The organism is Pseudoxanthomonas kaohsiungensis (genome assembly GCF_010211765.1).
GTDB classification, from domain to species: domain Bacteria; phylum Pseudomonadota; class Gammaproteobacteria; order Xanthomonadales; family Xanthomonadaceae; genus Pseudoxanthomonas; species Pseudoxanthomonas kaohsiungensis.
In genome coordinates, this window is the sequence record NZ_PDWO01000002.1 from 281308 (window position 1) to 338978 (window position 57671).

At 69.5% G+C, this 57671-nt stretch carries 39 protein-coding genes, 2 tRNA genes, 3 rRNA genes and 1 pseudogene (2 of these 45 only partly in view); 20 read left to right on the forward strand and 25 right to left on the reverse strand.

The genetic code is table 11. The features are described 5' to 3' along the window. Positions 1-1714, reverse strand: the 5' portion of a protein-coding gene (locus tag CSC66_RS03690; protein WP_162376031.1) for an autotransporter assembly complex protein TamA. 83 nt of this gene lie to the left of the window's left edge; 1714 of the gene's 1797 nt are visible here — the first part of the coding sequence; the start codon lies at positions 1712-1714; the stop codon falls past the left edge of the window. A gap of 54 nt (positions 1715-1768) precedes the next feature. On the opposite strand from CSC66_RS03690, the gene CSC66_RS03695 reads away from it, so the two are divergent. The 4 genes from CSC66_RS03695 to CSC66_RS03710 all read left to right on the forward strand — a co-directional run bounded on the left by CSC66_RS03695 (position 1769) and on the right by CSC66_RS03710 (position 16754). Further along, positions 1769-2599, forward strand: a complete 831-nt coding sequence (locus tag CSC66_RS03695) for a response regulator transcription factor (RefSeq protein ID WP_274381850.1) — start codon at positions 1769-1771, stop codon at positions 2597-2599. A 201-nt stretch (positions 2600-2800) separates the two neighbouring features. Then, entirely contained in the window at positions 2801-12352 is a 9552-nt protein-coding gene (locus tag CSC66_RS03700) for an SdrD B-like domain-containing protein (protein ID WP_162376033.1), read from the forward strand. Beyond that, the gene (locus CSC66_RS03705) at positions 12349-15741 is read left to right on the forward strand and encodes a hypothetical protein (protein ID WP_162376034.1); all 3393 of its coding nucleotides are present in this window, start codon (positions 12349-12351) and stop codon (positions 15739-15741) included. The genes CSC66_RS03700 and CSC66_RS03705 overlap by 4 nt, the downstream gene beginning before the upstream one ends. Beyond that, a complete protein-coding gene (locus CSC66_RS03710) occupies positions 15738-16754 on the forward strand; it encodes an OmpA family protein (protein ID WP_162376035.1) in 1017 nt (338 codons plus the stop codon). Before CSC66_RS03705 ends, CSC66_RS03710 begins: the two co-directional genes overlap by 4 nt. A gap of 134 nt (positions 16755-16888) precedes the next feature. On the opposite strand, the gene glyS is transcribed toward CSC66_RS03710, so the two are convergent. From glyS to glyQ, 3 genes are read right to left on the reverse strand one after another with little or no spacing between them, the layout of a single operon-like run. Next, positions 16889-19054, reverse strand: coding sequence for a glycine--tRNA ligase subunit beta (glyS, locus tag CSC66_RS03715; protein WP_162376036.1), 2166 nt, complete (start codon positions 19052-19054; stop codon positions 16889-16891). Beyond that, a complete protein-coding gene (locus CSC66_RS03720; protein ID WP_238394258.1) occupies positions 19051-19731 on the reverse strand; it encodes a glutathione S-transferase family protein in 681 nt (226 codons plus the stop codon). The genes glyS and CSC66_RS03720 overlap by 4 nt, the downstream gene beginning before the upstream one ends. Next, positions 19731-20633 (reverse strand): glycine--tRNA ligase subunit alpha, encoded by a 903-nt coding sequence (gene glyQ / locus CSC66_RS03725; RefSeq protein ID WP_162376037.1) that lies wholly within the window; start codon positions 20631-20633, stop codon positions 19731-19733. The genes CSC66_RS03720 and glyQ overlap by 1 nt, the downstream gene beginning before the upstream one ends. Before the next feature lie 102 nt (positions 20634-20735). Between glyQ and CSC66_RS03730 the strand changes: the two genes are divergently transcribed. Continuing rightward, complete coding sequence (locus tag CSC66_RS03730) at positions 20736-21482, forward strand: glutamine amidotransferase (protein WP_162376038.1); 747 nt, start codon at positions 20736-20738, stop codon at positions 21480-21482. A gap of 89 nt (positions 21483-21571) precedes the next feature. After that, positions 21572-22465 carry a BPSS1780 family membrane protein gene (locus CSC66_RS03735; protein WP_162376039.1) on the forward strand — a complete coding sequence of 298 codons (894 nt, stop codon included), beginning with the start codon at positions 21572-21574 and terminating at the stop codon, positions 22463-22465. Between the two features lie 22 nt (positions 22466-22487). On the opposite strand, the gene tatC is transcribed toward CSC66_RS03735, so the two are convergent. The 4 genes and pseudogenes from tatC to CSC66_RS03755 all read right to left on the reverse strand — a co-directional run bounded on the left by tatC (position 22488) and on the right by CSC66_RS03755 (position 24857). Then, positions 22488-23246: a twin-arginine translocase subunit TatC gene (gene tatC / locus CSC66_RS03740; RefSeq protein ID WP_162376040.1), complete on the reverse strand. Its 759-nt coding sequence runs from the start codon at positions 23244-23246 to the stop codon at positions 22488-22490. Beyond that, a pseudogene (gene tatB / locus CSC66_RS03745) lies at positions 23245-23652 on the reverse strand (Sec-independent protein translocase protein TatB); the annotation flags it as partial. The gene tatC and the pseudogene tatB, both read right to left, overlap by 2 nt. Before the next feature lie 21 nt (positions 23653-23673). Then, a complete protein-coding gene (gene tatA, locus CSC66_RS03750; RefSeq protein ID WP_162376042.1) occupies positions 23674-23895 on the reverse strand; it encodes a Sec-independent protein translocase subunit TatA in 222 nt (73 codons plus the stop codon). 71 nt (positions 23896-23966) lie between these two features. Continuing rightward, complete coding sequence (locus tag CSC66_RS03755) at positions 23967-24857, reverse strand: lipid-binding SYLF domain-containing protein (protein ID WP_162376043.1); 891 nt, start codon at positions 24855-24857, stop codon at positions 23967-23969. Positions 24858-25017: 160 nt separating this feature from the next. On the opposite strand from CSC66_RS03755, the gene hemH reads away from it, so the two are divergent. The 8 genes from hemH to rrf all read left to right on the forward strand — a co-directional run bounded on the left by hemH (position 25018) and on the right by rrf (position 33646). Then, positions 25018-25980, forward strand: coding sequence for a ferrochelatase (gene hemH, locus CSC66_RS03760; protein ID WP_162376044.1), 963 nt, complete (start codon positions 25018-25020; stop codon positions 25978-25980). After that, a complete protein-coding gene (locus CSC66_RS03765; protein ID WP_162376045.1) occupies positions 25977-26828 on the forward strand; it encodes an alpha/beta fold hydrolase in 852 nt (283 codons plus the stop codon). The genes hemH and CSC66_RS03765 overlap by 4 nt, the downstream gene beginning before the upstream one ends. Before the next feature lie 86 nt (positions 26829-26914). Then, on the forward strand, positions 26915-27883 hold the full coding sequence (locus CSC66_RS03770; protein ID WP_162376046.1) for an NAD(P)-dependent oxidoreductase: 969 nt from the start codon (positions 26915-26917) through the stop codon (positions 27881-27883). 591 nt (positions 27884-28474) lie between these two features. Further along, positions 28475-30019: ribosomal RNA gene (locus CSC66_RS03775) — 16S ribosomal RNA — on the forward strand. 92 nt (positions 30020-30111) lie between these two features. Then, positions 30112-30187, forward strand: a tRNA-Ala gene (locus CSC66_RS03780). A 17-nt stretch (positions 30188-30204) separates the two neighbouring features. Next, a tRNA-Ile gene (locus CSC66_RS03785) sits at positions 30205-30281 on the forward strand. Between the two features lie 228 nt (positions 30282-30509). Continuing rightward, positions 30510-33387: ribosomal RNA gene (locus CSC66_RS03790) — 23S ribosomal RNA — on the forward strand. A gap of 145 nt (positions 33388-33532) precedes the next feature. Beyond that, positions 33533-33646: ribosomal RNA gene (gene rrf / locus CSC66_RS03795) — 5S ribosomal RNA — on the forward strand. Together the 16S, 23S and 5S rRNA genes with 2 tRNA genes alongside form the textbook arrangement of a ribosomal RNA operon. 712 nt (positions 33647-34358) lie before the next feature. On the opposite strand, the gene CSC66_RS03800 is transcribed toward rrf, so the two are convergent. Further along, entirely contained in the window at positions 34359-36074 is a 1716-nt protein-coding gene (locus CSC66_RS03800; RefSeq protein ID WP_162376047.1) for a M28 family metallopeptidase, read from the reverse strand. Between the two features lie 52 nt (positions 36075-36126). After that, entirely contained in the window at positions 36127-36807 is a 681-nt protein-coding gene (locus CSC66_RS03805) for a DUF4097 family beta strand repeat-containing protein (RefSeq protein WP_202935587.1), read from the reverse strand. Between the two features lie 87 nt (positions 36808-36894). On the opposite strand from CSC66_RS03805, the gene CSC66_RS03810 reads away from it, so the two are divergent. Both CSC66_RS03810 and CSC66_RS03815 read left to right on the forward strand, forming a co-directional pair. Then, on the forward strand, positions 36895-38205 hold the full coding sequence (locus CSC66_RS03810) for a murein hydrolase activator EnvC family protein (protein ID WP_162376048.1): 1311 nt from the start codon (positions 36895-36897) through the stop codon (positions 38203-38205). 97 nt (positions 38206-38302) lie between these two features. Next, the gene (locus tag CSC66_RS03815) at positions 38303-39718 is read left to right on the forward strand and encodes a S41 family peptidase (protein ID WP_162376049.1); all 1416 of its coding nucleotides are present in this window, start codon (positions 38303-38305) and stop codon (positions 39716-39718) included. Between the two features lie 60 nt (positions 39719-39778). On the opposite strand, the gene CSC66_RS03820 is transcribed toward CSC66_RS03815, so the two are convergent. Beyond that, positions 39779-40102: a DUF1820 family protein gene (locus CSC66_RS03820; RefSeq protein WP_162376050.1), complete on the reverse strand. Its 324-nt coding sequence runs from the start codon at positions 40100-40102 to the stop codon at positions 39779-39781. 72 nt (positions 40103-40174) lie between these two features. Beyond that, a complete protein-coding gene (locus tag CSC66_RS03825) occupies positions 40175-40867 on the reverse strand; it encodes a rhomboid family intramembrane serine protease (RefSeq protein WP_162376051.1) in 693 nt (230 codons plus the stop codon). Between the two features lie 236 nt (positions 40868-41103). Here CSC66_RS03825 and CSC66_RS03830 point away from each other — a divergent pair, with 236 nt between their 5' ends. Further along, on the forward strand, positions 41104-42489 hold the full coding sequence (locus CSC66_RS03830) for an OmpP1/FadL family transporter (RefSeq protein ID WP_162376052.1): 1386 nt from the start codon (positions 41104-41106) through the stop codon (positions 42487-42489). 94 nt (positions 42490-42583) lie between these two features. Here the strand turns inward: CSC66_RS03830 and CSC66_RS03835 are convergent, their stop codons facing one another. The 6 genes from CSC66_RS03835 to ttcA form a co-directional block, all read right to left on the reverse strand. After that, entirely contained in the window at positions 42584-43624 is a 1041-nt protein-coding gene (locus tag CSC66_RS03835) for an SMP-30/gluconolactonase/LRE family protein (protein ID WP_162376053.1), read from the reverse strand. 65 nt (positions 43625-43689) lie between these two features. After that, positions 43690-44478, reverse strand: a complete 789-nt coding sequence (locus tag CSC66_RS03840; protein WP_162376054.1) for a YgjP family zinc-dependent metalloprotease — start codon at positions 44476-44478, stop codon at positions 43690-43692. A 58-nt stretch (positions 44479-44536) separates the two neighbouring features. Beyond that, entirely contained in the window at positions 44537-44887 is a 351-nt protein-coding gene (locus CSC66_RS03845; RefSeq protein WP_162376055.1) for a hypothetical protein, read from the reverse strand. 189 nt (positions 44888-45076) lie between these two features. After that, entirely contained in the window at positions 45077-45436 is a 360-nt protein-coding gene (locus tag CSC66_RS03850; protein WP_162376056.1) for a hypothetical protein, read from the reverse strand. Positions 45437-45527: 91 nt separating this feature from the next. Further along, positions 45528-46433, reverse strand: coding sequence for a recombination-associated protein RdgC (locus tag CSC66_RS03855; RefSeq protein WP_162376057.1), 906 nt, complete (start codon positions 46431-46433; stop codon positions 45528-45530). Positions 46434-46517: 84 nt separating this feature from the next. Next, the gene (ttcA, locus tag CSC66_RS03860; protein ID WP_162376058.1) at positions 46518-47456 is read right to left on the reverse strand and encodes a tRNA 2-thiocytidine(32) synthetase TtcA; all 939 of its coding nucleotides are present in this window, start codon (positions 47454-47456) and stop codon (positions 46518-46520) included. Positions 47457-47544: 88 nt separating this feature from the next. On the opposite strand from ttcA, the gene CSC66_RS03865 reads away from it, so the two are divergent. Continuing rightward, a complete protein-coding gene (locus tag CSC66_RS03865; protein ID WP_162376059.1) occupies positions 47545-47748 on the forward strand; it encodes a YdcH family protein in 204 nt (67 codons plus the stop codon). Between the two features lie 100 nt (positions 47749-47848). Here CSC66_RS03865 and plsB read toward each other — a convergent pair whose 3' ends face one another. From plsB to CSC66_RS03900, 7 genes are all read right to left on the reverse strand, one after another. Continuing rightward, entirely contained in the window at positions 47849-50530 is a 2682-nt protein-coding gene (gene plsB, locus CSC66_RS03870) for a glycerol-3-phosphate 1-O-acyltransferase PlsB (RefSeq protein ID WP_162376060.1), read from the reverse strand. Positions 50531-50537: 7 nt separating this feature from the next. Beyond that, entirely contained in the window at positions 50538-51506 is a 969-nt protein-coding gene (locus tag CSC66_RS03875) for a hypothetical protein (RefSeq protein WP_162376061.1), read from the reverse strand. Positions 51507-51725: 219 nt separating this feature from the next. Further along, positions 51726-52454 carry an orotidine-5'-phosphate decarboxylase gene (gene pyrF / locus CSC66_RS03880; RefSeq protein WP_162376062.1) on the reverse strand — a complete coding sequence of 243 codons (729 nt, stop codon included), beginning with the start codon at positions 52452-52454 and terminating at the stop codon, positions 51726-51728. Next, complete coding sequence (locus CSC66_RS03885; protein WP_162376063.1) at positions 52451-53344, reverse strand: 5'-nucleotidase, lipoprotein e(P4) family; 894 nt, start codon at positions 53342-53344, stop codon at positions 52451-52453. The genes pyrF and CSC66_RS03885 overlap by 4 nt, the downstream gene beginning before the upstream one ends. An 84-nt stretch (positions 53345-53428) precedes the next feature. Continuing rightward, positions 53429-53965, reverse strand: coding sequence for a DinB family protein (locus CSC66_RS03890; RefSeq protein ID WP_162376064.1), 537 nt, complete (start codon positions 53963-53965; stop codon positions 53429-53431). Continuing rightward, the gene (locus CSC66_RS03895; protein ID WP_162376065.1) at positions 53944-54492 is read right to left on the reverse strand and encodes a GNAT family N-acetyltransferase; all 549 of its coding nucleotides are present in this window, start codon (positions 54490-54492) and stop codon (positions 53944-53946) included. The genes CSC66_RS03890 and CSC66_RS03895 overlap by 22 nt, the downstream gene beginning before the upstream one ends. Next, positions 54489-56462, reverse strand: a complete 1974-nt coding sequence (locus CSC66_RS03900) for a UvrD-helicase domain-containing protein (protein ID WP_202935588.1) — start codon at positions 56460-56462, stop codon at positions 54489-54491. The genes CSC66_RS03895 and CSC66_RS03900 overlap by 4 nt, the downstream gene beginning before the upstream one ends. A gap of 148 nt (positions 56463-56610) precedes the next feature. Between CSC66_RS03900 and CSC66_RS03905 the strand changes: the two genes are divergently transcribed. Together CSC66_RS03905 and CSC66_RS03910 are read left to right on the forward strand one after the other, a co-directional pair. Then, positions 56611-57429 (forward strand): sel1 repeat family protein, encoded by an 819-nt coding sequence (locus CSC66_RS03905; RefSeq protein ID WP_162376066.1) that lies wholly within the window; start codon positions 56611-56613, stop codon positions 57427-57429. 10 nt (positions 57430-57439) lie between these two features. Next, positions 57440-57671, forward strand: partial view of a sel1 repeat family protein gene (locus tag CSC66_RS03910; protein ID WP_162376067.1) — the 5' end (the start) only. Its footprint extends 581 nt past the window's final position; only the first 232 of its 813 coding nucleotides appear in the window; its start codon is at positions 57440-57442; its stop codon lies beyond the right edge, outside the window.

The following is a 57671-nucleotide window of genomic DNA, read 5'->3' on the forward strand; positions in this document are numbered from 1 at the left end:
CGCCGATCGGCGAGCGCCAGCGCGCGCCCACGCCGATGCCCACGTGCAGGTCGAACTCGCTGGGGTTGTCGAACGCGTCGCCGGCATCGACGAAACCGGCCATGCCCCACGGACCGGCGTTGAAGTAGTGCTCGTACTCGGCCGATCCGGTGACCACGTAGCGCCCGCCGAGGGCGAAGTTGTCCGGCGGCGGCGTGCGCGGGCCGACTTCGCGCCACGCGTAGCCGCGGATGCTGCGGTCGCCGCCGGCGAAGAAGCGCAGGCTTGGCGGCATGGCCAGCAGGTCGCTGGTCCAGGTGGCGCCACCCTCGGCGCGCAGGATCAGCCGGTCGGCCTCGCCCACGCCCTGGAACCAGGTGGCATTGGCCCAGCCCTGGGCGAAATTGGTATCCGAACCCAGCGCCTCGGCACCCGTGCGCAGGGCCAGGTTCAGGCTCAGGCCGTGGCGCGGGAACAGGCGGTTGTCGACGCCGATGTAGGTGCCGGTCAGCTCGGGGTAGAGCAGCGTGGCGTAGCTGTACAGGCGCTGGCCGGTGGCCGCGTCCATGTCGTAGCTCCAGCGTTCGCGCAACGCGATGATCGAGGCCACCGCGGTCCAGCGGTCGGTGAGTTCGCCGCTGCGGCTGGCGAGCAGCCTGACGTTGCGGAAGTCGATGTAGTCGGTCTGCTCGTCGTAGGCGCTGGCCGCACCGGTGTACCAGCCGTCGAGCCAGGCGAACGCGGGGATGCGGTACTGCACCAGCAGGTTCTTGCGGTTCTGGGCGTAGTCCACGTCGGTGACCAGCTTGTGCCCGCGGTCGTTGACGTAGCGGCGCTCCATGCCGAAGCGCACGCCCATGCCGCTTTCGCTGCCGTAGCTCACGCCGGCGGTGTAGACCGTGCGCTTGGCCAGGACCAGGTTGACGTCGATCGGCACGCGCAGGTCGTCGCTGGCCTGGTCGGGCAGCGGCTGGATGTCGATCGCGCTGAAATAGTCGAGCTTGACCAGCGACTGGCGCAGCCGGTCCAGCTTGCCCTGGTGGAAATAGCTGCCCTCCTCCCAGGTCACCAGCTTGTCGAGCAGGCCTGGGCGGAAGAAGTCCTGGTGGAACGTGGTCGGCCCCATGTCGTAGCGGAAACCGCTGTCCCACACCAGGTCGATGTCGGCGGCGAAGTCGGCGCGGGTGATCCGCACCTCGCGGTCCATGAAGTCGGCGTCGAAGTAGCCGCGCTCGGCCAGGCGCCGGCTGATCCCGTCGCGGCTGGCCTCGTAGGTGCCGTGGTTGAACTGCTCGCCCACGCGCGGCCGGAAGGCGGCGATGTCGCGTTCCAGGTACTGGTCCTCGCCGCCGGGGCCGAGGATGCCCACGTTCGACTCGCGCACCCGCACCGGCTCGCCCTTGTCGACGCGGACGATGACCACGATCCGGTCGTTGGCGTCGCGCGGGGACTCCACGGTGATCGTCGGCGAGTAGTAGCCGAACGGCTCGAGCGCCTGCCGCGCCTCGCGTTCGGCATTGAGCAGCAGGAATTCCAGCCGCGACTCGCCCTGCACCTCGCCGATCTCGTTGTTGACGCCCAGTGCCAGGCGCACGTTGTGCTCGAGCGCCGGGTCGTCGTGCAGCCCCTCGATCTGGACGCGGTCGATGGTGCCGCGGGCCCAGGCCGGGCTTGCGGTGCACAGGGCGAGGAGGAGGGCGAGGACCGGAAGGCCAGTGGGGGTGTGGGGCCGCATGAGGCGAGGATACCGGCAACACGTGGCCAGCACCGAAAGTGTGTCGCAACGCACATGCTAGGATGCGGCCAAGAGCGGAAGTACCGCCTGCACGGGGTACGGAATCCGACGAGTCCAGGGGTGGCAGTGGCGGCGGATTCACTGACGACGGTTGCGGATGACGAGGCAGGGCTGCTTGGCGGGCTGCGGATCGCAGTGGTCGAGGACGACAGGCCCTTGCGCACGCTCCTGGTCACCCTGCTCGCCAGCCGCGGCGCCCAGACCGTCGCCCTCGGCAGCGCCGAGGCGCTGTACCGGCACCTGCTGGCGCATCCCTGCGACATCGTGATCCTGGACGTGGGGCTGCCCGGCGAGGACGGCTATTCCACGGTCGGCCACCTGCGCCGCTCCACTTCGGTCGGGATCGTGATGCTCACCGGGCGCGGCGCGCCCGGGGAAATGGCCAGGGGCCTGCGCCTGGGTGCCGACCTGTACCTGGTCAAGCCGGTGGACCGTGACGTCCTGGTCGCCGGCCTGGTCTCGTTGCGCCGGCGCCTGGCCGCGACCTCGGCACCGGAGCGCGAAGCGCCGCCCCCGCCATCGCCCGGAACGGCCTGGAGCCTGCAGGCCGATGGCTGGCGCCTGTGCGCCCCGGATGGCACGGGGCTGGACCTGAGCCGGTCCGAGCGTGCATTCCTGCAACCGCTGTTCGCCAATGCCGGCCAGCCGGTGGATCGCGAAACGCTGATCGGCAGCCTGACCGATGCACCCTGGGATTTCGATCCGCATCGCCTGGAGGTGCTGGTCCACCGGCTGCGCAACCGGGTCCGCGCCGCCACCGGCCTGGCCCTGCCGCTGCGGGCCCCGCGCGGACTGGGCTACCTGCTGCAGCCCGACCTGGCCTGAGCCCCGGCTCTCGTGAGGAAACGAGAGGAAAGGTAAGCGGGCGGTACTGTTACGGTTGTCACAGTTCTGGACAATGCGCCGCCGCCGGACCGGCCTCCAGGCCGCCGGCGTTACCGGTGGGTGCTGCCAGCGCCCGGAAGCCGGATTCCAGAACGATGCCTGCGCCTGTTGACCGGGTAGCCGGGTCACAGGGGAAGCAGCGTGGAAAACCAGAACGACACGACGCCGGCCATGGCGAATGGCCGGCTTTTGGCAGGCTTCGGCCCACGCGACGGGGCCACGCGCGCGCGGCGGGGATGGCGGCGTGCCGCGACCGCCGGTGCATTCTGGCTGGGCTTGGCCTGCGCGCCGCTGGCCAGCGCCGCCGACCTGCTGATCAGCAACCTGTCCGACGGCATCTACGACCCCTCCCCGGTGGGTGGCCAGGTCACCTACCACGTGGTCGTGGAAAACGGCGACATCGACACGGCCACCGGCGTGGTCGCGATCTTCGACCTGCCCGCCGGGGCCAGCGCCGCGGGCCTGCCCGCGTTCTGCGCGGCCGCGGCCACCAGTCCGGTGCGCGTGCTGTGCGACATCGGCACCCTGGACGCGACCCCGCGCAGCTTCGACCTGGTGGTCGGCACCACCGGGATGACCCCGGGCGACGTCTTCATCCATGGCGCGATCGGCTTCGCGCCGGGCCTGCCGGGCGCCGGCGAGCCGGTCAGCGGCCTGACCACGGCCCATCCGTTCTTCGCCGGCGACATCGCGCCCAGCAACAACCTGCTCAGCGAGCGGACCACCCTGCAGAACTCCGGCGACCTGCGCCTGGCCAAGTCGGCCTCGCCGGACCCGGTGATCGGCGGCGCCGAGGTGACCTACACCCTGACCGTCACCAACGACGGCCCCAACGACTCCAGCGGCTTCAGCGTCGCCAATACGCTGCCGGCGGGCGTGGCCCTGATCCCGGGCAGCTTCAACGGCGCGGGCTGGACCTTCGATGCGGCGGCCATGACCGCCACCCACCCCGGGGTGCTCGCCAACGGCGCCAGCGCCTCGTTCACCTTCCGTGGCCGGGTCGGCGTGGGCAGCGGCAACATCGTCAATGCCGCGGTGGTCAATGCCGGCGCGGTTCCCGACCCGAACCCGGGCAACAACGCGGCCGAGGCGATCACCGCGGTGACGCCCGGCGCCGACCTGGTGGTCAGCAAGCGCGCCGATCCTTCGCCGGCGGTGGCCGGCGACCCGGTCACCTTCCACGTGCAGGTCCGCAACCTGGGCCCCAGCCCGGCCGAGAACCCGCGCTGGACCGACGTGCTGCCGACCGGCTTCCTGGTGACCGGCGGCACTGCGCCTGCGGGCTGGACCTGCACCACCTCGGCCGGCGACACCACCCGCGCGTGCGCCCTGCCGGGCAGCCTGGCGGTGGGTGCCAGCGCCGACTTCACCATCGTCGCCACGGTGCCTTCCAACGGCCCCAACAGCAGCGGCAACGTCACCAACACGGTCACCGTCACCGCCGACACGCCCGATCCGAACGGCCCGCTGCACGGCACCGACAACAACACCTTCGACAACACGTTCACCGTGCTGCCCGATGGCGCCGACCTGAGCCTGTCCAAGCAGAAGCTGCCGGCGCTGGTGGCGGTGTGGCCGGGCGTGGGCCCGGACGACGACAGCCGGATGACGTCCACGATCCGGGTCCGCAACAACGGACCGCGCGCAGCCACCGGCGGCGTGCAGGTGGTCGACACCCTGGCCCTGGGCGAGGAGTTCGTCAGCGGCGGTAGCGCCGACTGGTCCTGCTCGGTGGCGCCGGCGACCTGGAGCGCGGCGATCGCGCAGGTGGTGACCTGCGACCTGGCGCCTGCGCGCTATCCACTGGCGGTCGGCGCCAGCGCGCCGGTGCTGCAGCTGGTCACCCGCGCGCGGACTTCCGGCAGCCTGGTCAACCAGGCCTGCACCGGCGGCTCGGGCGGCTCGATCGAGCCGGTCACCGGCACCGTCGACGAGGACCGCAACAGCGACAACGACTGCGCCGGTGGCGGCACCCGCACCACCGACGACCGCGTCGACCTGCAGATCGAGAAGTGGACCAACACGCCCTCGCCGGCGGACAACGTGCTGGCCGTGGGTGATGACAGCCTCAACTACACGCTGCGGATCACCAACCTGCCGATCACCGACGCGGTGCCGGCGACCGGCATCGTGGTCAACGACACCCTGCCCGGCTACGTGCCGCCGGTCGGCGCTTCGGCCGGCACCGGCATCGCGATCCTCGCCCCGGCCGGCTGGAACTGCGGCGACAGCGCAGGCGCCAACGTGATCTGCCGTTCCGGCACGACGCCGCTGGCGCCGGGCGATTCGGTGGACATCGTGGTCACGGTCTCGCGCCCGCTGTTCGACAGCGTCGGCCAGAGCCTGCCCGCCAACAGCTGCGGCACCGGCCATCCGACCAGCAACGTGGTCTGCAACGTCGCCGGCGTCGGCGTGGACGCGGCGGTCGCCGGCTCGATCGGCGAGATCAACGGCGCCAACAACAGCGCGCGCGACTGGGTCGCCGTCGAGCGCGAGGCCAATGTCCGCACCACCGCCAAGGAGATCGTCACCGGCGACATCGGCCGCGCCGGCGTGGACAGCAACTACGTGATGTCCTACCTCAACGAAGGCCCGTCGGCGGTGCCCGGCGTGGTGTTCCAGGACGTCTTCACGATCCCGGCCGGCGATGCCGGTTTCGTCCTGCGCTTGGCCACGCGCACGCCCGGCGCGGTCGCCTGTTCGGCCACGCCCGCGCCCGGCGTGGTCGCCACCGGCACCGCCGGCGGCATGTCCTACGCCAACCCGACCGCGGGTGCGCTGACCGTGGCCATCACCTGCCCGGCGGTCGCCCTGGCCCATCGCCAGGCCGAGAACCTGCTGGTGACGATCCGGCCCAACGTCAACGCCGGCAACACCGCCAGCGGCCGCCGCTTCGACAACACCGCCAGCTTCTCGATCGCCGGCGGCGCCACGGGCAGCGACGGCAACGGGCCGTTCAACTTCAACACCGACACCACCGACGACCAGCAGCTGGCTTCGCTGACCTTCGAATCCGGCGTGTCGGACCTGATCGTCAACAAGGTCGACACCGGCTTCACCGGCGGCGTGGATCCGCTCGGCTTCGACGCCACCAATCCGTCCGCCAACCTGATCACCTACCGGGTGTCGGTGCGCAACGACGGTCCTTCGGTGGCCACCGGCGTGCACGTGGTCGACAGCTACCGCGCCCCGGTCGGGCGCCAGGTCGAATTCGTCGGCATCGCCACCGGTCCGTCGGGCGGTCCGTCGACCGCCTTCGACCCGGCCGCCTGCAGCATCGTCAGCGGCACCAACCCGTTCACCGGCGCAGGCTCGGCCCTGACCGACCCGGCCGGCCTGTCGGTGCGCTGCGACGTGCCCGGTGCCGGCTTCACCGGCAGCAACGTGCCCGGCACCCTGGGCGTGGGCTCCACCGCCTACGTGTTCATCCAGTACCGCTACCTGACCCCGCCCGGCGCCAGCGGCGACATCGCGCGCAACTTCGTGGTCGCCGAGGGACAGGAGAACGACCCGACCCCCGGCAACAACAGCGCCGAGCAGCCCACCACCATCCGCACCCGCGCCGACATGGCCGTGGACAAGTCGGTGTTCGCCGAACTGCCTGCCAGCGACCCGGAGGCGGCGCTGCCGGCGGTACCGGCCACCGCGGTGACCCTGCTGCAGCCGTTCTACTACGTGCTCGATGGGACCAACCTCGGCCCTGGCGCGAGCCTGTCGCGCGACCGCAGCGGCAGCAGCCCGCTCAACGGCACCGGCACGGTGATCACCGACACCCTGCCCGCCGGCCTGGAGATCACCGGCGCGATCACCTGGCAGAAGACCGGGCCGGACCCCGGTGGCGACGAGGAACCGGTCGGCAGCGGCACCTGCCCGGCACCGGCCGGCACCCTGGTCACCTGCAACCTCGGCGACGTCACCGTTACCGGCAAGGTGCGGATCATCATTCCCGCGCGCTGGACGACCTGGCCCAGCGGCGGCAGCGCCACCAACACCGCGCGCGTGTCCACCGAACAGGTGGATCCGGTCACGCCCAACAACACCGACTCGGTGGTGATCGCGGTCACCCGTTCGTCGCTGGCCGGCGTGGTCTACGAAGACCGCGACCGCAGCCCCGGCAACGGCGGCCGCCGCCAGCCGGCGCAGGAGCCGGGGATCGCCGGGGTGACCGTCACCCTGGCCGGCACCGATGCCTATGGCAACGCGGTCAACCGCACCGCCACCACCGACGCCAACGGGGCCTACAGCTTCGCCAACCTGGCCCCGGCCGGGGCCGGCGGTTACACCCTGACCCAGGGCCAGCCGGCCGGCTACATCGACAGCCCGTACGCGCCACCGGTGGCGCCGGATCCGGAGGCGCCCTCGCTGGGCGGCACCTACGCCACGGGCACGACCTATACGGGCATTGCCGTGGGCGGCAACGCCACGGGCGTGCGCTACGACTTCCCGGAAGTGCGGCAGCCGTCGCTGTCGGGCTACGTCTACATCGACGCCAACTACAACAACATCCGCGACGCCGGCGATGGCGCCATCCCGGGCGCGACGGTCGAGCTGCTCGACGCGGCCACCGGCACCCTGGTCGCCACCGCCACCACCGATGCCGGCGGCGCCTACGCCTTCAGCGGCCTCGATCCGCTGGTGGTCTACACCCTGCGCCAGCCGTTGCCGGCCGGCAGCTACACCAACCGGCCCAGCGCGGTGAACCCGGGCCTGGTCGGCGGCACCGCCTGCAGCAGCGGCTGCGTGCCCGGTACCGGGCTGGCCGGCGATGCGGCCACCACCGACCGCATCAGCAGCGTCGACCTGGGTGCCGGCCTGGACGGCACCGCCTTCAACTTCGGCGAGAACATGGTCGCGGCGATCAGCGGCAGCGTGTACGTCGACCGCAACGGCAATGGCCAGTTCGACGCCGGCGATGCCGGCACCCAGTATTCGGCGCCCAACGGCGGCCTGGCCGGGGTGACCGTGACCCTGCTCGGGGCCGGCCCGGACGGCATCTTCGGCAACGGCGACGACCCGGCCCCGGTCGTGGTCCAGACCGATGGCAACGGCGTCTACCGCTTCCCCGACGTGGTGGTCGGCCAGAACTACCGGGTCGAGCAGACCCAGCCGGCCGGTTTCGGCAACGGCCTGGAGAATCCGTCCAACGCCATCGCGATCAACGCGCTGCCGGCCAGCGGCTCCAGCGACAACGATTTCGGCGAGGTGCTCGGTGCGCTGGCCGGTGCGGTATTCGAGGACTTCTCGGCCACCGCGGCCAACAACAACAACGGCAGCTTCGACCCCGGCGAGAATCCGATCGCCAACGTCACCCTGACCCTCACCGGCAGCGACCTGCTCGGCAACCCGGTCAGCCGCACGGTGCAGACCGGCACGGACGGCAGCTATGCCTTCGCCGACCTGATGCCGCCGGCGACCGGCACCACCTACGCCATCACCCAGACCCAGCCGGCCGGCTACCTGGATGGCCGCCATACCCCCGGCAACGCCTCCACGCCCGGCAGCGCCAGCGCGCCGAACGTGATCGACGGCATCGCCATCACCGCGGGCGAGGGCGCCACCGGCTACCTGTTCGGCGAGCTGGCCAACGCCACGATCAGCGGCACGGTCTACCTGGACCGCGACGACGACGGCAGCCAGGGCCCCGGTGATCCCGGCTTGCCCGGCGTCACCGTGACCATCGAGGGCGCGGGCCCGGACGGCATCTTCGGCACCGCCGACGATCCGGCGCCGGTGGTCCTGGTCACCGATGCCAGCGGCAACTACAGCTACGGCGGCGCGGTCACCGGTCGCGACTACCGCACCGTCCAGACCCAGCCCACCGGGCTGGCGGACGGCCGCGAGAACCCGTCCAACAGCATCGCCCTGTCCAACCTGCCGATGGCCGGTTCCAGCGGCAACAACTTCGGCGAGCGGGCTGCCTCGATCGCCGGCAACGTCTGGCTGGACGCCGACAACAACGGCGTGCGTGACGCGGGCGAAGCCGGCATCGCCGGTGTCGTGGTCGTGCTGCCGGCCGGCACGGTCGACGCGCTCGGCAGCCCGGTCCAGGCGGCGCTCAGCGACGCCAACGGCGACTACCGCTTCATCGACCTGCTGGCCGGCACCTATGCGGTGACCCAGCAGGCGGCGCAGCCGGTGGTCGGCGGCGTGACCACGCTCAACGGCACCACCGTGGCCGGCAACATCGGCGGCGTGCCCACCGGCAGTGCCAGCGCGGTGGCCACCGTGCCCAGCAGCGTGTCCGGCATCGTGTTGCCGGCCGGTGCGGGTTCGATCGGCAACGACTTCGGCGAGACCTTGCCGGTGTCGCTGTCCGGGCGCGTGTTCTTCGACGCCGACAATGATGGCGCGCAGTCCGGCCCGGCCGAGACCGGCATCCCGGGCGTGACCCTGGAACTGACCGGCACCGACGACACCGGTGCGGCGGTGGCGCTGAGCACCAGCACCGATGCCAACGGCGACTTCGGCTTCGACGGGCTGCGGCCGGGCACCTACACGGTGACCCAGCCGACCCAGCCGCCGGGCACCAGCAACGGCCAGACCATCGCCGGCAGCGCCGGCGGCACCGCGACCCCGATCACGACCGTGCCCAGCGCGATCTCGGGCATCGACCTGACCACGCCGGGCGCTGCATCCACCGGCAACCTGTTCGGCGAGATCCCGCTCAACAGCGCGATCAGTGGCCGGGTCTGGAGCGACCTGGACAACAACGGCGTCATCGACCCGTCCGAGACCGGCATCGAAGGCGTGCTCGTGCGCCTGGCCGGCACCGACCTGGCCGGCAATGCGGTCAGCCGCGACGTGACCACCGGCCCGGATGGCAGCTACGTGTTCGCCGAACTGCCCCCGGGCAGCTACACCCTGACCCAGCCGGACCAGCCGCCGGGCACGCTCAATGGCATCACCGTGCCGGGCACCGGCGGCGGCACCGCCACCGGTCCGGCGACCACCCCGTCGGCGATCGCCGGGATCACCCTGGGCGTGGGCCAGGAGGCCAGCGCCAACAACTTCGGCGAGATCCCGGTCGGCAGCATCGCCGGGCGGGTGTTCAACGACAGCAACAACAACGGCCTGGTCGATCCGGGCGAAGCCGGCATCGCCGGCGTGCAGGTCGTGCTGACCGGCACCAACGACCTGGGCGAAACGCTCGACGTCACCGTGGCGACCGACGCCGACGGCCGCTACCGCTTCGACGGCCTGCGCCCGGGCACCTATGCGGTGACCCAGCCGGTGCAGCCGCCGGAGACGCTCAACGGCATCACCAGCGCCGGCACCATCGACGGCACCGTGGTCGGCATCGCCACGCCGGTGGAGGTCACGCCCTCGGCGATCAGCGCGATCGCGCTGCCCGTCGGCGGCGAGTCGATCGACAACAACTTCGGCGAGATCGGCGATTCGCCCGACCTGGTGGTGGCCAAGCAGGCCAGCCGCGATCCGTTCACGGTCAACAACGCGGCCGGCTACACGATCACCGTGCGCAACCGCGGCCAGCAGCCGACCGACGGCGAGTACGCCGTGCACGACCGGTTGCCGCCGGGCATCGTCCTGGCCGGCGCGCCGTCCGGCGACGGCTGGACCTGCTCGGGCCAGGCCGGCGAAGCGCGCTTCAGCTGCCGCAGCGGCCGCGTGATCGAAGCCGGCGCCACCTCCGCGGCCCGGATCGACGTTCCGGTGTCGGTGACCGCGGCCGCGGCGGCGGCCGGCAGCGTGGACAACGCGGTCCTGGTCGAGGGCGGCGGCGAGAACCCGTACCGCTCGCCGACCCCGGCCGAGCGTGCCGCGTTCGAAGGCAATGTCGCCGACCTGCCGGTCTGCGACCCGGCGATCACCCACAACGCCTGCCGCGTATCAACGCGGGTGCAGCTGTCGGCCGCGCTCGGCGGCACGGTCTGGCTCGAACTGGGCGAGGGCGACGAGCACTGGCTGGACGCCGGCGACCAGCGCCTGCCCGGCTGGAGCGTGGAGCTGGTCGATCCGGACAACGGCCAGGTGGTGCGCACCGCGACCACCGGCAACGATGGCCGTTACCGCTTCGAAGACGTGGTCCCGGGCGTGCGCTGGCAGGTCCGCTTCCGCGATCCGGACAGCGGCGTGGTCTGGGGCTGGCCGGTCTCCGGCGAAACCCCGGCGGGCCCGCCCGTTGCCTGTGCCACCGATGCGGCGATCGCCGACGGCACCGCCAGCAGCTGCCGCACCCAGTCCGGCGGCGCCACCGCGCTGGAGGTCGTGCTGCGGCCGGGCAGCGAACTGGCCGAACAGAGCCTGCCGCTGGATCCCGGTGGCGTGGTCTACGACGCCATCACCCGGGCGCCGGTCCCCGGTTCGGTCGTGACCCTCGCTCCGGTGGGCGTGTGCGCCGGCTACGACCCGGCCAGCCACCTGCTCAACGCGGGCCTGGGCGGATACCGGGTCGACGGCAGCGAAGCGTCGATGACCGTGGGCAACGGCGGCAGCTACCAGTTCCTGTTCGCCGCCACCGCGCCGTCCCGCTGCGTGTTCCGGCTCACGGTGACGCCGCCGTCCGGCTACAGCTTCGCCTCGACCCTGATCCCCGCGCGCGAGGGCGAGCTGTCGCCGCCCGGCGGCGGTGACGGCCGCTATGCCGTCCTGCCCGGTTCCGTGGCGCCCACCGCGCCGGTCGGCGATGGCACCCGCCACCACCTGCTGCTGGTGGGCGGCGCGGACGTGGCCCGCATCGTGCACAACCACATCCCGCTCGATCCGCGGCAGGCCCCGGGCCTGACCATCAGCAAGACCGGCAACCGCCAGATCGTGGAACTGGGCGACACGCTCGAGTACACGATCACCGTGCGCCAGACCGCCGGTGCGGCGCTGGGCGAAGTGACCGTGCTCGACCGCCTGCCGCGTGGCTTCACCTACGTGGCCGGCACCGCCCGCGTCGACGGCCGCGGCATCGCCGATCCGTCCGGCGCGCCGGGTCCGCAGCTGGCCTTCGACATCGGCGGCATCGGGGTCGGCCAGCAGCACGTGCTGACCTACCGGGTGCGCGTGGGCGTGGGCAGCGACCAGGGCGACGGCGTCAACCGCGCCCAGGCCCATGGCTGCGCCTTCGACGGCAGTTGCGTGGATGCCGGCCTGCAGCCGTACCCGGGCAGCGTGCCGTCCAACCAGGCCCAGTACCGGGTGCGGGTGACCGGCGGCGTGTTCACCAGCGAAGGCTGCGTGCTCGGCAAGGTGTTCGTGGACTGCAACCGCAACCACGTGCAGGACGCCGAGGAACTGGGCATCCCGGGCGTGCGCATGTATTTCGAGGACGGCACCTGGATGGTGTCGGACTCGGAGGGCAAGTACAGCTACTGCGGCCTGCCGCCGCGCAGCCACACGCTCAAGGTGGATGCCTCCACCCTGCCGGCCGGCGCGCGCCTGACCACCAGCAGCAACCGCAACCTCGGCGACGCGGACAGCCTGTTCATCGACCTCAAGAACGGCGAGCTGCACCGTGCCGACTTCGTCGAGGGCAGCTGCTCCAACCCGGTGGTCGAGCAGGTCAAGGCCCGCCGCACCCAGGGCGAGGTGCGCGCACCGGAGACCGAGACCGGCCAGCCGGCGTTGCGCTTCGAGAGCAAGCCGGCGCGCAGCCCGCAACAAGGCACCGACCCGGCCAACCAGAGACCGATCGTGGATCCGCGACCCGTAACCCCCGCCGCGGGCGGCCAGGAGGCGCAGCCATGAGCCGCGCCTCCCAGCACACGCCGCGACTGAGCCTGCTCGCCTGCGCCCTGGCGCTGGCGGTGCCCGGCCTGGCCCAGGACGTCTCCGGCAGCCAGCGCTTCACCCCGGTGCTGGGCAGCGCCGAGGCGCTGTACCCGCAGTCGCCGGCCACCACCGGCGCCGCATCGCGCGTGGTCGACCGCCGGTCCGGTGACGTCGACTACAGCGCCAACCGCGGCGTGGACCGGATCGTGGTCGAACTGGACCGCGACGGCGTGCCGGCCGACGGCCAGTCGACCGTGCACGTGCGCGTGCAGCTGCTGGGCGCCGACGGCCTGCCGCTGGCCGGGCAGTCCTTCGCCACCCTCGAGCACAGCGGCGGCCGCATCCGCCTGCCCGGTTCGCGCACCGACGAGTTCGGTCCGGGCGCCGGCGATGCCGACAAGGCCACCCCCGGCGTGCAGCTGGCGGTGGAAGGCGGCGTGGCCGAGTTCGACCTGGTCGCCCCGCACGATCCGCAGGACGTGTTCCTGCGCATCACCGCCGGCGCGCAGTCGGCCGAGGGCGTCATCGGCTTCCTGCCGGAGATGCGCGAGCTGCTGGCCACCGGCCTGGTCGAAGGCATCATCAACTTCAACCGCAAGGGCAACGGCGACCTGATCGCGCCGGTCGAGCGCGGCGACGCGTTCGAGCGCGAGATCCGCCGCTGGGAGAAGCAGTTCAACGACGGCAAGGCCAATGGCGCCGCGCGCACCGCGTTCTTCGTCAAGGGCCGGATCAAGGGCGAGTACCTGCTGACCGCCGCCTACGACTCGGACAAGGACGTGCGTTCGCGCCTGCTGCGCGACGTGCGTCCGGAGGAGTTCTATCCGGTCTACGGCGACTCCTCGCTGCACGGCTTCGACGCGCGCTCGGCCGAGCGCCTGTACGTGCGCGTCGACCAGGGCCGCAGCTACCTGCTCTACGGCGACTTCCAGACCGGCGACACCCTGGCCACGATGACCGGCGTGGGCGGCAGCGGGGCGATCGTGCAGCGCAGCCTGGGCACCTACAACCGCACCGCGACCGGCCTGGGCTGGCACTTCGAGAACGCTGGCGTGCGCGGCAACGTGTTCGCCACCCAGGATTCGCTGCGCCAGCTGATCGAGGAGTTCGCCAGCCAGGGCAGCGGCCCGTACGCGCTGCGCAACAACGCGGTGCTGGAAGGCAGCGAGCGCGTGGAAGTGGTGGTGCGCGACCGCTACCAGCCCTCGCGGATCGTCGAGGTGCGGCCGCTGGCCAGGCTGGTGGACTACAGCTTCGAGCCGTTCTCCGGCCGGATCCTGCTCAACCAGTTCCTGCCGGCGTTCGACGCGAACCTCAACCCGGTCTCGCTGCGCATCACCTACGAGATGGACCAGGGCACCGAGAAGTTCTGGACCTACGGCGCCGACGCGCAGTGGAAGGCCACCGAACGGCTGGAGATCGGTGGTTCGGTCGTGGATGACCGCAATCCCTTCGCCGCGTTCCGCATGGCCAGCGCCAATGCCGGTTACCGCTTCGGCGAGAACACCTACCTGGCGGCCGAGTTCGCCCGCACCCGCAGCGAGGTCAACACCAACAGCCTCAACCAGTACGCCACCCCTGGCCTGCAGGACCTCAGTGGCGAGGTGGAAGGCGATGCCTGGCGGGTGGAATTCGGCCACGAGGGTGAAGTGCTCGACGCGCGGGTGTTCGCCGCGCGCACCGACCCGGCGTTCAACAACGTCGCCGCGCCGCTGTTCGGCGGCCGCGGCGAATACAGCGCGCGCCTGGCCTGGAAGGTCGACGAGCGGCTGCAACCGTACGTGGAGGCCTTGCGCAGCGAGGACCGCAACCCGGATGGCGGCGACCGCGACGCGGCCGGTGCCGGCCTGCGCATCGGCGCCACCGAGCGCCTGACCGTGGACGTGGGCCTGCGCAGCATCCGCGAGACGGTCGGCGCGTATTCGCCGTGGACCGCGGCGATGCCGTTCGGCAGCGCCGGCGGCCTCACCGGCGGCTTCGCCACCGGTGCCGGCGGCGGCGCGCTGGGCTTCGGCCAGCAGCCGCTGGACCCGTTGACCGGGCTGCCGGTGCTCGGCAGCAGCGGCGCGCAGGGCGAATGGAGCAGCAGCCTGCCGGTGGGCACCGAACTGGAATCGGACACCGCGCGGATCGGCCTGGGTTACCGGGTCAGCGAGAAGTTCTCGGTCGGCGGTGAAGTCGAGCAGGAGATCAGCGGCGAGGAGCGCAACCGCCTGGCCCTGGGCATGGACTACCAGGCCTTCGAGCGCAGCCGGATCTACGGTCGCTACGAGAAGCAGACCGGCCTGACCAGCGCCTATGGCATTACCGAGGCCGGCCGCGAAGCCGACGCGTTCGTGCTCGGCGTGGACAGCAACTACGTCAAGGACACCCAGGTGTTCAGCGAGTACCGCATGCGCGATGCGGTCGCCGGGCGCGACCTGCAGGCCGCCTCCGGCATCCGCCAGAACTGGGACGTGGCCCCGGGCCTGCGCATGAGCGGCTCGGTCGAGCACGTGAAGGTCTTCGACGGCACTACCGGCGATGCCACCGGCCTGGCCTTGGGCGTGGACTACACGGGCAACCCGGTGTGGCGCGGCAGCGCGCGCGTGGAGCACCGGATCTCCGGCGACGTGGCCGGGACCGACACCGACGAGGCCTTCGACACCACCCTGGTGCAGCTGCTGGCGGCACGCAAGATCAGCCGCGACTGGACCGTGCTGGCGCGCAACTACCTGCTGTCCACCGACTACCGTGCCCGCGGCGACGTGCTGCAGGACCGCTTCCAGTTCGGCCTGGCCTACCGCGACACCGACACCAACCGGATCAACGCGCTGGCCCGCTACGAGTACAAGCTCGAAAGCGACGAGAGCGGGCTGGTGCTGGACCAGGGCGCGGTGGTCGCCGGTAGCAGCCAGGACATCCGCACCCGCGCCCACATCGTCTCGATGCATGCCGACTGGCATCCCTCGCGGCCGTGGTGGCTCACCGGGCGGGTCGCCGGCAAGTGGCAGCAGGACCGCTTCGCCTATGCCGATGGCGGCCGGGTCGACGACCGCTTCGAGGCGGTGCTGCTGTCCGGGCGGGTGGTCTACGACGTCACCGAGAACTGGGATGTCGGCGTGATGGCATCGACCTTCCGCGGCCAGCATGGCGCCAACCAGTACGCCTACGGCGCCGAGGTCGGCCGCCTGCTCCGGCAGAACCTGTGGCTGTCGGCCGGGTTCAACTTCACCGGCTTCGACGGCGACCGCGACCTGTCCGGCTACGAGTACACCCAGCAGGGCATCTACCTGCGCCTGCGCTTCAAGTTCGACGAAGACCTGTTCCGCAGGGACGAACCCCGCTATCGCGACCCCGTGCGCCACGGAGCGACCCAAGAATGAAGACGACCATGAACCCCTGCCGTTCCCGCGCCGCGCGCATGCTCGGCCTGGCCCTGCTGTCGGCCGCCACCGCGGTCCATGCCCAGGACAGCGTGCGCCTGCTGCCGCAGCAGGACCGCATCACCGACGAGGCGATCGACGCCGACCTGCGCAGTTACGAAGCCACGCAGGGCCGGATCCAGGCCCTCAACGATGCCGGCCGGCCGGTACGCGACTACCACCTGTCCAAGGCGCAGTGCTGGCTGGACGTGTCCTTCCACGAGTACACCCGCAACGACCGCAGCGCGTTCCCGCAGGCGGCGCTGGACGAGTCGGTGAAGCTGATCGCGGCGATGGAACGCGGCGCCTCGCCGCTGCCCACCGATACGCCGCTGGTCAACGACGCCCGCTACCTGCGCCAGGACCTGTGGCAGCGGCTGCGCGTGCTGCAGGGCACGCCCGGCTTCGCCTGCGCGCAGCAGGCCGCGGCCTGCGGCGAGGTCGAGCTGGTCCATGCCGGCAACGAGTTCAACCAGCAGCAGTGGCGCCATGCCAAGCCGTACATCCAGATCGCCGAGGACCTGGTCAACGACGCCGAGGCGATGGCGCGGCAATGCGGGGGTCCGGCCGTGGCGCCGACGCCGGCGGCGGAGCTGCCGGTGGTGGCGAACGTCCTGTTCGAATTCGACCGCGACGGTCGCGGCGACATCCGCGCCGATTCCCTGCAGGGCCTGGACCGTGCGCTGGCGCGCGTGGCCGAAGAAGGCCTGGTCCTGGAGCGGGTGGAACTGGTCGGCCATGCCGATCGCCTGCAGGGCCTGGGCGCCGAGCACAACGAGGCGCTGTCGGCGCGGCGCGCGCGGACGGTGCAGGCGTTGCTGGTCGAGCGCGGCGTCGCCGCGGACCGGATCGACTACCACTACCGCGGCGACACCGAGCAGGTGCAGAAGTGCGATGGGGTGAAGCCCCGCGCCGCGCTGCGCGAATGCCTGCTGCCGAACCGGCGGGTCGAGGTGCGCTTCATCGTGCGCTGACCGCCGGGTCCGGGAGGGTCGCATGGCGATCTTCCGGGCGGTGGCTGGATTGCGCGGTGGCTGGAGTGCCGCCGCGCACCAGCGCACTCCGCAGCCCGGTTTCCGCCGACCGGGCCTGCGCCCGATCGGTTCGATCAGGCCGACAGGTGTCCGATCGCTGCGATCGCGCCGAAGCGGTCGGCCAGGCGCTTGAGCAGGGCCAGGCGGTTGCCGCGGACCGCCGGATCGTCGGCGTTGACCATCACCTGGTCGAAGAACGCATCGACCTGCGGACGCACCAGCGCCAGCCGGTTCAGCACGCGCACGTAATCGTGCTGGTGCAGGGCGGGAGTGGTGTCGTCCAGCGCCGCCTCGACGGCCTCGCCCAGCGCGCGCTCGGCCGGCTCGCTGAACAGCGCCGGGTCTTCCATCGCCGGGATCGCGATGTCGGCCTTCTTGAGGATGTTGCCGATGCGCTTGTTGGCGGCGGCCAGGGCTTCGGCCTCCGGCAGCGTGGCGAAGGTACCGATCGCGTCGATGCGCGTGTCGAAGTCGTACAACGAGGCCGGCTTCAGCTCGGCGACCGCGTTGAAGTGCGCGGCCGGCACGCCCTTGTCGGCGTAGTAGCCGCGCAGGCGGTCGAGGATGAAGTCGTAGAGGTCTTGAACATCCTGAAAGTTGGAACGAGCTGATCCCTGAATTGCACCGGACTTCACTTCGACACCTTGTTTCCGGGCTTCTTTGGTTGCGTCAGCCTTCCGATCCATTTCGGTAAGCATCAATGCTTCGACGGCAAAATCGTTAGCCTCGACGAGTAGATTCTGCAAGTTCAGCTCAAAGCCCGACTCGATCACCGTCCGCGCCAACCCCAGCGCATTGCGTCGCAGCGCGAACGGATCCTTGTTGCCGGTCGGCTTCAGGCCCGCGGCAAAACCGCCGGCCAGGGTGTCCAGGCGCTCGGCGATCGCCAGCACCTTGCCCAGCGGCGACAGGGCGATGTCGTCGCCGGCGAAACGCGGCTGGTAGGCCTCGTCGATCGCCAGGGCAACCTCCGACGGCTCACCCGCAGCCAGCGCGTAATGGCGGCCGGCAATGCCCTGCAGCTCCGGGAATTCGTTGACCATGCGCGACTGCAGGTCGTTCTTGGCCAGTTCCGCCGCGCGCCGCGCCTGCGCCGGATCGGCGCCGACCTGCGGTGCGATGGCTTCGGCAAGTGCGGCCACGCGCGCGACCTTGTCAGCCACGCTGCCCAGCCTGGCCTGGTAGGTGACGGTCTTCAGGCCGTCACCCATCGACACCAGCCCCTGCTTGAGGTCCTCGTCGAAGAAGAACTTGGCATCGGCGAAGCGCGGGCGGATCACCCGCTCGTAGCCCTTGCGCACCTCGGCCACATCGCGAGACTGGATGTTGGCGATGCCGATGAAGTGCTCGGTCAGCTTGCCGCCGTCGCTGAGCACCGGGAAGAACTTCTGGTTGATCTCCATGGTCTCGATCAGCGCTTCCTGCGGCACGGCCAGGAACGCGGATTCGAAACTGCACAGCACCGCTGCCGGCCATTCGGTCAGGCACACCACCTGCTCGAGGTTGTCGTCGGTAATGCGCGCGCTGCCACCGGCCTGGCGCGCCGCAGCCTCGACCTCGGCCACGATGCGGGCGCGGCGCTCGACCGGGTCGACCAGCACGTGCGCGGCGCGCAGGGCATCGATGTAGTCCTGCGGCTGGCCGATCCACACCGGCTTGTCGTGCTCGAAGCGGTGACCGCGGCTCATCCGGTCGGACTTCACGCCCAGCACCTGCGCCTCCACCACATCCGACCCGAGCAGCAGCACCAGCCAGTGCACCGGGCGGGCGAAGGCGTAGTCGTGGTCGCCCCAGCGCATCGGCTTGGGGATCGGCATCGCCGCGATCGCCTCGGCGACGATTTCCGGCAGCAGCGCGGCGGTCTGCGCGCCCGGCTTCACCGCACGGTGCACGAAGCGCTCGCCCTTGGCGTCGGTGGTGCGTTCCAGCGCCGTCCACTCGATGCCCGCCTTGGCGGCGAAGCCTTCCAGCGCCCGGGTCGGCTTGCCGTCGGCGTCCAGCGCGATGTTCAGGTACGGGCCCAGCACTTCGCTGCGCTGTTCGGGCTGTTCGGCATCGACCGCCGGCAGCAGCACCGCCAGCCGGCGCGGGGTGTACAGCGGCCGCGCGTCCGCGGCGTCGAAGCCGACGCCGCGCTTTTCCAGCGCCGCGACCACGCCGTCGAAGAAGGCCTGCGCGAGCCCCGGAAGCGCCTTGACCGGCAGCTCCTCGGTGCCCAGTTCGATCAGCAACGGCTTCATGCGATGGATTCCTTGGTGCCCTTGGGTTGCGGGGTGAAGAAGGGGGCGTAACGCGCGCGGAACACGTCCAGCGCCTCGCAGCGGGCGACGTGCGCTTCCAGCGCCGGCCACGGCGACAGGTCGACCGGCAGCGACTGCGCCGCGTAGTTGGCGTAACAGGCGACGGTGATGTCGGCGAGCGTCATCGCTTCGCTTGCGAGCCAGCGCTCGCCGCGCGCCGCGCAGGCGGCGTCGAGCGCCGCCAGGGCGCCCTCCACCTGGACGCGGTTGCGCTCCAGCAGCGCGGCCGACCGGTGTTCCGCCGGATGGAAGATGCGCTCGAGCACGCTGGCCACGCAGCGGTCGGCCGCGCCGCTGGCCAGGCCGACCAGGCGCATCGCCTCGCGCCGCTCGGTGCCGCCGGCCGGCAGCAGCATCGCCCCGCCCGGTTCGTGTTCCAGCCAGTCCAGGATGGCGGCCGATTCGGTCAGCACCTGGCCGTCGGCCAGCACCAGCACCGGCACGCGGCCGAGCGGGCTGTACTGGCGGATGCGGTCGAAATCGGCGCCGACCGACCAGGCGCGATGCTCGAACTGGTAGCCGAGCAGCGCCAGCGCGATCGCCACGCGCCGGGTGAACGGCGAGTCGTACATGCCGATCAGGATCATCGTGCCGTCGGCTGCGGGGCGGCTGGACATCAGGCCGTGGCTCCGCGCTTCAGGCCCGGGAAGCCCAGCTTCTCGCGCTGCGCGTGGTAGGCCTCGGCCACGGCCTGGGCCAGCTTGCGCACGCGCAGGATGTAGCGCTGGCGCTCGGTCACCGAGATCGCGCGGCGCGCGTCGAGCAGATTGAAGCTGTGGCTGGCCTTGCACACCTGCTCGTAGGCCGGCAGCGGCAGGCCGGCCTCGACCAGCTTCAGCGCCTCGGCCTCGCAGGCGTCGAAGCGGTGGAACAGCTCGGCCACGTCGGCGTGCTCGAAGTTGTAGGTGCTCTGCTCGACTTCGTTCTGGTGGTAGACGTCGCCGTAGGTGACCACGCCCTGCGGGCCGACCGTCCAGACCAGGTCGTACACGTTGTCCACGTTCTGCAGGTACATGCACAGCCGTTCAAGGCCGTAGGTGATCTCGCCCAGCACCGGCCGGCATTCCAGGCCGCCGGCCTGCTGGAAGTAGGTGAACTGGGTCACCTCCATGCCGTTGAGCCACACCTCCCAGCCCAGGCCCCAGGCGCCGAGGGTCGGCGATTCCCAGTTGTCCTCGACGAAGCGCAGGTCGTGCACGCGCGGGTCGATGCCCAGCGCCTTCAGCGAGCCCAGGTACAGCTCCTGGATGTTGTCCGGGTTGGGCTTCATCACCACCTGGTACTGGTAGTAGCGCTGCAGGCGGTTGGGGTTCTCGCCGTAGCGGCCGTCGGTGGGGCGGCGCGAAGGCTGCACGTAGGCCGCGTTCCACGGCTCGGGGCCCAGCGCGCGCAGGAAGGTGGCCGGGTGGAAGGTGCCGGCGCCGACCTCCAGGTCCAGCGGCTGGATCAGCACGCAGCCCTGCTCGGCCCAGTAGGCGTTGAGCGCCTGGATCAGTCCCTGGAAAGTCGGTCCGGTCATCGGATTTATTGCGCTGCGGAAAAGCGGGCTAGTATAGGGCCGAGCCCCGTGCCATGCGGGTTTCGGCCGTTTCAACGGCTACTTTTCCGCCGGTTCGCCGCCTTGAATGTTCCCCGCGCGCCCTTCCTGATCGTCGAGACCGGCCAGCCGGTGGACAGCCTCAAGCGCTACGGCCGCTTCCCGCACTGGATCAGGGTTGCCGCCGGGTTGTCGGCGCACGAGGTGGTGGAGGTCAACGCCGAACGCGGCGACCCGCTGCCGCCGGCCGCGGACCTGGCCGGGGTGATCGTCAGCGGCTCGGCTGCCTTCGTGACCGACCGCGCCGAATGGAGCGAGCGCACCGCCGGCTGGATGCGCGAGGCCGTCCACGCGGGCACGCCACTGTTCGGCATCTGCTATGGCCACCAGCTGCTGGCCCATGCGCTGGGCGGCCAGGTCGACTACAACCCGGCGGGGCGCGAGTCGGGCACGGTGTTCATCGACCTGCACCCGCCCGCGTTCGAGGATCCGCTGTTCGCGGCGCTACCGGCGCGCTTCGCCGCCCATGCCACCCACCTGCAGACCGTGCTGCGGCCACCGGAGGGCGCCACCGTGCTGGCCCGCTCGGACCAGGACGGCTGCCACGCCTTCCGCTGGGGCGAGCGCGCCTGGGGCGTGCAGTTCCACCCGGAGTTCGCCACCCACCACATGCGCGGCTACGTCAACGCGCGCGCCGATTGCCTGCGCCGCCACGGACGCTGCCCGCGCACGGTCGCGCGCGAGGTCAGCGCCGCGCCGCTGGCGCGCAGGCTGCTGCGACGCTTCGTCCAGCATGCGCGCGGGACGCCCGCCCGGCCCGGACATGCCTGAACAACCCCGCGGCCGGCGTATGCCGCTGCCCGCGCTTGGCCGATAATGCACGCGCGCCTCCGACGTCGGGGCGCGGCAACGGGAACTCGATGGACACGATACGCAAGCTGCCGGCTTCGGACGGCGCGGAATGGTTGCTGGGCGGCTTCGCCCTGCTGCGGCGCGCACCGCTGGCGCTCGGCACGCTCGGCGCCTTGTGGGGGCTGCTGGCGTCGCTGGTGATGACCGTGGGCCTGGCGGTGCCGGCGCTGGCGACGATCCTGCAGCTGCTGGTCGCGCTGGCCGGGCCGGTGCTGTTCGCCGGGCTGTTGTGGGCCGTGCGCGAAGTCGCGCACGGGCGCCCGGCAATGCCGGCGCACCTGCTGCAGGGCGTCCGCGAAGGCCGGGTCGCGCAGTTGCTGACCACGCTGCTGCCGCAGCTGGCGGCCGGCCTGGTGCTGGGCGTGCTGCTGCTGGTGCTGGTCGGCAGCGAGCAGTTGCAGGCGCTCGCCCGGGTCAGCAACGAGCTCAACGCGATGGCCCAGTCCGGGCAGCAGCCGAGCCCGGAGCAGGTGGAGGCGCTGGTGGCGACCCTGCCGGCCGGCCGCATCCTGCTGTGGCTGCTGCTGGGCGTGGTGGCCGCCATTGCCGTGGCCATGACCGTCTTCGTTTCGGTGCCGCGGATCCTGTTCGAGCACCGCGACGGCCTGCCGTCGATGCGCGACAGCCTGCGCGCCTGCCTGCACAACCTGCCGGCGATGGCAGTGTTCCTGCTGCTGGCGATGGTGGCGATCTTCGCCATCTATTTCGGCGTGCTGCTGGTCACGCTGGTGTTGCAGCTGGTGGCCGGGCCGGTACTGGCGATGTGGATCGCGCAGCTGCTGCTGATGGCAGTGCTGATGCCACTGCTGGCTGGCGCGACCTACACCGCATGGACACGCCTGTTCGGCGAACCGGTCGCGGGGGCGTCGGCCCCGCTGCAAGCCGGCCATCTCGAGGCCTGAAGGGCACGGGGCGTTCGCGCCGTCAGGGCGACGGCGCGGTGTCGGCCGGTCGTGGCGCGACCAGCTTCGAGGCCAGGATGCCGGCCTCGTACAGCAGGCACATGGGAATGGCCAGCAGCAGCTGCGAGATCACGTCCGGCGGGGTGATCAGCGCGGCCAGCACGAAAATGCCCACGATCGCGTAGCCGCGGCCGGCCTTGAGCTGCTCGGGCGTGACCCAGCCCAGCAACACCAGGATCACCAGCGCCACCGGCAGCTGGAAGCTGGCGCCGAAGGCCAGGAAGATCACCAGCACGAAGTCCAGGTAGGCGTTGATGTCGGTCATCATCGCCACCCCGTCGGGCTTGATCGCGGCGAGGAAGCCGAACACCGACGGCAGCACCACGAAGTACGCGAACGCACAGCCGGCATAGAACAGGATCACCGCCGAGGCCAGCAGCGGCAGCGCCAGCTTCTTCTCGCGCTGGTACAGCCCCGGCGCGACGAACGCCCAGGCCTGGTACAGCAGCCACGGCGCGGTCACCACAAGGGCCACGAAGAACGCCAGCTTGATCGGGGTGAAGAATGGCGAGGCGACCTGCACGGCGATCAGCTGGCCGCCGGCCGGCAGCTTGTCCAGCAGCGGCTGCGCCAGCCACGCATACAGCTTGTTGGCGAACGGCAGCAACGCCAGCAGCACCACCACCAGTCCGGCCAGCGCGCGCAGCAGGCGCGTGCGCAGCTCGAGCAGGTGCTCCATCAGGCTGCTTTCGGTATCGGACTCAGGGCCGGCGGGATTCATCGTCCGGTCCTTGCAGGGGTGGGGTTTCCGGACCGGCCACGGACGGGGCGCCTTCGACCTCCCGGCGCACGGCGTCGAGCTCGCGGCCGGTGGCGTGGAGTCCTTCCTGCACGTGCGCCTGGGCCTGGCCGAACTCGTCCTGCAGGCGCGTCTGCGCCTGTCCGAACTCATCCTGCAGGCGCGTCTGCGCCTGCTTCAGGGCGGCCTGGGTCTCCTGCATGCTGCGCTTGAGCTCCTCGGCCTCCAGCTCGCGCTCCAGTTCGGACTTGACCGAGTACCACTGCGCGCGCGCGCGGCGCACCCACAGCCCGGCGAAGCGGGCTGCCTTGGGCAGCCGTTCCGGACCGAGGACCACGAGGGCGACCACCGCGATCAGCAGCAGCTCGCTGAAACCGATGTCGAACATCCGCGTACGGCCGACGCGGGATCAGCGCTCGGCGCGATCGCGCTCGGACTGTTCCTTCGACTCGGCGCTGCGCTCGTTGCCGAGCTGGCCGGCCGGCTTGTCGTCCGGGTCGCGCATGCCTTCCTTGAAGCCCTTGACCGCTTCACCCAGGTCTTTCCCGGCGTTGCGCAGGCGCTTGGTGCCGAACACCAGCAGCACCACGACCAGCACGATGATCCAATGCCAGATGCTCAGACCGCCCATGGCACGCTCGCTGTAATAAGAGGAACAAGGGCCACAGGATAGCGCAGGGCGCGACGCGCGGCGGCGCTACCTCAGGGCAGCGGTTCGGTCCGGGTCGATTCCTCGCCCACCGGCTCGAAACCCTGGGTCGGGGCCGGGCCGGACGCGGCCGGCGCCGGCGTCGCTGCGGGCGCTTGCGTGCCCTGGGTCTGCGCGGCCGGTACCGCGGGGTCCGGGACGCTTGCGGCCACCGCGGGCTCCGTTCCGCCGCCGGCCCCGGTTCCGCGCGCCACCCGGGCGTTGTGGGTGGATTCTTCCAGCTGGTCGCGGAAGGCCACCACCGCCGAGGGCGGCGTCACCTGCGAGCGCCCTTCGAACACCATCCGTGGCGTGGTCGTGGCGCCGTAGATGCTGGCCTGCGCGTCGCGATCGATCTGGAGCACCGCGCCGTCGAGCGAAACACCGGCAAACAGGCCGCGTGCGCGCGACCATGACCAGATCTCGGCCTTGAGCTGGCCATCAGTGGCCGCGGCGGCATTGCGGCCCACCGGGCCGGCGGCGACGCCGGCATCGGCGCCGAGGGTGAACTTGCCGTTGACGATGTCGTCCAGGCTGCGGTCGTTGCGGAACACCAGGACCACGTCCGACGACTGCACGCCAGCCTGGAAACCGATGCTGCCGCCGGTCAGGGTCACGAACACCGGGTTGGTCCAGGTGCCGTCCGCGCCCTTGACCGACATCAGCCCGTGGCCGCGGCGGCCGCCCAGCACCAGGCCGGCCTTGATCGTGTCGGGGATGACCACGATGCCGCGGGCTTCGTCGAGCAGCTTGTCCGGGATCGCCTGCTCGGGGATCTGCTGGATCTCCGAGAGCACCCGCACCGCATTGCGCGCGCGCTCTTCTTCGGTGGGGGCGGCCATGGCCTGTCCGGCGACGGGCAACAGGATGGCCAGCGACAGCAGGATGCTCGGAAGACGCGACATGCATGACTCCGGATGGGCACGTGCGGCCATGGCCGCGGATCGTCGTGAACTTAATGAAGCGGCAATGAATCTTGCCTGAGGCCGGCCAGCCTCCTCCAGCGCCGCTTCCGGTGCATGCAGAACCCGCGCGACCCAGGCGGCGGCTCTGTCAGAATGGGCCATGGCCAACGACTCCGACACCGCGCTGCTCGCGGTCAACCTGGGTACGCCCGACGCGCCGACCGCGCCGGCCGTGCGTCGCTACCTGGCCGAGTTCCTCGGCGATCCGCGGGTCGTCGCGATCCCGCCGCTGCTGTGGAAGCCGCTGCTGTACGGGTTGATCCTGCCGCTGCGCGGACCGCGCTCGGCCGCCAACTACGCCAAGGTGTGGATGGACGAGGGCTCGCCGCTGCTGGTCCACACCCGCCGCCTTGCCGCCGCGCTGCAGGAGCGCCTGCCGGACTGGCGCGTGCTGCCGGCGATGCGCTACGGCAACCCCGCGCTGCGGTCCATCCTGCGCGAACTGCGCGCCTCCGGCGTGCGCCGGCTGGTCGTGCTGCCGCTCTACCCCCAGTACTCGACCACCACCACCGCCTCGGTGGCCGACGTCGTCGCCGAGGAAACGCAGGGCATGGACGTGACCCTGATCGAGGATTACTCGAGCGACCCGGGTTGGGTCGCCGCGGTGGCTGGTTCGATCGCCCGCTACCGCAGCCAGCATGGGGCCGGGAAACACCTGCTGTTCTCCTTCCATGGCCTGCCGCAGCGGGTGGCCGACGCTGGCGATCCGTATCCCCGGCGCTGCCTGGACAGCGCCACGGCGGTGGCCGCGGCGCTGGGCCTGGCCCCGGAACAGTGGTCACTCGCCTACCAGTCCCGCTTCGGCCGCGAGCGCTGGCTGGAGCCGTCCACGCTCGACGCGCTGGATCGGCTCGCCGCATCGGGCGTGCGCGAGGTGGACGTTGCCTGCCCCGGTTTCGCGGTCGATTGCCTGGAAACCCTCGAAGAAGTCGCGCTGGGCCTGGCCGAGCACTTCGAGTCGAAGGGCGGGCGGATGGCCTACATTCCCTGCCTCAACGATGCGCCTGCGCACGCCGATGCGCTGGCGGGCCTGGCGCGCTGCGCCGTCGGCAGCGACGGGTGAGCCCGCGCGAAGTCCGACTGCCCGTGGCCTGGGGTGAACTGGCCGGGCTGCGGCGGGCATCCCCGGGCCGGCCACGGGTGATCGCGCTGCACGGCTGGCTCGACAATGCCGCCAGCTTCCTGCCGATGCTGCCGCATCTGCCGGAGCTGGACCTGCTGCTCCTCGATCTCCCCGGCCACGGTCGCAGCGCGCACCTGCCGGTCGGAACCGAGTATGGATTGACCACGCACGTCTCTGCGGTGCTGGATGCCGCCGATGCGCTGGGCTGGGAGCGTTTCGCCCTGCTCGGCCATTCGATGGGCGCCGCCATCGCGTCGCTCGTGGCCGTGGCCGGTCCGTCGCGGGTGGAGCGGCTGGCGCTCATCGAGACCCTTGGCCCGCTTTCGGAAGCGCCCGGGAACACCGCTTCGCGCCTGCAGCAGGCCGTGGCGGCCTCGCGAGGCCGCGCGACAGGCGCGTCGCTTCGTGTCTTCCCGGACCTGGGTCTGGCCGTGCGTGCGCGCATGCAGGCCAGCCAACTCGACCAGGCCAACGCCCGCCTGCTCGTGGAGCGCGGCACGCGTGCGGTGGCGGGCGGGTACGTCTGGTCCAGCGATCCGCGGTTGACCCGCCCGGCCGCGACACGGCTGGCCGAGCCGCAGGTACAGGCACTGCTGGCCGCGATCCCCTGCCCGGTCCGCTTCCTCGGTGCCGAACCTGCCCAGTCCTACTTTCCCGAGGCCGTTCGCGATGCCCGGCTGGCCGTCGTGCCGGACGCCGCGGTGGCGGTGATCGCCGGCAGCCACCATCTGCACATGGACCAGCCCACGACGGTCGCGTCCTTCTTCCTGGACTTCCTCGCCGGCTGACCCGGCATCTCCGCCGTTAGCCTTCCACCATCGACAATCCCGGCGCCAGCAGGGACGATGCTGGCGACGGAGAGAGGGATCCTGGCATGGGGCTGTATCCGCTGTTCGCCGACCTGCGTGGTCGCGAGGTGCTGGTGGTTGGTGGCGGCGAAGTCGCCGCTAGGAAGGTCGCCGCGCTGCTACGGGCGGGCGCACTCGTCCGCCTGCACGCGCGCGAGGTGCTGCATCCGGAGGTCGCCACCGCATTGGCCGACGGCCGCATCGTCCGTCTGGCCGGCGAGTTCGACCCGGCATGGCTGGACGCCGTCTGGCTGGTGGTGGCGGCGACCGACGATTCCGCGTTCAACGCAGGCCTTGCGGCTGAAGCCGGGCGCCGGCGTCGGCTGGTGAACGTGGTCGATGATGCGGTGCTGTCGAGTTTCCAGGTGCCGGCCGTGGTCGATCGCGCGCCCCTGGTGGTGGCGATCTCGTCGGGGGGCGCGGCGCCCATGCTGGCCCGCCGCATCCGTGAACGCCTGGAGACCGAGCTCGGCCCCTCCCTGGGCAGGCTGGCGGGGCTGTTCGCCGAACACCGCGAGCGGATCCGCCTCCGGCTCCCCGACCTGTCGGCGCGCCGCCGCTGGTTCGAGCGCATGCTCGATGGCCGCATGGAGTCCGCATTCGAACGTGGCGGCGACGCGGCCATGGAAGCCGCGTTCGTGGAAGAGGTGGAGCGCGCTGCCGAATCGCCGCCGCAACCGGCGGTGGTCGCACTGGTCGCGGCCAGCCCCATGCCCGACCTTTATACGCTGCGTGCGCTGCGCGCCTTCAACGAAGCGGACATCATCGTCGTGGGCGAGGGCGTTGACGGGGCGATGCTGGAGCCGGCGCGCCGCGACGCCCGGCGAATCCCGGCGGGCCCGGACCCGGCTGCGTTGCTGCGCTCGCTTGCCGCGCCGGGCGCGCGGATCGTGTGGGTCCACCACCAGCAGGGCTCCGGCGGCAGCCTCGCCGCCCTCGAAGGCGCCTGCAGCAGGTCGGGAATCGCGGTTCGCATGATTCCGGCCGTCGCCTGAGCAGGAAATTTCGCCAGGGGGCTTCCCAACGCGGGGGCGTCCATGCACAATGCGCGCCCCGCCAACGACCGGCCTCCTTCGGGAGCCAGCAGCGGCGGGGCCGGAAGCGAAAACCCTCCAACAAAGGTGTTGCAGTTCTCCGGAAGCCGCCTATAATGTGCGGCTCCCTCGGCGGAAACGAATCACGCGATTCGCAGCCACTGGGGCGGAAACGAAAAGATCCCTTCACGGGGTGTTGACGGATCCGAAACGAGCTGCCAGAATGTGCGGCTCACCTCGACGGAAGCGGTTCGCCGCTGAAGATGAGGGGAGGATGAAAACCCCGCAACGCGGTGTTGACACTTCCAAAACGAGCTGCCAGAATGTGCGGCTCACCTCGACGGAAACGTCGGGACACGGATGAAGGCGCTGAGGCCGATTCCGACGCTCTTTGAAAGTGTGCGCAGGTAACTTGTGCGGACGCCTGCAGGAAGGATGACTGTCCATCTTGCAGACGTTTTAACAGCAACAAGTCAAATGCTTTATAGCAAGCGATACGTAGCTGGGTAGAACTTCTGCAGCTGAAAGTATTGACCTTCGGGTCTGTAATTTTAAGTGAAGAGTTTGATCCTGGCTCAGAGTGAACGCTGGCGGTAGGCCTAACACATGCAAGTCGAACGGCAGCACAGGAGAGCTTGCTCTCTGGGTGGCGAGTGGCGGACGGGTGAGGAATACATCGGAATCTACTCTGTCGTGGGGGATAACGTAGGGAAACTTACGCTAATACCGCATACGACCTACGGGTGAAAGTGGGGGACCGCAAGGCCTCACGCGATTGAATGAGCCGATGTCGGATTAGCTAGTTGGCGGGGTAAAGGCCCACCAAGGCGACGATCCGTAGCTGGTCTGAGAGGATGATCAGCCACACTGGAACTGAGACACGGTCCAGACTCCTACGGGAGGCAGCAGTGGGGAATATTGGACAATGGGCGCAAGCCTGATCCAGCCATACCGCGTGAGTGAAGAAGGCCCTCGGGTTGTAAAGCTCTTTTGTTGGGAAAGAAATCCTGTCGGTTAATACCTGGCAGGGATGACGGTACCCAAAGAATAAGCACCGGCTAACTTCGTGCCAGCAGCCGCGGTAATACGAAGGGTGCAAGCGTTACTCGGAATTACTGGGCGTAAAGCGTGCGTAGGTGGTTGTTTAAGTCTGTCGTGAAAGCCCTGGGCTCAACCTGGGAATTGCGATGGATACTGGGCAACTAGAGTGTGGTAGAGGGTGGCGGAATTCCCGGTGTAGCAGTGAAATGCGTAGAGATCGGGAGGAACATCCGTGGCGAAGGCGGCCACCTGGGCCAACACTGACACTGAGGCACGAAAGCGTGGGGAGCAAACAGGATTAGATACCCTGGTAGTCCACGCCCTAAACGATGCGAACTGGATGTTGGGTTCAACTTGGAACCCAGTATCGAAGCTAACGCGTTAAGTTCGCCGCCTGGGGAGTACGGTCGCAAGACTGAAACTCAAAGGAATTGACGGGGGCCCGCACAAGCGGTGGAGTATGTGGTTTAATTCGATGCAACGCGAAGAACCTTACCTGGTCTTGACATCCACGGAACTTTCCAGAGATGGATTGGTGCCTTCGGGAACCGTGAGACAGGTGCTGCATGGCTGTCGTCAGCTCGTGTCGTGAGATGTTGGGTTAAGTCCCGCAACGAGCGCAACCCTTGTCCTTAGTTGCCAGCACGTAATGGTGGGAACTCTAAGGAGACCGCCGGTGACAAACCGGAGGAAGGTGGGGATGACGTCAAGTCATCATGGCCCTTACGACCAGGGCTACACACGTACTACAATGGGAAGGACAGAGGGCTGCAATCCCGCGAGGGGGAGCCAATCCCAGAAACCTTCTCTCAGTCCGGATCGGAGTCTGCAACTCGACTCCGTGAAGTCGGAATCGCTAGTAATCGCAGATCAGCATTGCTGCGGTGAATACGTTCCCGGGCCTTGTACACACCGCCCGTCACACCATGGGAGTTTGTTGCACCAGAAGCAGGTAGCTTAACCTTCGGGAGGGCGCTTGCCACGGTGTGGCCGATGACTGGGGTGAAGTCGTAACAAGGTAGCCGTATCGGAAGGTGCGGCTGGATCACCTCCTTTTGAGCACGACAGCATCGTCCTGTCGGGCGTCCTCACAAGTCACCTGCATTCAGAGTTCCTGGTCCGACAGCGGACTGGGGAAGTCCCTTTTAGGGGCCTTAGCTCAGCTGGGAGAGCACCTGCTTTGCAAGCAGGGGGTCGTCGGTTCGATCCCGACAGGCTCCACCATATGAGTATCGACTTTTGGGTCTGTAGCTCAGGTGGTTAGAGCGCACCCCTGATAAGGGTGAGGTCGGTGGTTCGAGTCCTCCCAGACCCACCACTCTGAATGACAAGCGCACACACTTTCGAACTTACGCACCAGGCGTTGAAGCCCGGTACGTGCTCTTTTAAAACTTGTGATGTAGCGAGCGTTTGAGATGTCTATCTCGACGTGTCGTTGAGGCTAAGGCGGGGGCTTCGAGCCCCTAAAAATTGAGTCGTATGTTCGCGCTGGTGGCTTTGTACCCCACCGGCTCGTCATTAACTCCGAGGCGACTTGGGGTTATATGGTCAAGCGAATAAGCGCACACGGTGGATGCCTTGGCGGTCAGAGGCGATGAAGGACGTGACAGCCTGCGAAAAGCGCGGGGGAGCTGGCAATAAGCTTTGATCCCGCGATGTCCGAATGGGGAAACCCACTGCTTCGGCAGTATCCTGCAGTGAATACATAGCTGCTGGAGGCGAACCCGGTGAACTGAAATATCTAAGTAACCGGAGGAAAAGAAATCAACCGAGATTCCCTAAGTAGTGACGAGCGAACGGGGACTAGCCCTTAAGCTGGAATGGTTCTAGAAAAACAACCTGGAAAGGTTGGCCATAGAAGGTGATAGCCCTGTATTTGAAAGGGCCACTCCAGTGAAGACGAGTAAGGCGGGGCACGTGAAACCCTGTCTGAACATGGGGGGACCATCCTCCAAGGCTAAATACTCCTGACCGACCGATAGTGAACCAGTACCGTGAGGGAAAGGCGAAAAGAACCCCGGAGAGGGGAGTGAAATAGACCCTGAAACCGTGTGCGTACAAGCAGTAGGAGCCCGCAAGGGTGACTGCGTACCTTTTGTATAATGGGTCAGCGACTTACAGTTCGTGGCAAGCTTAACCGTATAGGGGAGGCGAAGGGAAACCGAGTCTGAATAGGGCGCATAGTCGCGGGCTGTAGACCCGAAACCGGGTGATCTAGTCATGCCCAGGGTGAAGGTGCCGTAACAGGTACTGGAGGCCCGAACCCACTCCCGTTGCAAAGGTAGGGGATGAGGTGTGATTAGGAGTGAAAAGCTAATCGAACCCGGAGATAGCTGGTTCTCCTCGAAAGCTATTTAGGTAGCGCCTCATATGTATCCTCTCGGGGGTAGAGCACTGTTATGGCTAGGGGGTCATCGCGACTTACCAAACCATTGCAAACTCCGAATACCGAGAAGGACTGTATGGGAGACACACGGCGGGTGCTAACGTCCGTCGTGAAAAGGGAAACAACCCAGACCCACAGCTAAGGTCCCAAATTATCGCTAAGTGGGAAACGATGTGGAAAGGCACAGACAGCCAGGAGGTTGGCTTAGAAGCAGCCACCCTTTAAAGAAAGCGTAATAGCTCACTGGTCGAGTCGGTCTGCGCGGAAGATTTAACGGGGCTAAGCGATAAACCGAAGCTTGGGGTGCATAACTTTGTTATGCGCGGTAGAGGAGCGTTCCGTAAGCCTGCGAAGGTGGATTGAGAAGTCTGCTGGAGGTATCGGAAGTGCGAATGCTGACATGAGTAACGATAATGCGGGTGAAAAGCCCGCACGCCGAAAGCCCAAGGTTTCCTTGCGCAACGTTAATCGACGCAGGGTTAGTCGGTCCCTAAGGCGAGGGCGAAAGCCGTAGTCGATGGGAAGCAGGTTAATATTCCTGCACCTCGCGTGAGTGCGATGGAGGGACGGAGAAGGTTAGGTGTACCGGGCGTTGGTTGTCCCGGGGAAAGGCGGTAGGTTTGGATCTTTGGCAAATCCGGGATCCTTTAAGACCGAGCACCGAGACGAGTCCTTTAGGACGAAGTCACTGATACCACGCTTCCAGGAAAAGCTCCTAAGCTTCAGCTCACGAAGACCGTACCGTAAACCGACACAGGTGGGTAGGATGAGAATTCTCAGGCGCTTGAGAGAACTCGGGTGAAGGAACTAGGCAACATGGCACCGTAACTTCGGGAGAAGGTGCACCCTCTTTGGTGGCCCATGCGGGCTATAGCTGAGGAGGGTCGCAGAAACCAGGCCGCTGCGACTGTTTATCAAAAACACAGCACTCTGCAAACACGAAAGTGGACGTATAGGGTGTGACGCCTGCCCGGTGCTGGAAGGTTAATTGATGGGGTCAGCCGCAAGGCGAAGCTCTTGATCGAAGCCCCAGTAAACGGCGGCCGTAACTATAACGGTCCTAAGGTAGCGAAATTCCTTGTCGGGTAAGTTCCGACCTGCACGAATGGCGTAACGACAGCGGCGCTGTCTCCACCCGAGACTCAGTGAAATTGAAATCGCTGTGAAGATGCAGCGTTCCCGTGGCAAGACGGAAAGACCCCGTGAACCTTTACTATAGCTTTACACTGAACGTTGAGTTCGTCTGTGTAGGATAGGTGGGAGGCTTTGAAGTGTCGGCGCTAGCTGGCATGGAGCCATCCTTGAAATACCACCCTGATGTGCTTGACGTTCTAACCTAGGCCCGTAATCCGGGTCGGGGACCGTGTATGGTGGGTAGTTTGACTGGGGCGGTCTCCTCCTAAAGAGTAACGGAGGAGCTCGAAGGTACGCTCAGCGCGGTCGGACATCGCGCACTGTGTGCAAAGGCATAAGCGTGCTTGACTGCAAGATCGACGGATCAAGCAGGTAGGAAACTAGGACTTAGTGATCCGGTGGTTCTGTATGGAAGGGCCATCGCTCAACGGATAAAAGGTACTCCGGGGATAACAGGCTGATACCGCCCAAGAGTTCATATCGACGGCGGTGTTTGGCACCTCGATGTCGGCTCATCACATCCTGGGGCTGTAGTCGGTCCCAAGGGTATGGCTGTTCGCCATTTAAAGTGGTACGCGAGCTGGGTTCAGAACGTCGTGAGACAGTTCGGTCCCTATCTGCCATGGGCGTTGGAGATTTGAGAGGGGCTGCTCCTAGTACGAGAGGACCGGAGTGGACGAACCTCTGGTGTTCCGGTTGTCACGCCAGTGGCATTGCCGGGTAGCTATGTTCGGAAGCGATAACCGCTGAAAGCATCTAAGCGGGAAGCGCGCCTCAAGATGAGATCTCCCGGGACACAAGTCCCCTAAAGGAACCATCAAGACTAGGTGGTTGATAGGTCAGGTGTGTAAGCGCAGCAATGCGTTGAGCTAACTGATACTAATGATCCGTGTGGCTTGACCATATAACCTCAAGTGGCCTTGGACTCGACGATGACGTCGATAGCCATCCGCCGCTCACTACATCACAAGTACTTATGCGAGACGGTGCGGTATGCACGGTCTGTCCCTTGCGGGCAGCCATGTTCACCAGCACGCTCCAACCGTCTCCCTGATGAAATTAGCGTTGTGGAACCACCCGATCCCATCCCGAACTCGGAAGTGAAACGCAACAGCGCCGATGGTAGTGTGGGTCTCCCATGCGAGAGTAGGTCATCGTCAGGGTTTTACTCCGAAACCCCCAGCCGACAGGCTGGGGGTTTCTTCTTTTCCGGCTCCTGCTGCCGCAGGGAACGTTATCGCCCTCGGTAATCCCCGACCGATTCAGATGGTGGCTCGCAGCTCGCAGCCCGCGATGACCGAGACCGTCGCGCTGTCGAGCGATCCTGCGTCGGGAGGCCTCTCAGAGCGTCGAAGGCCCGTGCCCAGGCCACATCTGCGCGGTCGACGCGGCCGGATACTGACGCCATGAAACTGGCCTAGCGGTGCGCCGTGCGTGCGCGGTGTCCGCAAGTTGGCTGTCATCGCCACGGGTCGAGCCGGACCCCCTCCCCCGCGGAATGTCAGGCATCACCGGGGCGCAAGCCATCACATTGCGCCGAGCGCCATGCCGCCGGATGTGGAGCGGAGGAGGCTTGGAGTCGGGGTTCCCCGCGTGCCGCATGTGGCGGGCGAGCCGATCCCGTGCCTGCCTGACAACGACGTTGCCTCGACGTTGACCGATCGGGCCATCACGGCGAGCCGTCGCCGAGCTTCAGTCTTGAGCCCGCACTGGAGGCGGCGAAAGGCGGCGGATGTCTGGCGACGTTCGGATTCCAGGTCGAGGCCTCCTGGCAGCGCCTTTACCGGAATCTGCAGCGTGCAGCTGAAAAGCAGGAGGGCCCGCAGCTCTCGATGCGGGCCCTCCTGGTTGTGTTGCACAGAGGTGTTGCGACTGTTATGGCGAGGCGGCCTGCTTGCCAGCCATCGCCTCGTCGCGCGCGGCCTTGAACGCATTGCCTTCGTACCAGTTCGGCCAGCGGTCGCCGCCGGCCAGGTCCTGGCCGACGCCGTACAGCGCCTGCAGGTCCTCGACGATGCCGTCATACCGCCAGCCATCGTGGATCTCGTCGCTGGGCTGGTGGTAACGCTTGGCGTACTCGGCATTGGCCGCCTTGCCGGCGTCCAGGCCGCCCTCGCGCAGGTCATTGCCGCCCTTCGCATACAACGCCGGCACGCCGGCCTTGGCGAAGTTGAAGTGGTCGCTGCGGAAGTAATAGCCGGCGGCGGTGTTGCCCTCTTCGGTCAGCACCCGGTCCTGCTGGTCGGCGTGGACCTTGAGCATGTCCTCCAGCTCGGAGTTGCCGAAGCCGGTCACCACCATGTCGCGCGAGCGTCCGCCCACGGACATCGCGTCGAGGTTGACCACGCCGGCGATCTTGTCCAGCGGGAAGGTCGGGTGGGCGACGTAGTACTTGGAACCGAGCAGGCCCGACTCTTCCAGCGTCACGGCGACGAAGACCACCGAGCGTTCCGGTGGCTGTTCCTGGTGGGCGAACGCTTCGGCAATCTCCAGGATGCCGGCCACGCCGGTGGCATTGTCGACCGCGCCGTTGTAGATCGCGTCGCCCTCTTCGCCTTCGTGCCTGCCCAAGTGGTCCCAATGGGCCATGTACAGCACCGCCTCGTCGGCGCGGGCCTTGCCCGGCAGCACGCCGATGACGTTGCGCGAGGTCTTGCTGGCGGTGGTGCTGGCCAGGTCGACCGACAGGGTGGCGTCGAGCGGCACCGCCTTGAAGCCGGGCTTGTTCGCCATCTTGTAGGCGTCTTCCAGCTCGATGCCGGCGCCGGCGAAGAGCTTGCGCGCGGCCTCCGCCGTCAGCCAGCCCTGCACCGGCAGGCGCGGCTCGGGATCGTCGCTGGCGGGCAGGTCGTACTGCGCGCCGGACCAGGAGTTCTTGACCACGTCCCAGCCGTAGCTGGCGCCTGCGTCGTCATGGACGATCAGCGCGGCGGCGGCGCCCTTGCGCGCGGCCTCCTCGAACTTGTACGTCCAGCGGCCGTAGTAGGTCATCTTCTTGCCGTCGAAGAGCTTGTCGTCGCCGGCATGGAAGCCCGGGTCGTTGACGAGGATCACCACCGTCTTGCCGGTCCAGTCCTGGTCGCCGTAGTCGTTCCACTGCCGCTCCGGCGCGTCGACGCCATAGCCGACGAAAACGACCGGGCTGTCCTTGACGCTGACCTGCGCCTGGCCGGTGCGGGTACCTACCACCATGTCGGTGCCGAAGGCCAGCGCCACCGGCGCGCCATCGATGGTCAGGTTCAGCGTCGTGGCCGGATCGGCGGTGGTCTCGACCATCGGCACGTCCTGGAAATAGCTGTCGCCATTGCCCGGCTGCAGGCCGATGCGCTGCATCTGCGCGCGGATGTACTCGATCGTGCGTTCTTCCCCGGCCGAGCCGGGCGCGCGGCCCTCGAACTCGTCGGAAGCCAGCGTCTGCACCAGGTCCTTGAAGTCGCCGGCATCGATCGCCGGCGCGAACGAGTGCGTGCTGGCCGGAACGGCGGCAGTGGCCGCGTCCGGCGCGGTCGCCGGGGCGGGAGTGTCGGCCTTCTTGCAGCCGGCGAGCGCGAAAGCGCCAGCGGCCAGGCCGATCAGGATTTTGCGGGACATCGGAACTCCGGATGGGGCGGCGGAGTTCCGATTCTAGCCAAGCTGCGCCCGCTCAGTCCTGCGGCGCGGTCTCGGTTTCGAAGCGGACCGGCTCGGCCCCCGTCACCTGGCCGATCCGCGCGGTCCGGTGCACGTACAGGCTGACTTCGCGACGGAACTCCATCGGGCCGCTGACCTCGGCGTCCGGGCCGATCACCACCCGCGGCCTGCGCTTGGGTGCGCTCTGGAACCAGCTCTGGGGACGTTCGACGGTGATGCCGCCACGCACGTGCGAACCGATGCCCACGGTGATGTCGCCGTTGACGGTCTCCAGGTTGCCGGCCACCTGGGTCCGGACCAGGCCGATGGCGCCGTTGACCGTCTCGATGTTGCCGCCCACGGTACCGCCACTGTCGACGAAGACGCTGCCGTTCACGGTTTCGATGTCGCCGGCCACCTGCACGTCGCGCGCTAGGCGGATCGCGCCGTTGACGGTCTCCAGGCTGTCGACGCGGGCACCGCTCTCGACGTGGATGCTGCCATTGACCGTGCTGGCGTCACGGGCCTGGACGTTCTCGGCCACGCGCACCGCGCCGTTGACGGTCTCGAGGTCGCCGTAACGCTGGCCGGCCGAGGTCTCGATGCTTCCGTTGACCTTGCTGATGTCGTCCTCGGCGATGGCCGGGAACGAACAGGCCAGGGCCAGCGCGAACGCCAGGCGTGCGGCGGTACGGTTCACTGGGGTGCGGGTCATGGCGGTTCGCCTTTTCGTGGTCCGGAGACAGCATACGACCACCCTTGGCTACAATCCGCCACTGTCTGAAGTCACTGGACCGAAGTCATGGAAGTTCCGGGCGCGAGCCCCCGCCGCGAGCAAGGCCGGTCCTGGCCGAGGGTCGGCGCCCGGCTGCGCGGCGTGGTCCAGCGGGGAGCGGGCGCCGGGCTGGCGCTGTTGCTCGCGCTGGGTGGCGTGCCGACGGTGGTGCACGCCCAGTCGCCGAAGGCGGCCGAACAGGAACTGCGCAAGACCCGGGCCGAGCTGCAGCAGATCGGCCGCGAACGCCGGCGGCTGGAGGGCCAGCGGGGCGAGGCCGCCCAGCGCCTGCGCCGGGCCGACGAGCAACTGGGGCGCTCGATGCGTGCGCTGGCCCAGACCGAGCAGGCGCTGCAGCAGGAACGCCAGGCGCTGGCCGAACTCGCGCAACAACGCGAGCGGATGCAGCGTGAACTGGGCGAGCGCCGCCAGCGCCTGGCGACCCTTCTGCGCAGCGCCTACATGGCGGGCTCGCAGGCACCCCTGAAGTTGCTGCTGGCCCAGGATCGCATCGCCGACGCCCAGCGTGCATTGGGCTATTACCGTTACGCGCAGCGCGAACAGGTGCGCCAGGTCGCCGGGCTGACGGGCGCGCTGGAACAGCTGGCGGCGACCGAAGCGGAAATCGACGCGCGGACCCGCCAGCGGGAGGCCCTGCAGGCCGAGCAGCAGGAACAGCTCGAGACGCTCAGGCGCGATCGCGGCGACCGCGCCAAGGTGGTGGCCGAGCTCGACGCGCGCTACCAGGACCGCCAGTCGCGCGAGAAGGCGCTGGGCCAGGATGTGAAGTCGCTGGAGCGCCTGCTGGCCAACCTGCGTGCCGCCGCCGCCCGCGCCGCCGCCGAACGGCGGGCCGCGGCCGCCGCACGGGCGGCACAGGAACCGGCCGCCACGCCACGCCCGTCGACGCCCGGCAAGGTGCCCCCGCGGGTCGCATCGGCCACGCCGGCCCCCAAGGTCGGAGGACTGGGCTGGCCCGCCAGCGGCGACCTCCTGGCGCGCTACGGCGGTCGCTTGCCCGATGGCCGGACCAGCAGCGGCGTGCTGATCGGCGCGGCGGCGGGCAGCCCGGTCAATGCCGTCGCCGACGGAACGGTGGTGTTCTCCGAATGGATGACGGGCTACGGCCTGATCCTGATCATCGACCACGGCAACGGCTACATGAGCCTCTATGCCCACAACGACGCCTTGCTGCGCGATGCCGGCGACCGCGTGCGCCGCGGCGATCCGGTGGCGAAGGTCGGCAGTTCCGGCGGGCATGGGCGCCCTGCGCTGTACTTCGAACTGCGCCGTAACGGCCAGCCGGTGGACCCCACCACCTGGCTGCAGCGCCGCTGAACTCCGCGGCCGGTCGGGCGGGGGAGTTCAAGCGGCATTGTGCCGGGCTTGCCGCATAATCGGGCGACTACGCGCCTGACGCGTCCTGGAGTTCCGAATGCGCCGTCATTTCCTGTCGCTGCTGCTGGCCCTGCTGCCGGTCGCGCCCGTGGCCGCCCAGCAGGCGCAGCCACCCGCGGAGCCGCCGCGCGGCGCACAGCCGCCGGAACAGCCGGCAGGGGAAGCTCCGCCGCCCGAAGCGGCGCCCCCGGAAGCCTCGGTGCCCGCCAGCGACGATCCGGATGGCGCCGATGAAGGCGCCGCGGCCGCCTCGCGCGTCCCGCTGGCCGAGATCCGCCGCTACGTCGCCGTCTACAACGCGGTCAAGGAGGCCTATGTCGATTCCGTCGATGACCGCGCGCTGATGCAGTCGGCCATCGCCGGCCTGCTGCTCGACCTGGATCCACACAGCGCCTACCTGGACAAGGCCGAGAGCGAGTCCTTCGACGAGCAGACCACCGGCGCCTACGACGGCATCGGCGTGGAACTGCTGCAGCAGAACGACAACACCCTGAAGGTGATCGCGCCGATCGACGACACGCCGGCCGCGCGTGCCGGCATCCTCGCCGGCGACACCATCATCGCCATCGATGGCAAGCCGATCGCGCAGGTCGAGGCGATGGAGCCGTTGCGCGGCGAACCCGGCAGCAAGGTGACTGTGACGGTGGTCCGCGAAGGGCGCGACAAGCCGTTCGATGTCGCGCTGGTGCGCGAAACCATCAAGGTGACGAGCGTGCGCAGCCGGATGCTGGAGCCCGGCTACGGCTACGTCCGGATCAGTACCTTCCAGGCCGACACCGGCGCCGATTTCCAGGTCCAGCTCGACCGGCTGCAGGCGCAGGCCGGCGGCCACCTGCGCGGCCTGGTGCTGGACCTGCGCAGCAATCCCGGCGGCCTGCTGACCGCGGCGGTGCAGGTCGCCGACGACCTGCTCGACAAGGGTGGCATCGTCAGCACGCGCGGGCGCATCCCGATCAGCGACAGCCGGTTCGACGCCACGCCCGGGGACCGCATGAAGGGCGCGCCGGTGGTGGTCCTGGTCGACGCCGGCTCGGCGAGCGCGGCCGAGGTGCTGGCCGGTGCCCTGCGCGACAACGACCGCGCACGCGTTGTCGGCAGCCGCACGTTCGGCAAGGGCTCGGTGCAGACCGTGCTGCCGCTGGACAACGGCGACTCGGTCAAGCTCACCACCGCCCGCTACTACACGCCCAGCGGGCGCTCGATCCAGGCCAGCGGCATCGTCCCGGATACCGAGCTCACGCCGGATCCGGCGCTCATCGGCGGCGACGAGGTCCCGGCCAGCCTGGGCGAGATCAGCGAGGCGACCCTGCCCGGCCACCTGCGTGGGGACGATGAGGGGGCCGAAGGCTACCGGGCAGGCCAGCCGTTGCCCGGCGACAAGCCGATCAGCGCGGCCCTGGCCGAACTCAAGAAGCAGGTGGCCAAGGCGCCGGCGGCGGTACAGGCGCGCTGAGCCGCGCGCCCGCGGACCAGGCCGTGCCGACGGGGGCGGTCCCGGTTCCGGTTCCGGGGATCAGCGCTTCGGGTTGGCCGGCAGCGGGAACGGAGTCACGACCTTCTCGCCGGTGGCCGCGTCGCGGATCGCCGACTGCCCCTTCCGTTCCACCTCCTCGACCCGGACGATGCTCTGCATCGGCAGGTGCAGCTTCCGCGTGTTGCCGAACTCGTCGCGCAGGCGCTCCTCGGTGGGGTCGACCACCAGGCCCTCGTGCACGTCGAAGACCAGTTCGCCCACTTCGGTGAATCCCCACAGGGAGCTGCCGGCGATGTGGCGCGCGTAGAGCTCGTACACCTTGCCGTGGTTGAGGAACGTCACCTTGTACAGGGGCTTGGCCATCGGAGTGGAGGAACGGTCGGGAATGGCGGAAGGATGGGGGCGCGCCGCCAGGATCCAAGGTCGCGCGCCGGCTCAGTAGCCGCGCTGCCGGCGCATGCGCCGGGCGATCCCTGCGCGCACCACCAGCGCGAATCCCGCGCCGAACAGGAAGCCGGCCACGTGCGCGGCCCACGCCACCTCGCCGAAGGCCGGCCCGATGTAGGCGAACACCACCTGCAACGCCGCCCAGATGCCGATCAGCAGGAATGCCGGCGCACGCACGAACTCCAGGAACAGGCCCAGTGGCAGCACCACGCCCAGGCGGGCCCCGGGAAACAGCGCCAGGTAGGCGCCGATCACCGCCGACACCGCGCCGCTCGCGCCGATCACCACCCGGTCCGGGCTGTCGATCGCCAGCACCGCGGCCAGGTTGGCCACCGCGCCGCCCAGCAGGAACAGCAGCAGGAACCGCCAGGGCCCCATCGCCCGCTCCGCCGGCAGGCCGAAGATCAGCAGGAACACCAGGTTGCCCAGCAGGTGTGCCCAGTCGGCATGCAGGAACAGGGCGGTGAACAGCCGCAGCACGCTGCCGTCGCGCAACGCCGCCAGCCAGGCATCGCCCCCGCCCAGGCCATGCCCGAGTGCGCCCCATGCCAGCCACAGGCTTCGACGGGCCTCGTCGGGGCGACCCAGGGACCAGAGGAAGGCCAGCCACAGGGCGGCGAACAGCAGCGGCGTGGCCCAGCGCAGGGCGGCCTTCTGGCGCGTGGGCAGCGACACGAACATGGACGCCACTATCGCCGATGCCGGCAGGCGCCTCCAGCCGGGACGCTGCCGGCAGTCCGGGGAAGCCGGCGAGGCGTGACTTCCGGCGTTATTGTCCGGTTAAACGCAACGGGTATACTCCAATACGGCGTCGTATGTCGGGAGGGGACTCCGACGGATGCAGGCAACCCCGGGAGGGGGTGGCTTGCGGGCGCTGATGCCATTCCCAACCCCCGTCATCCGGAGAGACAAGAAACATGCAACTCGCCCATTCCCTCACCCGTATTTCCGCGCTTGCCCTCGGCGTCGCCGGCGCACTGGCCTGCGGCCAGGTCCATGCCGCGGCGTTCCAGCTCAAGGAAAACAGCGTCAAGGCCCAGGGTCGCGCCATGGCCGGCGCCGCCTCGGCCAAGGGCGACGCTTCGGTCGTCGCCAACAACCCGGCGATGATGTCGACCTTCGACCGCGCCACCCTCCAGGGCGACGTCACCGCGATCGACCTGTCGTTCGAGTTCGAAGGCAGTGGCTACGCCGCCTCCGGCACCCCGCTGCAGCAGCCGCTGACCGGTGGCGACGGCGGCAATGCCGGTGGCGTCAGCCCCGTTCCGGCGATGTCGTTCATCCTGCCGCTGGAAGGCAGCTTCGAGTACCTCACCCTGGGCGCCATGGTCAGCGCGCCGTTCGGCCTGAAGACCGAGTACGACGACGGCTGGCAGGGCCGCTACCACGCGCTGAACTCGGACGTGAAGATCATCGACCTGACCCTGGCCGCCTCGGTCGAGCTGGGCGACCACTTCTCCGCCGGCCTGGGTGCGGTGATCGAGCGTTCGGACGTGACCCTGTCCAACGCGATCGACTTCGGCACCGCGCTGTGCGGCACTCCCGCCACGCAGGCGCTGTGCTTCATGCCCAACCCGATCACCGGTCCGTTCGGCCCGCAGAAGAACGATGGCGAAGTCGAAGTGCACGGCACCGACACCAGCCTGGGCTTCATCGCCGGCCTGAGCTGGCGTCCGACCGATGCCGTCTCGATCGGCTACTCGTACCGTTCGGAAGTGGACCACGAGCTGACCGGCGACGCCGACTTCACCGTGCCGACCAACGTCGCCACCATCCTGGCCGCTACCGGCCAGTACGTGGACACCGGCGCGCTGGCCAAGCTGACCACGCCGAACGTGCACACCCTGAGCGCCACCTGGCAGGCCACCGAGCGTTTCGCGCTGATGGCCGAGACCTCGCGTACCGGCTGGAGCTCGCTGCGCGAGATCCGCATCGAGTTCGACAACCCGCGCCAGGCCGATTCGGCCGAGGACTACAACTGGAAGGACAGCTGGTTCTACAGCGTCGGCGGCGAGTACATGCTCAACGATGCGTTCACCCTGCGCGCGGGCGTCGCCCGCGACGACTCGCCGGTCAGCTACCCGCACCGCACCCCGCGCATGCCCGACCAGGATCGCATGTGGTACGCGGCCGGCCTGACCTGGGCGGTCAGCGAGAAGTTCTCGGTCGATGCCAGCTACGCCTACATCGACCTGGTGGACACGCCGGAGATCGACATCCTGTCCTCCAGCCGTTCGCGCCTGACCGGCTCCTACGATGGCGGCGCCCACCTGTTCGGCGTCTCGGCCCAGTACCGCTTCTGAGCCAGGCCCGGCAACACGGGTGAAAAAAGAAAGGCCCCGCTCCGGCGGGGCCTTTTTCTTTGCCCGGGCGTGTAGGCCGGGTGCGCCGCCGCGATCAGTAGGGCAGGCCGGCCACGTCCAGCTCGATCGACCACACCGCGCCGGCGCCGGTCAGGTACAGGGTCTTGCGTTGCGCGCCCCCGAAGGCGGCGTTGGTGATGTTGGCGTCCACGCCGATGGTCGCCAGCGCCTCGCCCTGCGGCGACAGCACGCGCACGCGGCGGCGGTTGTGTTCGGTGAGGTAGATGTTGCCCAGGCAATCGACCGCCAACCCGTCGGGCACCTGCACGCCGGTGGCCAGGTCGCGCTGGCCGCGCGGCTGGCCGTCGACCAGGTCATAGGCGCGCAGCACGCCCTGTTCGCCGCCGCCGGCGACGTAAAGCGTGCGCTCGTCGGGCGACAGTGCGATGCCATTGGGATTGGCGATGCTCTCGTCCACGACCGACACGTTGCTATCGGTGCCGACGCGGTAGACGCGGGTCTTGTCCTGGCCGCCGGGCCCGGCCGCGCGCTGGAAGTCCGGGTCGGTGAACCAGATCGTGCCATCGCGGGCGATGGCCAGGTCGTTGGGCGAGTTGAACGGCTGGCCCTGGAACTCGCCGACGATGCGCATCCGCGAGCCATCGACCAGGTCGAAGCGCGAGAGCTCCTTGCGGTCGTGGGTGGCCGCGACCAGGGCGCCGTCCGTGCCGAGCGCCAGGCCGTTGCTGCCGCTGGCCTCGACCGCCGTCTCCAGGCGCCCGTCCGCCGTGAGCCGGCGGATGCGCGAGGGGAAGCCGTCGGCGAAGGTGAAGTCCGAGAAGTACAGCGCCTCGCCTTTCCACACCGGACCTTCGTACAGCCCCCTGGAGCCGTCGCCGTCGGCCGCCGCAATCCGCGTGGCGGTCAGGTCGCCGCTGGGCGCGGTACCGGGGGTAGCCGGGCAGAGGGGATGGACGGGGCTGGTGGAAGGCTGAGCCGCTGGTTCGCCGGCCGCTGCCGCCGGCGCGGGCGTGGCGTCCGTCGCTGACGGTGGCTGCGCCTGCTCGCGCTGGCAGGCGCCCAGCACCAGGGCAAGCAGGGCGGCGGACGAGGCGGTGCGGGTCGGCGACTTCATCGGATTCAAGGCTCCCTCGGGTGGAGCCCGCATCCTAGCGTGCCCGTCCCCGGCAGGCGGTCGCCTCAGTCCGACAGCAATCCGCGCAGGGTGGCCTTCAGGCTGCGGCCGTCGCGGTGGAAGTAGGCGCGCTCCTCGCGCCAGGCCGGGAAACGCAACTCCACCTCGCGCCAGAACGCGGGCGAATGGTTGGCCTGCAGCAGGTGGCAGAGTTCGTGCACCAGCACGTACTCGAACGCCGAGGGCCGGGCCAGGACCAGGGCGAGGTCGAGCGCCAGGCTGCCATCGGGCGCGAGTGAGCCCCACTGCGAGGACATCACCTTCAACCGCAGCTGGCGCGGCGCACGCGGCAGGCCGGGCAGGTAGGCGGGAAGCCAGCGGCCGACATCGGCACGCGCCTCGGCCTCGTAGAACCCGCGCAGCGCACGGCGCAAGCCCGCTTCCGAGGCCCGTGCCGGCAGCTGGACGTGGATGCCTGCTTCGTCGCGGGCGATGCGGATGTAGCGGCCCGGATGCCAGTGCAGCGGCAGCGACTGGCCGCGCAGCGGCAGGCTCGTGGTCTCGCCCGGCACCAGCGCGGCGACGGCGGCGTCGGCCGGCTGATGTCGTTCGAGCTGGGCCGACAGCCAGGTCCGGTGCTCGTGCAGGAAGCGTTCGCCGGCGACCAGGCTGGCGCGCATCGGCAGGGTCAGGCGCGCGCCGCGCTCGTCGACGCTGAGCTTGAGCCGTCGAGCGCGCGGGTGGCGCACGCGCTGGACCTCGATGCGACGGCCGTCGTCCAGTTGGAATTCGAGTGTGTCGCGCTGCACGCGCTGCGGGGCGCGGGCGATCAGTCGATGGAGCAGGGACGGCATGGGTCGATTCTACGGCCTATGCGCGGTTCGCAAGGGCCCTTTCCGTCGCTGCCGACGTTCAGCTCCCACGGGAAGGCGGGGGTGGTGGTGGCGGAACGAAGGGGACCACAAGTGTCGCGCCCACGGGGTTGATGCCGCTGCCCGGCGGCCCGATCCCGTTGCCGCGGCCGGCGGCTTCGGCCCTCCAGGTGTGCAGCAGCGACGTGCATTTGCGAGCGAGCTTCTGCGGGAACTTCGCCCGGGCGAAGTCCTCTTCGCTGCAGTGGGCCACGAACTGGTGGCCCGAGCGGGTCATGGTCTGCGGCAAACCCTTCGCATCCTTCGCGGCGGCCGCAGGCGCCGCCATCTCCGCAGCCAGCGCGGTCGGGATGCACAGGGACAGGATGGCAAGCAGGCGGATCGACTTCATCGCAATGCTCCTGGCAATGCGACGGAGCTGGCCATGCCTTAGCCGCCGCGGTGCTTCAACCGGGGAATGAATGGGCACCGATGGCGCCGGCCCCCGCTTCGTTCCCGATTGCCCGGATGATCCGCATGTCGCCACGCGGGGGCCAGGCACCCCGGCTGCCACCCGACGCGTCGGCGCCACCGGTCTGGCTCAGAGGCCGAATCCCATCGGCGCCTGGGCCATCGACGACGACCGGAGCGCATCCGCATAGTTCGGGATGCGGGGACCTTCGGGCTTGCGATGGGCGAGGACGTTCGCCTCCCAGCGCCACCGTTTCAGCAGGCGCTCGCACCGCTCGGCCAGGTTCTGCGGATAACGGGTCTTGGCGAAGGCCTGGTCGTCGCACCGGGCGATGAACACCTGTCCGGACGAGGTGATGGTCGACGGTGTATGCAGGGCCGGGATGGCGGCGGCCGCAGGCGTGGCCGAGGAGGGCTTGACTTCCGTGCCATGCACGGTCGGCGAGGCGAAGGCGGCGGCGAGCAAGATGGACAGCGGCAACGACTTCATCGAGGCGTCCTCCCGTGGCAGGTAATTCCAGCCTAGCCCTTGCCGCAGGGGGGTGCAAGCCGGTCGCGCAGGACGCGGCCCGAGCAGCCGTTCAGCCGTCCGTCTTGCTGATCTTCAGCGCCGACTCCAGCACCAGGAACAGGCGCCGCACCTCGCCCGCCAGCAGCGCGAAGCGCGCATCCAGTTCGGCGCGCAGGTCGTCGCGCTCGGTGCTCTCGAGCTGGTCGACCGCGCCCTCCAGGAACTTGAGCTTGCGCACCACCAGGTCTTCGCCGAGGACGAAGGACACATGGTCGTCCAGCACCAGCGCCAGCTTCGTCACCTGCTTGCCGGCCTCCAGGTGCTTGGCGATCTCGTCGCTGAGCAATTCCTGGTTCTGCGCCTTGACCACGGCGCCGCCGTCCATCGCGTCCTTCAGCTCGCACTCCTCGCCCAGCGACAGCCCCTCGGGCAGGGGTTCGCCGGCGATCCAGCCGGTGAGGACGCTGCGCGGCGCCACCTCGGCATTGGGCGGAATCGCCGGGAAGCTGCCCATCGCGCGGCGGATCTCCGAAGCGACCGCTTCACCGCTCTTGCGCGAAGACGTGTCCACGGCCAGGAAGCCGTGCTCCAGGTCGAGCAGCGCGTCGGTACGCGAGCTCTTCACGAACGCGCGCGGCAGCAGCTCGTGCAGCAGGTCGTCCTTCAACCGCTTGCGGGCCTTGCCGCCGAGCTTGCGCCCCTCCTTGTCCTCGATCTCGGCGACCTTCTGCGCGAGCAGGTCGTTGACCACCGAGCCGGGCAGGATCTTGTTCTCGCTGCCGACCGACAGCCAGATGGCGTCGCCGATACGGTGCGAAAGAACGTCTTCGCCACGCCCGAACGGCGAGATGAAGCCGCTCGACGACAGCTCCAGCGGGCCGACCGGCTTGAGCGCGGCCTCCGGCAGCAGGGTGTCGAGCTGGGTGAAATCGTGGGTGGTGGGGAAGCGGAAGAACGTCAGGTTGCGGAAGAACATTCGGAATCTCGGGTCATGGGGAGGCAGGCGCGCGGCGCGCCGTGCAGGAAACCAGTCGCGCGTCGCAGGGCGCGCGATGCGCGGTCAGGCCGGCGTGGAAGGCCCGTCGTCGTCGGGCGCGCCATCGTCCGGCGTGCCGGCCAGCCAGGCATGGGCATCGGCGCGCGCGGCGCCTTCGCGGTGGCCCAGGGCGAGGAAGTCGAACAGCTTCGGGTCCGACAGCTGCGAGGGACGGATGTCGCCCAGCGCGCGCGAGATGGTCTCGATGCGTCCGGGCGACTCGCGCTCCCACTGCTTCATCATCAGCCCCACCTGCTTGCGCTGCAGGTTCTCCTGGCTGCCGCACAGGTTGCAGGGGATGATCGGGAACTGGCGCGCGGCCGCGTAGTCGACGATGTCGCTTTCGCGCACGTAGGCCAGCGGGCGGATCACCACGTGCCTGCCGTCGTCGGACAGCAGCTTGGGCGGCATGCCAGAGAGCTTGGCGTGGTGGAACAGGTTGAGGAAGAACGTCGCCACCAGGTCGTCGCGATGGTGCCCCAGCGCGATCTTGGTGAAGCCGTGGGCTTCGGCGTACGCGTACAGTGCGCCGCGCCGCATCCGCGAGCACAGCGAGCACATGGTCTTGCCTTCCGGGACCACCCGGCTGACCACCGAGTAGGTGTCCTGCTCGATGATGTGGAACGGCACGCCCAGCGCACGCAGGTACTCCGGCAGCACGTGCTCCGGAAAGCCGGGCTGCTTCTGGTCCAGGTTCACCGCCACCAGTTCGAACGGCACCGGCGCCTTGCGCTGCAGCTGCAGCAGCACGTCCAGCATGGTGTAGCTGTCCTTGCCGCCGGACAGGCAGACCATGACCTTGTCGCCGGCCTCGATCATGCCGAAGTCGGCGATCGCCTGGCCGACCTGGCGGCGCAGGCGCTTGGCCAGCTTGGCCTGCTCGCGGTGGACCACGCGCGGATCGGCGTGGCGGGGCTGGCTCCGGCGCGAAACCGGTTCGGGAAGGGGCAGGACGGCGCTCATACGCCGTCCATTCTACCGGTCGGCGCCGGTGGCCGCCGCGCGCCGCGCGCCGCCGGCGCGGCGGGGCACGGGTGTAAGCTTGCAATCCGTGGAAGCCTCCGATCCCAGCACCGTCGCCGAGCGCATCGCCGAACTGCGGCGCGAGCACCGCGCGCTGGACGAGCGCATCCAGCAGCTGGCGGCCAATCCGGAAGACGACCTGGAGTCGAAGCGCCTGAAGAAGCGCAAGCTGCAGCTGAAGGACTGCATCGCCCGGCTGGAGAGCCTGCTGATCCCCGACGAACCGGCCTGAAGCACCGGTCCGGCCGGCAGCTCCAGGTCGAAGGGCCGGGCGTGCGCGATGCGATGACCCCCACTGCCGGTCGCGGGCCAGTCCCTGCCCGCGGCCGGACTCAATCGGCCGGCGCCGGCTCCAGCGCCTCCGGCCGCGCCGCTTCCGGGCTGACCCGCTCGATCGTGTGCCGCAGTTCGCGGCCCAGGATCAGCTTGGCGTCCTTGGCCCAGGCGTCGAGGCGGTCGTCGAACAGCAGCTTGCTGTTCTGGTCCGGCCACACCAGCTTCAGTTCACGCAGCTTCTGGATGAAGCTGCGGAACAGGCTCTTGTCGAAGAACTCGGGCGCCGACTCGGCATAGAGCAGGCTCAGCCGCTGCGCCGCCAGCTGGCACAGGCTCTCCAGTTCGGCCGCGCCGAGCGTGCCGGGGCCGTTCTTCACCAGCACCGAAATGGCGATGTAGTAGCGCTCGAACGCCTGCTGGAGGGTGTGGCCGATCGCGCGCAGGCGGAACACCTCGTCGCTCTGGCCCTGGTTGCGCTGCAGGATCCCGCCCTCGTCGTCGTTGATCTGCTGCAGCAGGCCCTCGCGCACGAACACGTCGACGATCCGGTCCACGCGCTCGGCGAACTCGTCCTGGTTCCAGGGCAGGAACAGCTCGGCCTGCAGGAACGGATAGACCGTGCGCCCCAGCCGGACCAGGGTGCGGCGGCTCATGCGCCGGTTGTGCTGGAAGCAGCAGGCGATCCACGACGAGGCGGTGAACAGGTGCACCACGTTGTTGCGGAAATAGGAGAGCAGCACCGCGGTGTCGTCGTCGACGTTGAGCACGTCGCCCAGCGGATGCGGGATGCGGTTGAGCACGCCGATCTCCTCGCCGTGGGCCACGATCTCCTGCGGCGTGTGCGGGGTGACCGTGAAGCGCTCGGAGTAGGGCAGCTCGGCCAGCAGGGTCTTGGACAGGGCGATCTGCGCCAGCAGGTCGGCCTCGCCCATCGCGTGCTTGGGCGTGGACAGGATCGCCAGTGCGAGCAGGTTGATCGGATTGACGTCGGCGGCGCCGTTGACGTTGACCTGGATCTTCTGCGCCAGCGCGTCGACCGTGTCGGCCAGCCAGGCCGGCTTTTCGTCCTCGCCCAACGGCCGGCCGTCCCAGGCCGGCGCGCGCTCGGACAGGACCTCGCCCAGCCGGATCGGCTCGCCGAAGTTCACCACCACCTGGCCGTAGTTGCTGCGCAGCACCTTGGGGATGCCCCACAGCAGCGACCAGATGGACTCCTTCTCCTTGGGCTTGCCGGAGAGCTCGTCCAGGTAGCTGTTGCCCTCCATCAGCTTCTCGTAGCCGATGTATACGGGTTGGAAGAGAACGGGCCGGGTGGGCTGGCGCAGGAACGCGCGCACGGTCATCGCGATCATGCCGCCCTTGGGCTGCAGCAGCCGGCCGGTGCGCGAGCGGCCGCCCTCGACGAAATACTCCAGCGAGTAGCCGCCGGAGACCAGCTGCGCCACGTACTCGGTGAACACGGCCGAGTACAGCGGGTTGCCGCGGAAGCTGCGGCGCATGAAGAACGCGCCGCCCTTGCGCAGGATCGTGCCGACCACCGGCAGGTTGAGGTTGATGCCGGCGGCGATATGCGGAGGCACGATGCCGCGCTCGTACAGCAGGTACGACAGCAGCAGGTAGTCCATGTGGCTGCGGTGGCAGGGCACGTAGACCACTTCGTGGCCGGGCGCGACCTCCTTGAGCTTGTCCAGGTGGTGGACGAGCACGCCGCGGTAGATCTTGTTCCAGACCGGGGTGAGCAGGAAGCTGGCCGAACGCACCACCGGGTGCGAATAGTCGGCGGCGATCTCCCAGGCGTAGGCATGGGCCTTCTTCCAGGCTTCGGCCGGCTTGGAATTGTCGCGCCGGGCCTGGTCGGCGATGGCCTCGCGCACGGTCTCGGCGGCGAGCACCTGGTCGACCAGCAGGCGCCGGGTCGACAGGTCCGGGCCGATGATGGCCGCGCGGATCCGGCGGAAGTGCGCGCGCAGCACGCGCTGCAGCTTGCGCACGGTGCGCTCGGGCGGCAGGCCCTCTTCGACCGTCTCGCGCAGCGACACCGGCTCGGCGAAGCGGACCAGGGTGTCGCGGCCGTTGAGCAGGATCGCCAGCAGCCGGCGGAAGCGGCCGACCAGCGCCCAGTTCTCCGAGAACAGCACCGAGAACCAGCCGCTCTGCCGGTCAGGTGCGCGGCCGACGAAGATCGACACCGGTACCAGGCGCACGTCCAGCGCCGGGTCGGCGCGGTGCGCCTGCAGCAGCCGGGCCAGCGAGTCGGAATGGGTGCGCTTGGCCGGACGCTGGTCCGGGATCAACGGCGCGGCGTTGCGACGCGACAGCGCCACGTAGGCGCGCTTGCGCCCGGTGGGGTCGCGCGGCAGCGGCACCAGCGGCGAGGGCAGGCCGGCCTGGCGGCAGGCCTTGTCCAGGATCAGCGCGTTGGACAGGCCATAGTCCTCGAGCACGTAGCAGACCGGGCGCGGGTCGGCGTGCATGTCCAGGTCGGCCGGCTCCAGCTTGAGCTCCAGCCACGGGTCGGCAAGCCAGCCCATGAAGCGGGCCCACAGCGGCCGGCGCGGGGTGGTCGCCGGCCGGTTCGCGAGCGGGGCCGGGACCACGGCCTCGGCTGGGGTGCCAGCCGGCGGAGGCGTCGCGGCCGGGTCCGCGGCATCGCTGCCGCCGGCAGCCGGACGGGGGGCGGGCGCCGGCTTGCTGCCGGGCGGCGGCTCCGGAAACGGAAAGGAATTCTGTTCAGGCATGTCGGGATTATCGCGCAGCCGCGGGCCCGGCCGGTTCAGCCGGCGCCGGCGGGGCCGGCAGGTCGGGCAGGGTCGGCGGGGCGGGCGACGCGGCCGGGGGCTCCACCAGCAGGCGCGCGGCGTGGTCGAGGTAATCGGTGAGGTACCAGTGGCCGTCGCGCCGGGTGAGGCTGACGGTGGTGTCGATCTCGCTGCCGGCGAGCGGATAGTGGATGCGGACGGTGGCGCCGTCGCCGTCCTCCTCGACCAGGCCGGTGCGCAGGTCGGCCAGGCTGCGGTCCAGGTCCAGGCCGTAGTCGGCCAGGACCGCCTTGACGGTGGCGGCAAACGGGCCCAGGCGGCGCAGGCTCTCCTCCATGCCGGCCGCGGCCAGGGCCTCGTCGCCGTCGAGGCCGGTGGCCCGGGCCGCGGCGGCCAGGCGGTCGATCGCCGCCTCGGCGCGCGCGCGGTCGCCCAGCGGCGCGGTCGCCGACCAGGTGCCCAGGGCGCCGATGACCTGGCTGTAGTGGCCGCGTTCCTCGGCGCTGTAGTCGTCCTGGGTGCGCACGTACTGCACGCCGAACAGGGCCAGCGAACGGGCGGCGTTGCGCAGCGCCGCGTCCTGTCCGGCCATTTGCCGCTCGAACGAACGCCGCAGCGCCTGCTCCGATCCAGGCGCCGACAGCGCGGCCAGCAACGGGCCCAGCTGTTCGTCCAGGGGCAGCTCGGTCACCGGCCAGCGGCTGTGGCCCTCGGCCCAGGCCCGGGCCAGGGCGGCATGCTCCTGCGGCGGCAGGGCATCGCGGGCGAAGGCCTGCAGGTCGTTGTTTTGCAGGTGCGTGGCGAGCTGGCGCACCGCGCCGGCCGGCTCGCTGGCCGCGCCGGGCAGCTCCGCCGGTGGCGGTTCCCGACGGCAGGCGGCCAGCGCCAGCAGCGCGGCGAGCATGCACAGCCGCAGGGCGGGGGCCGGCCGGGTCCAGGAGCGCAGTCGGGGCATGGGCGGCATCCGCAGGGTCCGCGCCGAGTGTGGCGGCACCCGCGGCGCGCGGGCAAGGCGTCCGGGAATAAAAAAGGGAGGCTTGCGCCTCCCTCAATCCGGCTGGGCCGGAGGACATCGTGTTGTGGCACGGTTCCGGCCAGGAGCCGGACGCGGGCATCCTAACGCCGCCATTAACCTTAGGCAATACCTTAGGTTGATGTATGCAAGAGTTTGATTTTATTGACCAAGTGCAACGGCGATCTCATGCTGGATCGCCTGTGCCGCAGCCCGCGGATCGTCGGCCCGCCGGATCGGACGGCCGACCACGATGGCGTCGGCGCCGTCGGCGAACGCCTGGGCCACGCCGACGCTGCGCTTCTGGTCGTCGCCGGCCGGGCCGCCCGGGCGGATGCCGGGGCAGACGATCGAGAACCCGCCGCCGAGCGCGCGCCGGATCGGGCCGGCCTCCAGGCCCGAGCAGATGACCCCGTCGATGCCGGCCGCCTGCGCGGCGCGGGCGCGCTCGAGCACCACCGCTTCCGGTTCGCCCGCGATGCCCATCGAGCGCAGGTCGCCGGCGTCCATCGAGGTCAGCACGGTGACCGCCAGCAGGCGCATGTCCGAGCCGGCATTGGCCTCGGCGGCGGCCTGCATCATCGCCGGGTGCCAGCCGTGGATCGTGCAGTAGCTCACCGGCCAGCGGCCCAGGCCGCGGACCACCCCGGCCACGGTGGCCGGGATGTCGAAGAACTTCAGGTCGACGAACACCCGCTTGTCGCGCGCGGCCAGGTCGTCCAGCACTTGGAAGTACTCGCCCGAGGCCAGCAGTTCCATGCCGATCTTGTAGAAGCGGACGCTGTCGCCGAGCCGGTCGATCCATTCCAGCGCCTGCGCCCGGCCGGGCACGTCCAGGGCGAAGATCAGGCGCTCGTCGGTGGCCAGTGCCAGCGGCGGACGGGCGTTCACTGCGCCACCTCCAGCGCGGCGCGCTTGGTTGCCCGGCGGGCGTCGCGCGGCTGGCGCCAGTCGTTGTCGAACAGCGCCGGCTCCCAGCTGCCGTAGGTCGGGTTCGGCAGCATCCACCAGCGCTCGCCAAACCAGTCCTCGTAACGGTCCAGCAGCGCCTGCCGGCCGGCGGGGGTGTTGTCGTAGACCCGGGCGAAGTCGCCCAGCTGGTCGCCGAACTGCATCAGCACGCGGTATTGGCGCCCGGCCAGCTGGCGGCGGCAGTCCTTCTCCGAACCGTCCTGCTCGCAATCGGCCACCACGGTGCCCAGGCCGAGGAACACGCCGTCATCGGCGACCGGCAGGCCTTCGCTGCGCAGGTTGTCCAGGGTGGCCTGCTTCAGGTGCACGGCGCGGTTGGAGATGTAGACCAGGGTGATGCCCCGGGCATGGGCGGCGCGGGCGAACTCGACGACGCCCGGCAGGGCCTTGGCCTTGCGTTCCTCGACCCAGGCGTCCCAGGTCGGATCGCTGTATTCGGCGCCGTCGCGGACCAGCCGCGCCTGGTAGGGCGAGTTGTCCAGCACGGTCTCGTCGATGTCCAGGATCACCGCCGGCTTCAGGCCGCGGGCCGGGTTGCTGCGTTCCTCGGGGACCAGCGCGTCCCAGTCGGCCTGCTTCAGCGCCGCGTCCAGGTGGTCGGTGGCCGCGCGAAAGGTCTGCGCGGCGGCGGCGCGGTACTCGGCCGAGCGTTGCACCCAGAGCACGGCGTTGAGGTTGTCGTCGGCCGGCACCGACGGAGCGGGCGCGGTGGCGACCGGCACGGCGGCGGGCGCCTGTTCGCGCACCGGCTGGCACGCGGTGGCCAGCAGGCCGGTGGCCAGGGCGGCGCAAATCAGGGAAAGACGCATCGAGCGCGATCTCGGCGGCGGCGGGGGCGCCAGTTTAGCGGCTGGCCGGCGGCGGCTGTGTTTCGACGTCCGCTGCAGGATCGATCATTCGATGGCAGGCAGGCGCACGAGCAGGTCGGTCACGCCGACGTCCACCCCGCACTGGCTGAACAGCGTGGTGGTCTGGCCGCGGTGGTGGGCCTGGTGGTTGAACAGGTGCAACAACAGGTGCGAGAGCCGCCGCCGCTGCACGTCGCCGCGCATGTTCCGGTACTGCAGGACCTGGTCCAGGTCGGCGTCCGCGAGCTGCCCGATCCATTCGACGATGACCGCATCCAGCTGCCGGCGCGTGTCCCACCACTGCGCCAGGTCGGCGCACGGGCGCGCGTCGAGGGCCGGCGGCATGGGCATGCCGGCCACGGCCTGCAGCGCGGTCCAGTGCGCATCCCGGCCCTCGCCGCCGAAGCGCTTGAGCCACACGGTGTCGGCCACGACCAGGTGGTTGAGCGTGCCCAGGATCGAGCCGAAGAACGCGCCGCGCGGCGCATCCAGCGCGTCGGCGGGCAGCGCCGCCGCGGCGCGGTGGAGGTTGCCGTTCATCCAGCGGTTGTAGTCGGCCATCAGCTGGAAGTGGTCGCGCATCGCCAGTCCTCCGCGGTCTCGAACAGCAGGATGTCCTCGTCCTTGCCCGGCAGCCGCACGCTGCCGGCGTCGCGCAGGCCCAGCCGACGCAGCAGCGCGATCGAGCGCGCGTTGTCCGGCGAGACGATCGCCAGGACCTTGCGCAGGGCGAACGCGTCGCGGGCCAGCGCCAGTGTCGCGCTGGCCGCCTCGAACGCGTAGCCCTGGCCGTAGAACTGGGGCAGGAAGGCGAAGCCGATGTCCGGGCGGGGCAGTCCCTCGCGCACCACCAGCCCGCACAGGCCGATCGCCGCGCCGCCCTGGCGCGGCTCGACCGCGTACATGCCCATGCCATCGCGGCCGTAGCCGGCGAGCGGGCCCTCGCGCAGGTAGGCGCGTGCCTGCTCCAGGTCGCGCACGCCGCGGTCGCCGATGAAGCGCAGGAAGTCGGGCTGGTTGAGCAGCTCGAGCATGAATGCCGCATCGCCCTCGTGCAGCTCGCGCAGCCGCAGCCGCGCGGTGGTGGCGATGGCCGCGGGCGCGCTCATTCGCCGAGCAACGCCTGGATCGCGGCGAGGCTGGCGTTGGCCCGCTCCTTCTTCGCCGCCGCGTCGGCGACCGGGTCGGCGCCGTCGCGCTGCAGCTCGGCCGCCGGCAGTTCGTCGAGGAAGCGGCTGGGCTTGAGCCGCACCTTCTCGCGGAAGCGCCGCGTCTCGCGGCTGTAGCTGAGCCACAGCCGGGCCTTGGCGCGGGTGATGCCCACGTACATCAGCCGGCGCTCCTCCTCCAGCGAGCCCTCCTCCAGGGCGGCCTCGTGCGGCAGGGTGCCATCCTCGCAGCCGACGATGAACACGTAGCCGAACTCCAGCCCCTTGGCCGCATGCAGGCTCATCAGCCGCACCTGGTTGCCGCCATCGTCCTTGTCGTTGCGCGACAGCAGGGCGAGCTGCGCGGCCAGGTCGCCGGCGGTGGCGCCGCGCGGGCCGCCCTCGAACCACTCGGCCAGCTCATCCAGGTTGGCTTTGCGCCGCTGGAACGAGGCCTCGTCCTTGCACTGCGCGCGCAGGTCGGCCAGCAGCCCGGATTTCTCGGCCAGCCGGCGCACCAGGTCGGCGGCGCTGAGTTTCGTGGCGTGGTCGCGCAGGTCGGCGATGGCGTCGTTGAACGCACCCAGGCCGTTGGCCGCACGCGGCGGCAGTTGCTGCAGCGCGCCCAGCGACTGCGCCGCGCGCGACATCGGCAGGTGCTTGCCGTGGGCCAGCTCGGCCAGCCTCGCCAGCGAGGTCGCGCCGACCTCGCGCTTGGGCGACTGGACCGCGCGCAGGAACGCCGCGTCGTCCTCGGGATTGGCGATCACCCGCAGCCACGCCAGCGCGTCCTTCACTTCCTGCCGCTCCAGGAACGCGGTGCCGCCCGTGAGGTGGTAGGGCACGCGCAGCAGCTGCAGCGCCTTCTCCAGCACGCGCGACTGGTGGTTGCCGCGGAACAGGATGCAGAACTCGCTCCACGGCACCTGCTTGGATTCGTGCAGGAACGCGATCTCGGCCGCGACCTTCTCGGCCTCGTGCTCGTTGTCGCGGCACTCCCACACGCGGATGCGCTCGCCGTCGGCCTGGTCGCTCCACAGCGTCTTCAGGTGCTGGTGCGGGTTGCGCGCGATCAGCGCATTGGCCGTGCGCAGCACGCGGTTGGAGCAGCGGTAGTTCTGCTCCAGCTTGATCACCTGCAGCGCGGGGTAGTCGCGCTCCATCTGCTGCAGGTTCTCCGGGTTGGCGCCGCGCCAGGCGTAGATGCTCTGGTCGTCGTCGCCCACGCAGGTGAAGTTGCCCTTCGGCCCGGCGATCGCCTTGAGCAGGCGGTACTGGGCGTCGTTGGTGTCCTGGCACTCGTCGACCAGCAGGTAGCCGATCCGTTCGCGCCAGGCGGCGACCACCTCCGCGTTTTCCTCCAGGACCTGCACCGGCAGCCGGATCAGGTCGTCGAAGTCGACCGCGTTGAACGAGGACAGGCGCGCCTGGTAGCGCGCGTACAGCTTCGCCGCCTCCATCTCGCGGGTGGAGCGGGCCGCGGCCAGCGCCTGCTCGGGCGACAGGCCGGCGTTCTTGGCGCGGGAGATCAGGTTCTTCGCGTCGTCGACCGCGTCGGGCTTGGCGCCTGGCATCAGGTCCTTCACCTGGGCGGCGCTGTCGTCGGCGTCGAAGATCGAGAACCCGCGTCGCAGCCCGGCGGCGGCATGCTCGATCTGAAGGAACTTCAGCCCCAGCGCATGGAAGGTGCAGATGGTCAGCCCCTCGGCGGCCTCGCCCTTGATCCGCCTGGCCACGCGCTCGCGCATCTCCTTCGCCGACTTGTTGGTGAAGGTGATCGCGGCGATGCGCCGCGCCGGGTAGCGGCCGGTGCCGACCAGGTGGGCGATCTTCTCGACGATGACCCGGGTCTTGCCGCTGCCGGCGCCGGCCAGCACCAGCAGCGGGCCCTCGTCGTGCAGGACCGCGGCGCGTTGGGGGGGATTGAGCACGATGGGCGCAACGGGTGGAACGGGCCGGGCATTCTACCCGGAGCCGCCGGCCGGCCCGGGCGTGACTTGTGTCCCAGTGACGAAGGGGGTGCGACGTTTGCCCGGCGATGGCCGTACCTTCCATCGCACCCCAAGGGAGTGGAGCGCCATGTACCGGAACCCGCCGTCGCCCGACCCGTCCCGCCGCCGCGGCCCCTCCTTGATCCCGTGGATGCTGGCGCTGGGCCTGCCGCTGGCCGCTTCCGCCGCGGCCAGCACCGAACCGGCCGGCCCGGTGCGGCTGCTGCAATGGGAGGGCGAGGTCGAGCGCCCCAGCTTCGGCAACTACGTCGGCGAACCGGACATCGCCCCGGAACTGCTGACCGAGGGCTTCCTGGCCGCGCACCCGGACATCCGCTGGCGCCGCGAGGGCCTGCACGCCTTCCACCACAAGCGCTACGACGAGGCGCACACAATGTTCCGGCGGGCCGCCAGCTACGCCGACAAGGCCTCGATGGCGATGCTCGCCGAAATGTACTGGAAGGGCCTGGGCGTGGCCCAGGACAAGCCGATCGGCTATGCCTGGATGGACCTGGCCGCCGAGCGCATGTATCCGAACTTCACCATCCTGCGCGAGCGCTACTGGGGCGAGCTGACCCAGGCCGAGCAGGACGCGGCGATCGAGCGCGGCCAGGCGCTGCTGGCCGAGTTCGGCGACGACGCGGCCAAGCCTCGCCTGGAGCGCATCCTCCGCACCGAGGGCCGCAAGGTGACCGGCAGCCGCACCGGCGCGGTCGGCTTCGTGCGGATCATCCCGATGACCGGGCCGATGGCCGGCAAGAACACCACCCTGCGCGCCGAGGACTACTATCGCAAGGACTACTGGGAGCCTGAGCGCTACTGGGCCTGGCAGGACGAGGTGTGGAAGGCCCCGCAGAAGGAAAACGTCGACGTCGGCGACGTGGAGCAGGTGGAGCAGGCCGACTGAGGAAGGCGCGATGCACGAGGCAGGGCAGGCACGCAGGAGGCGGTGCCGGGTCGCCATCGCGATGGCGGCCGCGCTGTCGTGGCTGCCCGCCGCCGCCCAGGTGACGACCCAGGCCCCGCTCGGGCCGGTCGGCGTCAACGCCAGCCCGGCCGCCCAGCGCGCCGCCGGCGTGGCGGTCGAGCTGCAGGGCGACGAGCCCCTGGCCCAGTACCTGATCCTGCGCTTCATGGAAGGCCATCCGG

Excerpts from the sequence above, each read along its gene's own strand:
- CSC66_RS03695 (WP_274381850.1), top strand. The coding sequence starts at position 1,769 with ATGCTAGGATGCGGCCAAGAGCGGAAGTACCGCCTGCACGGGGTACGG.
- CSC66_RS03705 (WP_162376034.1), top strand. The coding sequence starts at position 12,349 with ATGAGCCGCGCCTCCCAGCACACGCCGCGACTGAGCCTGCTCGCCTGC.
- CSC66_RS03710 (WP_162376035.1), top strand. The coding sequence starts at position 15,738 with ATGAAGACGACCATGAACCCCTGCCGTTCCCGCGCCGCGCGCATGCTC.
- glyS (WP_162376036.1), bottom strand. The coding sequence starts at position 19,054 with ATGAAGCCGTTGCTGATCGAACTGGGCACCGAGGAGCTGCCGGTCAAG.
- CSC66_RS03720 (WP_238394258.1), bottom strand. The coding sequence starts at position 19,731 with ATGTCCAGCCGCCCCGCAGCCGACGGCACGATGATCCTGATCGGCATG.
- glyQ (WP_162376037.1), bottom strand. The coding sequence starts at position 20,633 with ATGACCGGACCGACTTTCCAGGGACTGATCCAGGCGCTCAACGCCTAC.
- CSC66_RS03735 (WP_162376039.1), top strand. The coding sequence starts at position 21,572 with ATGGACACGATACGCAAGCTGCCGGCTTCGGACGGCGCGGAATGGTTG.
- tatC (WP_162376040.1), bottom strand. The coding sequence starts at position 23,246 with ATGAATCCCGCCGGCCCTGAGTCCGATACCGAAAGCAGCCTGATGGAG.
- tatA (WP_162376042.1), bottom strand. The coding sequence starts at position 23,895 with ATGGGCGGTCTGAGCATCTGGCATTGGATCATCGTGCTGGTCGTGGTG.
- CSC66_RS03755 (WP_162376043.1), bottom strand. The coding sequence starts at position 24,857 with ATGTCGCGTCTTCCGAGCATCCTGCTGTCGCTGGCCATCCTGTTGCCC.
- hemH (WP_162376044.1), top strand. The coding sequence starts at position 25,018 with ATGGCCAACGACTCCGACACCGCGCTGCTCGCGGTCAACCTGGGTACG.
- CSC66_RS03770 (WP_162376046.1), top strand. The coding sequence starts at position 26,915 with ATGGGGCTGTATCCGCTGTTCGCCGACCTGCGTGGTCGCGAGGTGCTG.
- CSC66_RS03800 (WP_162376047.1), bottom strand. The coding sequence starts at position 36,074 with ATGTCCCGCAAAATCCTGATCGGCCTGGCCGCTGGCGCTTTCGCGCTC.
- CSC66_RS03805 (WP_202935587.1), bottom strand. The coding sequence starts at position 36,807 with ATGACCCGCACCCCAGTGAACCGTACCGCCGCACGCCTGGCGTTCGCG.
- CSC66_RS03810 (WP_162376048.1), top strand. The coding sequence starts at position 36,895 with ATGGAAGTTCCGGGCGCGAGCCCCCGCCGCGAGCAAGGCCGGTCCTGG.
- CSC66_RS03815 (WP_162376049.1), top strand. The coding sequence starts at position 38,303 with ATGCGCCGTCATTTCCTGTCGCTGCTGCTGGCCCTGCTGCCGGTCGCG.
- CSC66_RS03820 (WP_162376050.1), bottom strand. The coding sequence starts at position 40,102 with ATGGCCAAGCCCCTGTACAAGGTGACGTTCCTCAACCACGGCAAGGTG.
- CSC66_RS03825 (WP_162376051.1), bottom strand. The coding sequence starts at position 40,867 with ATGTTCGTGTCGCTGCCCACGCGCCAGAAGGCCGCCCTGCGCTGGGCC.
- CSC66_RS03830 (WP_162376052.1), top strand. The coding sequence starts at position 41,104 with ATGCAACTCGCCCATTCCCTCACCCGTATTTCCGCGCTTGCCCTCGGC.
- CSC66_RS03835 (WP_162376053.1), bottom strand. The coding sequence starts at position 43,624 with ATGAAGTCGCCGACCCGCACCGCCTCGTCCGCCGCCCTGCTTGCCCTG.
- CSC66_RS03840 (WP_162376054.1), bottom strand. The coding sequence starts at position 44,478 with ATGCCGTCCCTGCTCCATCGACTGATCGCCCGCGCCCCGCAGCGCGTG.
- CSC66_RS03845 (WP_162376055.1), bottom strand. The coding sequence starts at position 44,887 with ATGAAGTCGATCCGCCTGCTTGCCATCCTGTCCCTGTGCATCCCGACC.
- CSC66_RS03850 (WP_162376056.1), bottom strand. The coding sequence starts at position 45,436 with ATGAAGTCGTTGCCGCTGTCCATCTTGCTCGCCGCCGCCTTCGCCTCG.
- CSC66_RS03855 (WP_162376057.1), bottom strand. The coding sequence starts at position 46,433 with ATGTTCTTCCGCAACCTGACGTTCTTCCGCTTCCCCACCACCCACGAT.
- ttcA (WP_162376058.1), bottom strand. The coding sequence starts at position 47,456 with ATGAGCGCCGTCCTGCCCCTTCCCGAACCGGTTTCGCGCCGGAGCCAG.
- plsB (WP_162376060.1), bottom strand. The coding sequence starts at position 50,530 with ATGCCTGAACAGAATTCCTTTCCGTTTCCGGAGCCGCCGCCCGGCAGC.
- CSC66_RS03875 (WP_162376061.1), bottom strand. The coding sequence starts at position 51,506 with ATGCCCCGACTGCGCTCCTGGACCCGGCCGGCCCCCGCCCTGCGGCTG.
- CSC66_RS03885 (WP_162376063.1), bottom strand. The coding sequence starts at position 53,344 with ATGCGTCTTTCCCTGATTTGCGCCGCCCTGGCCACCGGCCTGCTGGCC.
- CSC66_RS03890 (WP_162376064.1), bottom strand. The coding sequence starts at position 53,965 with ATGCGCGACCACTTCCAGCTGATGGCCGACTACAACCGCTGGATGAAC.
- CSC66_RS03895 (WP_162376065.1), bottom strand. The coding sequence starts at position 54,492 with ATGAGCGCGCCCGCGGCCATCGCCACCACCGCGCGGCTGCGGCTGCGC.
- CSC66_RS03905 (WP_162376066.1), top strand. The coding sequence starts at position 56,611 with ATGTACCGGAACCCGCCGTCGCCCGACCCGTCCCGCCGCCGCGGCCCC.